At 37.9% G+C, this 57671-nt stretch carries 51 protein-coding genes, 1 tRNA gene and 1 other RNA gene (1 of these 53 running past the window's edge); 16 read left to right on the plus strand and 37 right to left on the minus strand.

Annotated elements, in window-relative coordinates:
• From L990_RS19360 to L990_RS13750, 8 genes are all read right to left on the minus strand, one after another.
• A partial coding sequence (locus L990_RS19360) for a glycosyltransferase family 10 domain-containing protein (RefSeq protein ID WP_052181024.1) occupies window positions 1-1027 on the minus strand: 1027 nt, incomplete at its 3' end.
• Window position 1028: 1 nt separating this feature from the next.
• A complete protein-coding gene (locus L990_RS13720; RefSeq protein ID WP_047450504.1) occupies window positions 1029-2078 on the minus strand; it encodes a CDP-glycerol glycerophosphotransferase family protein in 1050 nt (349 codons plus the stop codon).
• Between the two features lie 32 nt (window positions 2079-2110).
• The gene (locus tag L990_RS13725; RefSeq protein ID WP_047450505.1) at window positions 2111-2842 is read right to left on the minus strand and encodes a sugar phosphate nucleotidyltransferase; all 732 of its coding nucleotides are present in this window, start codon (window positions 2840-2842) and stop codon (window positions 2111-2113) included.
• Complete coding sequence (locus L990_RS13730) at window positions 2784-3893, minus strand: pyridoxal phosphate-dependent aminotransferase (RefSeq protein WP_081981716.1); 1110 nt, start codon at window positions 3891-3893, stop codon at window positions 2784-2786. The genes L990_RS13725 and L990_RS13730 overlap by 59 nt, the downstream gene beginning before the upstream one ends.
• Window positions 3894-4100: 207 nt before the next feature.
• Complete coding sequence (locus tag L990_RS13735; RefSeq protein WP_052181025.1) at window positions 4101-5999, minus strand: YgiQ family radical SAM protein; 1899 nt, start codon at window positions 5997-5999, stop codon at window positions 4101-4103.
• Between the two features lie 185 nt (window positions 6000-6184).
• Window positions 6185-6634 (minus strand): cold-shock protein, encoded by a 450-nt coding sequence (locus L990_RS13740; protein ID WP_047450507.1) that lies wholly within the window; start codon window positions 6632-6634, stop codon window positions 6185-6187.
• Between the two features lie 224 nt (window positions 6635-6858).
• On the minus strand, window positions 6859-8091 hold the full coding sequence (locus tag L990_RS13745; protein ID WP_047450510.1) for a peroxiredoxin family protein: 1233 nt from the start codon (window positions 8089-8091) through the stop codon (window positions 6859-6861).
• A 12-nt stretch (window positions 8092-8103) separates the two neighbouring features.
• On the minus strand, window positions 8104-9342 hold the full coding sequence (locus L990_RS13750) for an S-adenosylmethionine:tRNA ribosyltransferase-isomerase (protein ID WP_047450513.1): 1239 nt from the start codon (window positions 9340-9342) through the stop codon (window positions 8104-8106).
• Window positions 9343-9426: 84 nt separating this feature from the next.
• Here L990_RS13750 and L990_RS13755 point away from each other — a divergent pair, with 84 nt between their 5' ends.
• The 11 genes from L990_RS13755 to selD all read left to right on the plus strand — a co-directional run bounded on the left by L990_RS13755 (window position 9427) and on the right by selD (window position 20275).
• Window positions 9427-10509, plus strand: a complete 1083-nt coding sequence (locus L990_RS13755) for a DUF2027 domain-containing protein (RefSeq protein WP_047450516.1) — start codon at window positions 9427-9429, stop codon at window positions 10507-10509.
• A gap of 9 nt (window positions 10510-10518) precedes the next feature.
• Window positions 10519-10871, plus strand: an RNA gene (gene rnpB / locus L990_RS19380) — RNase P RNA component class A.
• A 669-nt stretch (window positions 10872-11540) separates the two neighbouring features.
• Window positions 11541-12023, plus strand: a complete 483-nt coding sequence (locus L990_RS19365) for a helix-turn-helix domain-containing protein (protein ID WP_052181026.1) — start codon at window positions 11541-11543, stop codon at window positions 12021-12023.
• 27 nt (window positions 12024-12050) lie between these two features.
• Entirely contained in the window at window positions 12051-13088 is a 1038-nt protein-coding gene (locus L990_RS13765; RefSeq protein ID WP_047450519.1) for a quinone-dependent dihydroorotate dehydrogenase, read from the plus strand.
• Window positions 13089-13201: 113 nt separating this feature from the next.
• A complete protein-coding gene (locus L990_RS13770; RefSeq protein ID WP_047450522.1) occupies window positions 13202-14782 on the plus strand; it encodes a peptide chain release factor 3 in 1581 nt (526 codons plus the stop codon).
• A gap of 129 nt (window positions 14783-14911) precedes the next feature.
• Window positions 14912-15946: a threonine aldolase family protein gene (locus tag L990_RS13775; RefSeq protein ID WP_047450525.1), complete on the plus strand. Its 1035-nt coding sequence runs from the start codon at window positions 14912-14914 to the stop codon at window positions 15944-15946.
• Between the two features lie 39 nt (window positions 15947-15985).
• The gene (locus L990_RS13780; RefSeq protein ID WP_081981717.1) at window positions 15986-17275 is read left to right on the plus strand and encodes a serine hydrolase domain-containing protein; all 1290 of its coding nucleotides are present in this window, start codon (window positions 15986-15988) and stop codon (window positions 17273-17275) included.
• Window positions 17212-17922, plus strand: coding sequence for a sulfurtransferase-like selenium metabolism protein YedF (yedF, locus tag L990_RS13785; protein ID WP_081981718.1), 711 nt, complete (start codon window positions 17212-17214; stop codon window positions 17920-17922). The genes L990_RS13780 and yedF overlap by 64 nt, the downstream gene beginning before the upstream one ends.
• Window positions 17922-19037 carry an aminotransferase class V-fold PLP-dependent enzyme gene (locus tag L990_RS13790; protein ID WP_047450530.1) on the plus strand — a complete coding sequence of 372 codons (1116 nt, stop codon included), beginning with the start codon at window positions 17922-17924 and terminating at the stop codon, window positions 19035-19037. Before yedF ends, L990_RS13790 begins: the two co-directional genes overlap by 1 nt.
• Window positions 19038-19247, plus strand: coding sequence for a DUF3343 domain-containing protein (locus L990_RS13795; RefSeq protein ID WP_047450533.1), 210 nt, complete (start codon window positions 19038-19040; stop codon window positions 19245-19247).
• Entirely contained in the window at window positions 19247-20275 is a 1029-nt protein-coding gene (gene selD, locus L990_RS13800) for a selenide, water dikinase SelD (protein WP_052181028.1), read from the plus strand. The genes L990_RS13795 and selD overlap by 1 nt, the downstream gene beginning before the upstream one ends.
• A 25-nt stretch (window positions 20276-20300) precedes the next feature.
• Here selD and L990_RS13805 read toward each other — a convergent pair whose 3' ends face one another.
• A complete protein-coding gene (locus tag L990_RS13805; protein ID WP_197057299.1) occupies window positions 20301-20588 on the minus strand; it encodes a hypothetical protein in 288 nt (95 codons plus the stop codon).
• A gap of 183 nt (window positions 20589-20771) precedes the next feature.
• On the opposite strand from L990_RS13805, the gene L990_RS13810 reads away from it, so the two are divergent.
• Window positions 20772-21263: a thioredoxin family protein gene (locus tag L990_RS13810; protein ID WP_047450539.1), complete on the plus strand. Its 492-nt coding sequence runs from the start codon at window positions 20772-20774 to the stop codon at window positions 21261-21263.
• Between the two features lie 78 nt (window positions 21264-21341).
• Here L990_RS13810 and L990_RS13815 read toward each other — a convergent pair whose 3' ends face one another.
• The 3 genes from L990_RS13815 to gyrA all read right to left on the minus strand — a co-directional run bounded on the left by L990_RS13815 (window position 21342) and on the right by gyrA (window position 26607).
• The gene (locus L990_RS13815) at window positions 21342-22646 is read right to left on the minus strand and encodes a tetratricopeptide repeat protein (protein WP_047450542.1); all 1305 of its coding nucleotides are present in this window, start codon (window positions 22644-22646) and stop codon (window positions 21342-21344) included.
• Between the two features lie 128 nt (window positions 22647-22774).
• Window positions 22775-24073 (minus strand): tetratricopeptide repeat protein, encoded by a 1299-nt coding sequence (locus L990_RS13820; RefSeq protein ID WP_047450545.1) that lies wholly within the window; start codon window positions 24071-24073, stop codon window positions 22775-22777.
• Window positions 24074-24099: 26 nt separating this feature from the next.
• Window positions 24100-26607 (minus strand): DNA gyrase subunit A, encoded by a 2508-nt coding sequence (gene gyrA / locus L990_RS13825; RefSeq protein WP_047450548.1) that lies wholly within the window; start codon window positions 26605-26607, stop codon window positions 24100-24102.
• Window positions 26608-26825: 218 nt separating this feature from the next.
• On the opposite strand from gyrA, the gene L990_RS13830 reads away from it, so the two are divergent.
• Both L990_RS13830 and tpx read left to right on the plus strand, forming a co-directional pair.
• Window positions 26826-29363, plus strand: coding sequence for an ATP-dependent Clp protease ATP-binding subunit (locus tag L990_RS13830; protein ID WP_047450550.1), 2538 nt, complete (start codon window positions 26826-26828; stop codon window positions 29361-29363).
• Between the two features lie 28 nt (window positions 29364-29391).
• Window positions 29392-29907 carry a thiol peroxidase gene (gene tpx / locus L990_RS13835; RefSeq protein ID WP_047450553.1) on the plus strand — a complete coding sequence of 172 codons (516 nt, stop codon included), beginning with the start codon at window positions 29392-29394 and terminating at the stop codon, window positions 29905-29907.
• A gap of 30 nt (window positions 29908-29937) precedes the next feature.
• Here tpx and rimO read toward each other — a convergent pair whose 3' ends face one another.
• From rimO to fabG, 9 genes are all read right to left on the minus strand, one after another.
• Complete coding sequence (rimO, locus tag L990_RS13840) at window positions 29938-31230, minus strand: 30S ribosomal protein S12 methylthiotransferase RimO (RefSeq protein WP_047450556.1); 1293 nt, start codon at window positions 31228-31230, stop codon at window positions 29938-29940.
• Between the two features lie 23 nt (window positions 31231-31253).
• Window positions 31254-32207, minus strand: coding sequence for a signal recognition particle-docking protein FtsY (ftsY, locus tag L990_RS13845; RefSeq protein ID WP_047450558.1), 954 nt, complete (start codon window positions 32205-32207; stop codon window positions 31254-31256).
• An 84-nt stretch (window positions 32208-32291) separates the two neighbouring features.
• Window positions 32292-32450, minus strand: coding sequence for a DUF4295 domain-containing protein (locus tag L990_RS19735; RefSeq protein ID WP_081981719.1), 159 nt, complete (start codon window positions 32448-32450; stop codon window positions 32292-32294).
• Window positions 32451-32460: 10 nt separating this feature from the next.
• Window positions 32461-32643, minus strand: coding sequence for a 50S ribosomal protein L33 (gene rpmG, locus L990_RS13850; protein ID WP_047450560.1), 183 nt, complete (start codon window positions 32641-32643; stop codon window positions 32461-32463).
• Window positions 32644-32658: 15 nt separating this feature from the next.
• Window positions 32659-32901 (minus strand): 50S ribosomal protein L28, encoded by a 243-nt coding sequence (gene rpmB, locus L990_RS13855; protein WP_047450563.1) that lies wholly within the window; start codon window positions 32899-32901, stop codon window positions 32659-32661.
• Window positions 32902-32996: 95 nt separating this feature from the next.
• Window positions 32997-34241 (minus strand): competence/damage-inducible protein A, encoded by a 1245-nt coding sequence (locus L990_RS13860; protein ID WP_047450566.1) that lies wholly within the window; start codon window positions 34239-34241, stop codon window positions 32997-32999.
• A gap of 133 nt (window positions 34242-34374) precedes the next feature.
• Window positions 34375-34446: transfer RNA gene (locus tag L990_RS13865), tRNA-Thr, on the minus strand.
• Between the two features lie 33 nt (window positions 34447-34479).
• On the minus strand, window positions 34480-35415 hold the full coding sequence (locus L990_RS13870) for a DUF6340 family protein (protein ID WP_047450568.1): 936 nt from the start codon (window positions 35413-35415) through the stop codon (window positions 34480-34482).
• Window positions 35416-35502: 87 nt separating this feature from the next.
• A complete protein-coding gene (fabG, locus tag L990_RS13875) occupies window positions 35503-36249 on the minus strand; it encodes a 3-oxoacyl-[acyl-carrier-protein] reductase (RefSeq protein ID WP_047450570.1) in 747 nt (248 codons plus the stop codon).
• Window positions 36250-36399: 150 nt separating this feature from the next.
• Here fabG and L990_RS19370 point away from each other — a divergent pair, with 150 nt between their 5' ends.
• A complete protein-coding gene (locus L990_RS19370; protein ID WP_052181029.1) occupies window positions 36400-38739 on the plus strand; it encodes a GAF domain-containing protein in 2340 nt (779 codons plus the stop codon).
• Window positions 38740-38830: 91 nt separating this feature from the next.
• Window positions 38831-39820, plus strand: a complete 990-nt coding sequence (locus tag L990_RS13885; protein WP_156121595.1) for a hypothetical protein — start codon at window positions 38831-38833, stop codon at window positions 39818-39820.
• A gap of 36 nt (window positions 39821-39856) precedes the next feature.
• On the opposite strand, the gene L990_RS13890 is transcribed toward L990_RS13885, so the two are convergent.
• From L990_RS13890 to L990_RS13965, 16 genes are all read right to left on the minus strand, one after another.
• A complete protein-coding gene (locus L990_RS13890) occupies window positions 39857-41059 on the minus strand; it encodes an aminopeptidase C (protein WP_047450576.1) in 1203 nt (400 codons plus the stop codon).
• 134 nt (window positions 41060-41193) lie between these two features.
• A complete protein-coding gene (locus L990_RS13895; protein WP_052181030.1) occupies window positions 41194-43101 on the minus strand; it encodes an OmpA family protein in 1908 nt (635 codons plus the stop codon).
• Between the two features lie 73 nt (window positions 43102-43174).
• Complete coding sequence (locus L990_RS13900) at window positions 43175-44974, minus strand: bifunctional metallophosphatase/5'-nucleotidase (RefSeq protein WP_156121597.1); 1800 nt, start codon at window positions 44972-44974, stop codon at window positions 43175-43177.
• 29 nt (window positions 44975-45003) lie between these two features.
• On the minus strand, window positions 45004-46212 hold the full coding sequence (locus L990_RS13905; RefSeq protein WP_047450712.1) for an ABC transporter permease: 1209 nt from the start codon (window positions 46210-46212) through the stop codon (window positions 45004-45006).
• A 25-nt stretch (window positions 46213-46237) separates the two neighbouring features.
• Window positions 46238-47431, minus strand: coding sequence for an ABC transporter permease (locus L990_RS13910; RefSeq protein WP_081981721.1), 1194 nt, complete (start codon window positions 47429-47431; stop codon window positions 46238-46240).
• A 17-nt stretch (window positions 47432-47448) separates the two neighbouring features.
• Window positions 47449-48441, minus strand: coding sequence for an HlyD family secretion protein (locus L990_RS13915; protein ID WP_047450583.1), 993 nt, complete (start codon window positions 48439-48441; stop codon window positions 47449-47451).
• A gap of 24 nt (window positions 48442-48465) precedes the next feature.
• Window positions 48466-49047: a TetR/AcrR family transcriptional regulator gene (locus L990_RS13920; RefSeq protein ID WP_047450586.1), complete on the minus strand. Its 582-nt coding sequence runs from the start codon at window positions 49045-49047 to the stop codon at window positions 48466-48468.
• A 179-nt stretch (window positions 49048-49226) separates the two neighbouring features.
• Entirely contained in the window at window positions 49227-49706 is a 480-nt protein-coding gene (locus L990_RS13925; protein ID WP_047450589.1) for a hypothetical protein, read from the minus strand.
• 30 nt (window positions 49707-49736) lie between these two features.
• Window positions 49737-51512, minus strand: coding sequence for a V-type ATP synthase subunit I (locus tag L990_RS13930; RefSeq protein ID WP_197057300.1), 1776 nt, complete (start codon window positions 51510-51512; stop codon window positions 49737-49739).
• An 8-nt stretch (window positions 51513-51520) separates the two neighbouring features.
• Complete coding sequence (locus L990_RS13935) at window positions 51521-52117, minus strand: V-type ATP synthase subunit D (RefSeq protein ID WP_047450594.1); 597 nt, start codon at window positions 52115-52117, stop codon at window positions 51521-51523.
• A gap of 11 nt (window positions 52118-52128) precedes the next feature.
• Window positions 52129-53451 (minus strand): V-type ATP synthase subunit B, encoded by a 1323-nt coding sequence (locus tag L990_RS13940; RefSeq protein ID WP_047450597.1) that lies wholly within the window; start codon window positions 53449-53451, stop codon window positions 52129-52131.
• Window positions 53451-55208, minus strand: coding sequence for a V-type ATP synthase subunit A (locus L990_RS13945; RefSeq protein WP_047450599.1), 1758 nt, complete (start codon window positions 55206-55208; stop codon window positions 53451-53453). Before L990_RS13945 ends, L990_RS13940 begins: the two co-directional genes overlap by 1 nt.
• A gap of 15 nt (window positions 55209-55223) precedes the next feature.
• Window positions 55224-56084: a DUF2764 family protein gene (locus L990_RS13950; RefSeq protein ID WP_047450601.1), complete on the minus strand. Its 861-nt coding sequence runs from the start codon at window positions 56082-56084 to the stop codon at window positions 55224-55226.
• Window positions 56085-56090: 6 nt separating this feature from the next.
• On the minus strand, window positions 56091-56708 hold the full coding sequence (locus tag L990_RS13955; RefSeq protein WP_047450603.1) for a hypothetical protein: 618 nt from the start codon (window positions 56706-56708) through the stop codon (window positions 56091-56093).
• Between the two features lie 250 nt (window positions 56709-56958).
• Window positions 56959-57540, minus strand: coding sequence for a DUF2179 domain-containing protein (locus L990_RS13960; protein ID WP_047450607.1), 582 nt, complete (start codon window positions 57538-57540; stop codon window positions 56959-56961).
• Window positions 57541-57646: 106 nt separating this feature from the next.
• Window positions 57647-57671, minus strand: partial view of a glutathione peroxidase gene (locus L990_RS13965; RefSeq protein WP_047450610.1) — the 3' end only. 515 nt of this gene lie beyond the right edge of the window; the window shows 25 of its 540 coding nt (coding positions 516-540); its start codon lies off the right edge, out of view; the stop codon is at window positions 57647-57649.

Genomic DNA, 57671 nt, shown 5'->3' on the forward strand with positions numbered 1-57671 from the left:
TTCCTCTAAAAAGCCCCTTTATTTTCTGCTTCCACTTAAAAAGCGAACGGTTGATGGTGTGGTTGTAGAGGTTGTGCCAGTCGTCGGCCGATCGGCACGGATTGATGGTTACCTCCTGCTTGGGTAGCGCTGGATTCATCGTGTCTAGCAGCGAGCCGATGTAGTCGAACATGTTGTACTGGTTAAGCACCATCTGCTTGCACTGGTGCAGCGCGTGGGCGCTTTGGGCGTAGGCATCCTCGGCCAGTAGCCGATCTATGGTGGCTACAGCCGCATCAAAATCGAGTATATCAATTGGCTGGAAGGCTTCCTTGGGGAAGTAGTCCGAAAGGTTGGTACAGCCGTAGTAGATGGGAAACGTCTCTGCCAGGAAGCAGTCCGAAATTTTTTCAGTCCAGTAGTAGGGCTGCGACGAGTTTTCGATGGATATATGGTACTTGTAGGGAGCAAGGACATCCCACTTGTCGTCAAAATCGCGAAATCCACGTCCAAATACATCTACCTGATCGCCGTAGCGGGCCTTGAGCTTCTCCACAAACTCAATTCGATCCAAATGCCCCTGTGTAAAGGCCTTGTTGCTGGTGATAACCGATATGAGCTTGGTCTTTTTGGGGGCTGGTGCCTCCGTCAGGTCGTCGTAGGTGAGGCTGTAGCTGCATTTATCGTTCTTATCCTCGGTAAAGCCAACAAACCAAGGGAGGATGGCCGGGCCAAACACCACGTCGCGATGCTTGGTTTGCTCCTGGCAGGTGCAAATTTTTCCAAACTGTTTGATGTAGCGCTTGGGGTAAACCAGCACCGACTTGGGCTCGGTGGTAAGCAGCAGCGTGTTTTCTGGTGCCACATGGCAGGTTTGGGTTTTTTTTACGCCCTTTCCCTGTATTACCCAAAAGTCGGGAGAGTCTACCTCTTCGTCAATAAAAAATTGGTATTTCCCGTTCGATGATACTCCTTTGCTACCCTTTGTTTGGCGAAACATTATTTCGCCTAGGTTTTTGCGGTACGGAACAAGCTTAACTTTGTACATGCTAGCGCCTTTTTACGTTTCCAAATGTCTTGATGCTGGTATACTTTCTCCAGATGTTGAGCTTGCGCGATTCGGGCACTCCATGGCGGCCTATGTAGTCCTGTGCGGCCTGTAGCATGCGTTCGCACACCTTTCCGTCGAGGTAGGGATCGTAGTTGTCTACCACCCATTGGCGCTTGGCGATGCTTTCCTTGTCGGTTAGCACCTTATCGTAGGCCTGGCACAGCTGGCTGGTTTCCTGTATATCTTCCCAGTAAAATTCCTTAGAGGCAGCTCTAAAGGTTATTACGGGGCGGTTAAGCAGCAAAAATTCGTATATGGTCGACGAGGTATCGCTAATCATCACATCCGACATTAGCATAAACTTGGTAACGTTGTTCTGGTCTATCCAGATGATGTCTTTTTCTTGGCGGGCCAGCTCCTTGTATTCGTCAATCCACTCTTGCTTTGTCAGCGGGTGAAACTTGAGCAGCAGCAGCACATCGCGCTGCTTGACAAAATCGGCCAGCGCCTCCTTTAGGTGGGGTAGCGATGTAAGCGAAGGGGAGAAGGTTGGGGCGTAGAGCACCATTGTTTTCTTACCATGCTTTTGCAGCAGCTCCTCCTTTTGGGAGTCAAAATCGTGGAAATGCTCTTTTATCCAGTCCTGCTTTGGCCAGCCGGTTTCTACCACCTCGAAATCGCGGTACTTTTTTGCCAGTTTCTCAAAGCCTTGGGTAAAGAATGGGCCTTGGGTAAAGTAGGTGTCAAAGTAGCGGCGTATTACCCAGTGATCTTTTTTCTCGGCTGCGTAGCCGTGAAAAATTTGAATTTTAACGCCCGAAAGGTAGTAGGGCACGATGTTTCCCGGACAAAAAACGGCTTCGGGAGCAAAATCGTAAGCCTCCTGTATGCTGTTCGTCCACTTTACGCTATCCTTTAGCGGAAAATTTTCTATACGCTTGCGGTGTACGTACCATAAAACGTGGTGATCTCCTTTTTCGGCTTCGCGCTGTAGGGGCGAGAGGATATCTATGGCGTATTTGTTTTCACAAAAAAGCAGTATTCTCATGCTATCTTGGTGGTGTAAATGGTGAAATGGATTTAGGCCAGCTCGCAGGGTATGGTATTAACCGCATTCTCAAAATCTTCAACGGTATCCAGCTCCATCGAAAATAGGTTGGTTACGTCAACAATGTTGAAGGTGTGCCCTTGGGCTATCAGCCTTTCGAAGGCTTTTTCGTAGAAAACGTTGTCAAGGCCTTCCTCTAAAATCATTTTATCGAGCTTTGCAAATAGCGCAGTCTGGTAGGCCACCGACATTTTTTCGATACCAATCGACTCTCCAATGGCACTTTTAGGATCGCAGGTTTTGTTGATTTCGATCATCTTTCCATCGGCATCAACCACAACCTTTATCTCCTCCTCGCCAAGAGGGTGGTCGTTTAACGCCAAAGCGTTAGGATACTTTGCGTCAATTAGGTGTGCTATAATCTTAGAGTCGAAAAGAATGTCGCTATCCAGCAGCAGCACATCCTGGTCCTGCACCGCCTTTTTGCACATCCAAAGCGAGTAGATGTTGTTGGTCGCAGCAAACTTTTCGTTGTGTATGTAGGTAAAGCGGCAGTCCTTGTAGGTGCTGCTTATAAAATCCTCAATTTGCTGGTGTAGGTAGCCAGTAACTACAACAAACTCCTTAATTCCATTCTTTAAAAGCGCATCAATCGTTCTTTGAAGCAGGTTTTTATCGCCAACTTTAAGAAGGCATTTAGGGGTGTTATTTGTTAATGGGCGTAGCCTCGACGCTGTCCCCGCAGCTAGTATTATGGCTTTCATTAGATTCTGAACGTTGATTTGCTACACGAATAATAATATCACGAATGTCCTGGTTGTGTTTAGGCATTCCTAACGTGATGCGCATGTGGGTATTGATATCCTCCTCATTCATAAACTTAACTATGTAGTCTTTCTCCAAAAACTCGTTGTTAAGCTTATTTTTTAGCTCGATAGGATATTTAACCAGTATAAAGTTTGCGTACGAATCGTACACCTTAAAGCCTTCAAGAGGCCTTATCTGGCTGTAGTACTTTTCCCTTTCTAGCTGCATTTCATTCGCAATACCTCTATAGTAATCGGTTGCTTTTAAAATGGCAATGCCTAGCTCTTCCGAGAGCCTGTTGTATCCAAGGTACTTGGTCGTAAATGGAAGGAATTTTTTGCAGATCATTTGTCCCGCAAATGCAAATCCAAGTCTTAAGCCAGGCGCTCCGTAGAACTTAGATAGGGTACGAACAATTAGTATGTTCGAATACTCGCTTATGAGGTCTTTGATGTAGCTATCATCTTCATTGGCAAAAGAGGAGTAGGCCTCATCAATAATGACAACGGTTTCCTTGTCGATTCTCTCGAGCAATCGCTTTAGATCGTTTACCGAAAGTGCGTTTCCTGTAGGATTGTTAGGAGATGCAATTAGTATAACCTTTGGCTGTTCTTTTTTTACGATCTTCTCAAACTCGTCGAAGTCATATTCAAAAGAGTTGCCTTTTTCGATAAGAGGATATTGAGCGCTAACTCCATCAACTTCTTTTGCAATTGACTTGTAGTACCACCACGAATATTTTGGTAGCAAGATCTTTTTGTTTGACGATTCTGTTAAGAAGTAGTGTATGGCATCTTTAAGAATACTTTCGCCTCCATAGCCTAAAATCACCTGCCTTTCGTCAACTTGATACTGCTTAGCGATAAAATCAGAGAAAACACTTTTTTTTCCTTCCTCGTGAATCCGGGTGTAAAAACAAAGTAGACTAGGATCAAACTCCTTTAACGTCTTTTCCAGAACTGCTGCAGCCCTGTAGTTGAATTCATTTCTATCTAAATAAGTAATCATGCCCCCATAATTTATTATTCCAAAAGCAAAAGTAGCTAAATGATGTCTCTGAGTTAACTATTTATACACATATCTTAAGTTAATTTGCTTTTATTAAGAGACTGTTTTGCTAAAATAGTGTTATTAGTAAAGTTAATAAAAGGGTGGGGTATATAAAATATCGTTCAACCTTTTGGGTTGAGCGATATTCTTGCTATGGGGTGTTTTTTATTTGCCGTGTTTTTTTTTGTAAACATCCTGTCCTTTGTAGCGGGTACTTTCATTTTTACTTCTAAACGCTTCTTTGCCTCCGAGTTTTTTTGATTTCGCAGTGTATGATGGACGGTTGCCCGTTGGCTTTCCTTCGTTTTTGTACCAAAAAAAGGCGTCGCGCTGCCGTAATTTTTCCTCGCGAGAAGTCGCAGTGTAAACTTTTTCCAACGTGTATGGGTCTATTCCTGTGTAGAATACGGTTGATGACAACGTCATTGGAGTTGGGGTGAAATCTTGAACCTGTTCCAGCTTGTAGTTGAGCTTTTTGGTAAGATCTACCAAGTTTTTCATATCCTTGTCTTCACAAGCAGGGTGGCTCGAAATAAAGTAGGGTATGAGCTGCTCCTTTAGGTTATGCTTCTGGTTGATGGTCTCGAAGTCGGCCTTTAGCTGCTCGAATAGCTTAAACGATGGCTTGCGCATCATTTTAAGCACCTCGTCAGAGGTGTGTTCGGGGGCAACTTTCAATCGTCCCGATACATGGTGGAGCATAATTTCTTCCAAGTAGCTGCGGTTTGCTTCTCCACTCTTATAAAGACCGTTCATAAACAGGTCGTAACGAATGCCGCTGCCTACAAATACCTTTTTTATGCCGTCTATTTTGCGAACTTTTTTGTAGAGTTCTAGTAGGCGGGCGTGGTTATTGTCGAGGTTCTGGCAAACGTTGGGGAATATGCATGAGGCCCTTTTGCACTTTTCACACATCTCTTTTACGCGGCCTTCCATTTTGTACATGTTGGCAGATGGTCCGCCTAAGTCTGTGAGGTAGCCTTTGAAATCGGGATGCTGGGTTAGGGCGCGTATTTCTTTCAGGATCGAGTCTTCGCTTCGGGAGGATATAAACTTTCCTTGATGAGCGGAAATGGTGCAGAAGGAGCACCCTCCAAAGCAGCCTCGGTGGGCATTTACCGAAAATTTTATCATGTCGTATGCCGGAATTTGCCCTTTACCGTTGTAACGAGGATGGGGCATTCGGGTGTACGGAAGGTCAAAACTGTGATCTATTTCCTCTTCGGTTAGGAAGGGATATGGAGGGTTCACCACCACCATCTTATCTCCATACGCTTCAGCCAGAAAGGCTGCATGGTATTTATTTGATTCTTCTTCTATATGCTTGAAGTTAAGCGCGAATTTTGTTTTGTTTTCAACGCATTCTTCAAATGAATTTAGGCGTATCAGTGGTGTTAAATGGCTTAGGTCGGTATCGTTTGGAAGTGTAAACACCGTTTGGCGGATGTCCGTAAGGCTCTCTATGGTGTATCCTTCATTTAATCTTCGGGCTATTTCTACAATGGTTTTTTCACCCATTCCGTACACCAAAAGATCGGCACCGCATTCCGCTAAAATGGAGGGCTTTACCTTGTCCTGCCAGTAGTCGTAGTGAGTCAGGCGTCTAAGTGACGCCTCTATACCTCCGATAATGAGCGGAATGTTAGGGTACAGCTGCTTGATGATACGGCTGTAAACGTACGTCGCGTAGTCAGGGCGCTGTCCTGCCTTTCCGCCTGCCGTATAGGCATCATCGCTACGTAGGCGGCGGTTGGCGGTGTAGTGGTTTACCATGCTATCCATGCTACCTCCGCTAACGGCAAAAAATAGGCGAGGAGTTCCAAATTTTTTGAAGTCACGCAGGTCGTCCTGCCAGTTTGGTTGTGGAACTATGGCAACCTTAAAGCCTTCGTATTCAAGAATTCTGCCAATAACAGCCGCTCCAAACGAGGGGTGGTCGATGTAGGCGTCTGCGGTGAAAAGCACCACATCCACTTCGTCCCATCCGCGTTTTTCCATTTCCTTTTTCGAGGTCGGAAGCCAGTCGGTAAGCTTTAATCCCGTGTTAACCCTAACGTGCGACATTTTAATTGAAATGATTCTAAGTAAGGTGCAAATATAGTGCCTTTTTATGGAAGTGAAGGGCAGAATATAAAAGTTAAGAAACTGCTGCAAAAAAGTTTGTCTTCGTTTTTTAGGGCTTATTGCGTAAAAACAAGGAGAGCCGAGGAAAAACAACCTCGGCTCTTTATTTTGCTATTCGGAAATTACTATCTATCAATTTTTACTTTTACGGCAACAGGACCTTTTGCCCCTTTTTGCACTTCAAAAACCACCTTATTGTTTTCTTTTATGGTGTCAATAAGGTCGTTCACATGCACAAATATGCTTTGTTCTGATTTCAGATCTCTAATAAAGCCGTAGCCCTTCGACTCGTTAAAGAAGGTAACAATACCTCTTCTGAGTAAATCTTCGGGTTCTAACTCGCTTGCCTTTGGAACTGATATAGCAATATCCTCCAATTCAATTTCAACTTTTTTAGTAGGATCGGGAGGCGTAGAGGTTATCATTCCATTCTCGTCTACGTAAGCAATCATATCGTCCAAAGAAGTTTTTCCACCTTCCTTGCGTTCTAGTTTTTTGTTTTCCTTATCCTTACGCTTTTTTTCTTTTTTGTTGCGTACCTCTTTCTTGTTCCACGACTCCTTGGATTTTGCCATTTTTGATGATTTAGTTGAATATTATACCCATGCTATCGAAATTAAGTCAATATTAAAACATAGATAGACTATTTACAAAGATGCCTAAATAAAATGGTATTTTCTCACTTTTCAGCTAATATTGTGCATATTTCAAGGATTTTACCGTTTAAGTAAGCCATTTTTGTGGTAAATATTACATTAAAGGGTATAAAAAAAGGAGGGATAACCTCCTTTTGATCTTTTTATTCGTTTAGTAGTTCTTCTATAATTTTGATTGTTTCTTTGACGAGCTCGTCGTAATGCTTTCCTGTTCCTGGTCCTGAAAAACCGGTGTGTACTGTCCGCATTTCTCCTTTCTTATCAATAAATACAGTTGTTGGGAATGCAACAACTCCCTCAAACGGATAGAGAACATCTTCCTTATTTTGTTTGCTTCGAGATCCTGCATAGAAAAAGCGGTATTTCGCCCCAGTTTGGTTAATAAACCGTTGCATGCGGTATGCTGAACTTTCTAAGTCTTTTTCCTCAAACATTAGGGATATCACTTCTAGGCCTTTGTTCCTGTATTTTTCGTAGAGGCTTTGGAAGAGGCGAGTTTCGTCCAAACAGTTTGGGCACCAAGAGCCAGATGCTTGTACTACGAGTACCTTTCCTTTTAAACTCGGGTCATCGGAAGTGAATGTTTTCCCAAACATATCTTTTACAGTAAACTTAAAGTTTTTCACTCCATCTTTGATTCGGATGATGTCTTTACTTGCTGCTATTTGGGCATTACGATCCTTTATGGCCATCCATGAGGGCTTGTTAGCAGGGCTTGTCATCATTTTCCCTTTTACAAGGTTTCCGTTGCCGTCTATCTCAGCTGTAAAGATGGAGGCTCTACCACCATCAAATCCTGACATGTAGAATTTATTGCCTGCTATTTTCCCTTCTAAAAAGCGCATATCTCCAGTTGGATCGAGGATTGCACCTGTAAATCTGGATCCTTGCTGCTTAAATTCTGCCACAAGGGTGTCCGATTTTGTTGTATTGGGGTTTAGGATATATTTCCAGCGCCCACTAATGTTGGATTTTGGAGCTTCCGTAAACCAAGGAAATCTATCCGTTTTACCTTTTAATGCATAAAATTTATAGGGTGCCCCTTTACCTTTTCCCTTTGGATAGTAAAGGCCTACAAGACTATCACCTTTTGCTTTAAAGGTAAACTCGCTTACAAATACAGGCATTTTAAATAGGATAGAATCACCCTCTTCAAATATTTCTGTAACTTTTATTTTATCATTAGCTGTTGAAATGGTTATTAGAGACGGACTACCTCCTTTTATCGTAAAATTAAAAGGCACGTCCATCCCTTTTTCTTTTTGATCGAGTATTATGGCTCCTAACCAACTTCCGTTAAGTGTTGGCTTTATTTGCGCTATACCAGCTTCCGATGCAATGCATAGAAATAGGCAGACGAGGTGTTTAAATTTCATTGTCAGGACTTGTTATTTGTTTTGTTTTCTCATTTTTGAAGGAAGTAGTAGTGAGCTATCTCCATAGCTCAAAAAGCGATATTGATTCTCCAATGCGTGCTTGTAGATGTTCTTCCATTCATCTCCAACCAAGGCAGAAACAAGTAGAAGCAGTGTGCTTTGAGGTTGGTGAAAGTTGGTTATTAGTCCTTTTATCATTTTAATGCTATACTCCCCAACAATTATTATTTGGGTAGATGCATGGAGTTCGCTCATTTCGTTTTTTTCTAAGTATGATATGAGCGCATTAAGAGCCTCCTTCGCACTGTAGTTTTCTTGATTTGAATACGGCTCCCACTGCTGTATTGGCTTTTCGAAGTCAGGTGTCTTATTCTTGATAATTCGTACACCATACCAGTATAAGCTTTCAAGGGTTCTTAAGCTTGTTGTGCCAACCGATATTATGTTACCTAAATGTGATTTAAGTTCATAAATAGCTTTTAGCGTTGCAGTAAAATGTTCTGTATGCATTTCGTGATTTGCAACATCATCAGTTTTGACAGGCTTGAAGGTGCCTGCACCAACATGAAGGGTTAGCTCTGTGCTGTCAATGCCTTTCTCCTTTAGCGTATTTATGATAGAGGGGGTGAAGTGCAGACCTGCAGTAGGAGCAGCAACTGAACCTTTATGTTTTGAATAAACCGTTTGATATCTATTTAAGTCAATTTCTTCCGTATCTCTATTTAAGTAAGGTGGAATTGGTATTTTTCCGCTTGCTTCAAGAATTTCGCTAAAGGTATAATCGCCGTCCCAGCTAAACATAATTACCAAGCTGTCAGCTAGCTGTTCAAGGCGGGCAGCCTTGAGGGTTACAGCTGTTCTGTTGATATCAAGCTTTTTCTCGAGTATTTCCTCTTTCCACTTTTTGAGATTACCAACAATACACTTCCATGCAATGCAACCTTTTGATTGAAAGATGGTTTCATAGTCGGAGTTGTTGGCTGGTTCTAAGCAAAATATTTCGATTTTTGCTCCTGTTGCTCGGGTAAAAATCATCCTTGCCTGTATAACCTTCGTATTATTAAACACGAGTAGATCTCCAGAATTTAGGAGAGAAGGCAAATCAGTAAAGTTTTTATTATCAATATTTTCTCCGTCGTAAAATAGGAGTTTAGACAAGTCTCGTTCGGCTAGCGGGTACTTGGCTATTTTTTCGTCTGGCAATTCAAAATTGTAACTGCTAATTGGGATATGCGGGTGCTTATTCGTCATTTTAAGCTTTTAATTTTACTATAAACCTCGCAAAATTAACTATTTTTGCTCTCCAATTAGGAATTACTCATTAAGTTTCTGGTAATGAATTGTAAAATAGGCGATAAAGTTCGATTCTTAAATTCTACAGGAGGCGGTATTGTTGTTCGTTTTTTGAATAAGAATATTGTTGCGGTGCAGGATGAAGATGGTTTTGACATTCCGGTGCCAATTAGCGAGGTAGTTGTTATAGACGAGAAAAAGGATAGCGCTTTTGCAAGCAGCAGTTACATTCAAAAACCGACTCCTTCTTCTACTGGGAAGCAAGATCTTGCAAGTGAGGATGATGAAGAGTTTGACGATTTTGTTATTCCTGAAAGAAAGGAGGTCGAGGCAATTGATCCTTCTACCAATAATTATAATGTGCTACTGGCATTTGTGCCATTTAACAAGCAAAACCCGGCCAATTCAGAGTTAGATTTGTATATTATTAATGATAGCGATTACAGAATTGCCTATTCTGTTGGTAAATGGACAGACAAAGAGTTGCTGCAGCCCATTGGATCTGGTATTATGGAATCAGATTACAAAGAACGAATTTGTACACTTACTCGGGATGATTTTTCAAAGTTGCAGGTTTTTAATGTTAGCATTATCTACTTTAAAAACAGAGATTTTTTACCGTTGCCTCCAGAACAGGTCAATCTAGAGTTGACTCCATTGAAGTTTGTAAAAGCAAATTCTTTTAAGGAGACAGAATATTTTGAAGAGCCAGCGGTTATATTTACCGTTGCAACAAGCAGTAAGCCAAATACGCCTGTTTCAAGCATTACTAAAAAGGAGCTAGAACAATCTCTCAAAGAGAAAAAAGATATACGGCCTAAATTAAATCTCAAATCGACAACAGAGCAAGAAGAGATAGATTTGCATATCGATGAGCTTGTCGATAATTCGGAAGGAATGTCTAATGGAGAGATTCTCGAAATTCAAATGGCTCGATTTACGACAACCTTAGAGGGGGCAATACGTGCAAAAACTAAGCGTATTGTTTTTATTCATGGAGTTGGGAATGGAAAGTTAAAGAATGAGGTGCGTAAAACACTTGAACGAAGTTATCCAAAGCTCAAATTTCAGGATGCCTCATTTAAAGAGTATGGCTATGGAGCTACTCTTGTTATTTTAAAATGAAATATTAATAAGGTTTAACATTCCGTCGCTAGCAGTACAACTGCTAGAGGAAAGTCTGGGCAGCGTAGAGCATCACGCTTCTTAACGGGAAGATACTCGTAAGGGTATAGTTTAACGTAACAGAAAATAACCGCCTTGTTTACAAGGTAAGGGTGAAAAGGTAGGGTAAGAGCCTACCGGTAATCATGGCAACATGGTTAGCCGTACGACTGGTGAGCTGCAAGACCATGTATACCGGCGCTTGAGGGCTGCTCGTTCGAGCCGGAGGGTAGGTCGCTAGAGCTAATAGGTGACTATTAGTCGAGATAAATGGCGGAAACTCGAGAGAGTAACAGGACCCGGCTTATTGTCAAACCTTTTAATATATTGAAGCGAGTGCTTAACGATTATGTTAAGCACTCGCTTTTGTTTTAATATGCTTATCTCTTATAGAATTTACATCGTAAAATACAATTAAGGTCACTCTTGTTACATATGTAAACAAGAAAGGAGTACTATGTTTAATACATATGTAAATCAATCCAAGGTGATTTGGTAAGAGTTGAGATTGTTTATTAGCATTGTTAATGCAGAGGGTGTTACAAATGTATCCCGCCTAAGTTTTTGTGTTTTAATATCTGATAATGAGCGCTTTAAATTGTTTTATATGCTTTTGTAGTTTAATTATATTGGTCTTGTTTTTATAAACTAACACTAATAACCTGTTATGCGTAGTTTATAATCATAATAACCAGTATTTTAGGCTTATTTATTTAAACTTTTATTTTATTTGTTTTTAAGGGACTATAACGTCCCCCGTTTTACTCTAAAAGTAGGCTCTAATATTGCAGATTGGTGCTACTCTCGTGTAGTATTAAGTGGGAATAAAGCCATAATTGATCTACAACATGTCCTGTATCTACCATACTACCATATTTACCGCCATATCGGATAATTACAAATGTAATTAAATATAAATTACAGATGTAATTAAAAGGAATGGGTTGTTTTCGCTTTTATTTGTTACATTTGTAAATATTAAAGTTTCATCCATGAATGATCGTTTGGACAAACTTCTACTAGCAGAACAGCTAACTCCTGCTAAGTTTGCAGACTTAATTGGTGTGCAGCGCTCTAGTATATCTCATATAATATCGGGCCGCAATAAGCCTAGTTTCGATTTTATAGCGAAGGTTCTTTCAAAGTTTCCGCGTGTTAACTCTGAATGGCTCATTCTCGGTAAAGGTGAGATGTATAAGCAAATGGTTCAAGCATCTTTGTTCGACAGTCCTGTCCTAAATCCGACTCCTTTAGGCGAAAATGCATCAAACGACGAGATTAAGCGACAAGAAGAGGTTTCTATTTCTGAAAATAGAAAGCCTAACAGCTTTTTATCTAATAACCATCCGGGAGATGAATCGGTCATGTCTAGCAATGATCAACGAATTGAGTCGTTATTTGGAAAAGATGTTGAAAGAATTGTTGTATTTTATAATGATAGAACTTTCAGAAGTTACACGCCATCAGAAGACTAATTACTATCTTTGCATAAAACTAATTTCATGTATCGACTATTAGTACGTCCCTTTTTATTTCTTTTCTCTCCAGAGACTGCACACCATATTACCTTTAGTATCTTAAACATATGGCGTAAAGTACCTGGTATGATGCATCTTGTAGGAAAATTGTACAAAGTACGCAACGAAAAGTTGGAGCGCACTGTGTGGGGAATTAAATTTCCATCTCCAGTAGGATTAGCTGCTGGTTTAGATAAAAATGCAACTGGCTATGATGTTTTTGATGCAATAGGATTTGGTTTTGTAGAAGTTGGAACTGCGACGCCTAAGGCTCAAAAAGGCAATCCTAAACCACGCTTATTTAGGTTGATAAAAGATAATGCGATTATTAATCGTATGGGATTTAATAATATTGGTGTAGAGGAAATTGCAAATAATTTGAGCAAATCGTATCGAGAGGGCTTGATTATTGGAGGTAATATTGGAAAGAATACGCTAACTCCAAATGAAAATGCAGCGGATGACTACGAAAAATGTTTTATGGCTCTATACGACAAGGTGGACTATTTTGTAGTAAATGTCAGCTGTCCCAATATTGCGAACTTATCAAAACTTCAAAACACAGATTCTCTCGGAGAGATTGTAGAAAAGTTAGTTCGCTTTCGAAAAACAAAGTCTGCTTACAAACCAATCTTACTAAAGATATCTCCCGATCTGAGCTTCGAACAAATAGATGATTCGCTTAACATAATCAATCAGTTTTCTTTGGATGGAATTGTTGCTGTTAATACGACGACTAAAAGAACGGGGTTGTCGCTAAGACAGGATAAGCTGGATCAAATTGGGAATGGCGGTTTGAGTGGTAAACCTTTATCAAGCAGGTCTATAGAGGTTGTTCGTTATATTAGTATGAAAACCAATGGGCAAATGCCTATTATTGGAGTTGGCGGAATCATGAGCGTTGACGATGCGTTGAACATGCTAAGGGCCGGCGCTTACTTGATTCAGGTTTACACTGGCTTTATTTATCATGGTCCCGATCTTATAAAGGACATTCATAGAGCAATTATTAAAGAATTTTAAAATAATAGAATCATAATAAAAAGGTCGGTTTTGTGCCGACCTTTTTAATTCAAGAGGTGGTAATATCCACGAAGACTGCTAATTTTGCAAACTTGAAAATTCAAAAGTAAGAAATGAGCCTAGAGCAAGAAATTAAACGTCGTAGAACGTTTGCTATCATAAGTCACCCTGATGCTGGTAAAACTACACTAACAGAAAAGTTACTTCTATTTGGAGGTGCTATTCATGTCGCAGGTGCCGTTAAGTCTAACAAAATAAAGAAAGGGGCAACATCAGATTTCATGGAAATTGAGCGTCAGCGCGGTATTTCTGTGGCAACATCAGTGATGGGCTTTGAATATAACGACATTAAGGTGAATATTTTGGATACTCCAGGTCACCAAGATTTTCAGGAAGATACATTTAGAACCTTAACTGCTGTTGATAGCGTTATTATTGTGGTAGATTGTGCAAAAGGGGTCGAAACGCAGACTCGAAAGCTTATGGAGGTTTGCAGAATGCGTAAAACGCCTGTCATTGTATTCATCAATAAGCTTGACCGTATAGGAAAGGATCCCTTTGAACTTCTAGATGAGGTAGAGGCTGAGTTGAAGATTAAAACCCGTCCGTTAAGTTGGCCAATAAGCATGGGGCCTACTTTTAAAGGCGTTTATAATATGTACGAGCGCAATCTAAACCTCTTTTTCTCCGAAGATAAAACAGTATTGGCCGATGAGGTCATAAATATTGAGGATATTAATTCTCCTGTTTTGGATGAGTATGTAGGCGAGTTCGCTGATAAGCTTAGGGAGGATGTCGAACTTGTGGAAGGTATTTATCCTGAATTTGTTATCGAAGAGTATCTAAAAGGTGATTTGGCTCCTGTGTTTTTTGGTTCAGCCCTTAATAACTTTGGTGTAAAGGAGTTGCTTAATTGTTTCTGTGATATTGCTCCATTTCCAAAGCCTACCTTTACTGACGAGAGAGAAATTGATCCATTTGAGAATAAACTCTCTGGCTTTATCTTTAAAATACATGCCAATATCGATCCGAATCACCGGAATAGAATTGCATTCTTAAAAATTTGTTCTGGCGTATTTGAACGAAATAAGCCCTATTTTCATGTGGCCAGTGGTAAGTCCATGCGCTTTTCTAGCCCAAACTCATTTATGGCTTCAAAAAAGGAAATCGTTGATTTTGCTTATCCTGGCGATATCGTTGGTCTGCACGATTCAGGAAACTTTAAAATTGGGGACACTTTTTCAGAAGGCGAAAAGATAAACTTTAAGGGGATTCCTAGCTTTTCTCCCGAGTTATTTCAGTACATTGAAAATGCGGATCCATTAAAGTTTAAGCAGCTGGCAAAAGGTGTTGATCAGCTAATGGATGAAGGTGTGGCGCAGCTATTCACTCTAAAAATGAATGGACGTAAGATTATTGGTTGCGTTGGGGCTCTTCAGTTTGATGTGATTCAGTACCGATTGGAGCATGAGTATGGTGCAAAGTGCCGCTACGAACCTATTTCTTTATATAAGGCCTGTTGGATTGAAAGTGACAATGCCGATGAACTTGAAGATTTTATGCGTCGTAAGTATACCCACGTGGCGTTAGATAAGCATGGGAGAAATGTATTTTTAGCAGATTCTCCCTACTCATTACAAATGGCACAAGATAAGTTTAAGAATATAAAATTCCACTTTACTTCGGAATTTTAGCAGTTTTCAGACTTTATTTACTAGGATAGAAAAAGGGATGGTTATATTTATACATCCCTTTTTTATTTTCGGCTGCAAATGCAAATGATTAGTAATGTTGCATTTGCAGTTTGATAAAAATATTTACTTATGAAATCATTTGCAAGTGATAACTACTCAGGCATTCATCCTACGATAATGAATGCGATTATAGAGGCTAACCAAGGACATGTCTCTTCCTATGGATATGATGAGTATACTCGTAAAGCAGAGCTTCTATTTAAGCAGCATTTTGGGGAGCAAGCTGAAGCATTTTTTGTGTTTTTAGGTACAGCAGCCAATGTTTTGAGCCTTTCTTCAATTACAAAATCTTACGAAGCGGTGATTTGTACAGATTTGGCTCACATTAATGTGGACGAATGTGGAGCTCCCGAAAAACATGGTGGTTTCAAACTGCTTACGGTTCCGACCTGCAATGGAAAATTGGACCTAACGTTGGTGAAAAAACATTTAGAAAATGTTGGATTTGAGCACCATGTTCAACCTAGAGCTATTAGTATCTCTCAAACTACCGAGTTAGGGACGATATATACAACTGACGAAATTAAGGAAATAGCCGATTTTGCGCATGCTAATGGAATGTTTTTGCATATGGATGGAGCGAGGCTATCAAATGCCGCTGCCACTTTGAGACTTCCCTTTAGGTCCTTTACAACAGATCTTGGAGTTGATGTTGTTTCATTTGGAGGAACAAAAAATGGGATGATGCTGGGAGAGGCTACCATATTCTTAAATCCTAATCTTGTAAGTGGATTTAAATACATGCGAAAGCAAGCGATGCAACTTGCTTCTAAAATGCGTTTTATAAGTGCACAATTTATTGCTTACTTAACAGATAATCATTGTATAAAAACAGCGATGCATGCCAACCTAATGGCTAGTTACCTTGCTGACAGCGTAAAAAATATACCAAGTATATCAATAACCCAGTCCGTTGATGCAAATGCAGTATTTGTAACTTTTCCGAAAGAGTTAACACCCATTTTGCAGGAGACATCTTTCTTTTATTTGTGGAATGAAGAATTGAATGAAGCAAGGTGGATGACATCTTGGGATACGGAACCTCATGATATCGACCAGTTTGTTAAAAAAATAGTTTTAGCTTTAAACGAAATTAAGTTATAAAATACTTTCCTATTTTGCGACGACTTTAAATGAGGAGAGATGATGAGGGGGAAGATAGCTACAGCTTATATTGTTAGCATACTAGGCTTTTTTAATACAACTGATTTATTTGCAAAAGGATATACGGATGTACCAGTACCAGCTATTGCAGTACCAGGCAATCCTCCACAAGTTCCGTATGAAATTGCAATGATTGATCAAAGCATTCAAAGTTTTATAAGTAGGGCAAAAATAAAGGGGGCTTCCTTAGCCGTAGTAAAAGATGGATCTATAGTTTATGCTAAAGGGTATGGATATGTCAATGCGCAAGATAAAACACCTGTAGAACCATACCATCTATTCAGAATTGCTTCTGTATCTAAATTGATAACTGCGACTGGTGTTATGCAGCTAATTCAAAGTGGTCAACTTTCATTAGATCAGAAGGTTTTTGGTCCTGAAGGAATTCTTAATGATCCAGCATATTCGGGTTATAAGGATCCTCGATATGAAAAAATAACGGTAAAAATGTTGCTTAATCATAGCGCAGGATGGAGTGGACGAAGAGCAGATCCGATGTTTAGCAAGGAGTTGATTGCAAAAACACTAAAAAAAACATTACCTCTTGCACTGCAAGATATTGTACAGTTTGTTTTTCGAAATAACTTAGACTTTGAACCAGGACAAAGAAGTTCTTACTCAAATTTTGGTTATGTTCTATTAGGTCAGATAATTAGTAAAGTTTCTAAAACTGACTATGAACGATATATTCGCTTAAATGTATTGGCTCCACTTGGTATTAAAACTGCCTATATAGCGAATAACTATCCCGAAGAAAAATACCCGAATGAAGTATCCTACTATGATCTTCGTGGTAATGGCGTGGTTTCAGCTTGGGATGGATCAGGAAGGTTGGTACCTCGTAATGCAGGAGGTAATGACTTAAAAATGTTAGGTCCTGCAGGGGGATGGGTAGCGTCTTCTGTTGATATCGCAAAACTGCTTATTGGCGTTGCTGGATACGAAAATCACAACATTCTTTCAAGGGAAATTATTAACGAAATGACCACCCGAGAGGCCTACATCCAACCATTAGGATGGATTGGTTCTGATAATAATGGACGATACTGGAGAAGTGGTTCTTTATCAGGTACTTCTGCAATGGTTGTTAAAGAAAAGAATGGACTCTCATGGGTTTTTTTAAGTAATACAAGTACGCGTTCGGGAAATAAATTGCCCCGTATGATTGATACTGTTGTGCATAGATCTCTAAATAATGTGCAAGAATGGCCTACAGCAGGCAACTTGTGGTCGTTTACAAATCAGTTAGATTCGCTGAAGAACCTTTAGTTTTAAAAGAAATTGTTCTATTTCTGCTATCTTTATCATCAAAAATGGTTGAAGTAAACTGTATCGGACAAAAGTGTCCAATGCCGCTAATTACTACGAAAAAGGCGTTAATTGGCAATCCAAATGATACTCTTTGTATACTATTAGATAATGAAACCTCTTGCTCTAATCTTAAAACTTACTTAACTGACAATGGGTTAGAATTCTCAGTTGAAAAAGTTAATGGAGTTTTTCGAATAGTAACAGGTAATTCTATAGTGCAGATCGAATCTTTAGGGAATGAAGAAAATTACTGTAACTCAAACCTTGAACGAAGTTATATAGTTGTTTTGGACTCTAACGAAATGGGGCAGGGGAGCATGGAGTTAGGTACAATTCTTTTGAAAGGATTTCTTTCGGCACTTTCGGAGAGCGATTTTTTACCTGCAGAAGTAATATGCTATAATAAAGGAGTTCTTCTCGCATCCTCGAATACCCCTTTTGCTGGTTACCTAAAAGTTTTAGAGGATAAAAATGTAAAAATCACACTTTGTGGTACTTGTGTTGACTACTTTGGTATAAAAGATGAGTTGCAGGTCGGGAAAATTTCTAATATGATGTACATTTTAGAGCGTTTAAGTTCCTCTTTCAAAATAGTAAAGCCATAATGAACGGCTATTTTGACAATGCCTCCACTAGTTTTCCCAAACCTGAAGATGTTGGCCGCTCAATTCTTAGCTACCTCTCGCTAGGAGGAACTTATGGGAGATCTAGCCATCAGAAAACTTTTTATGTGTCGAAGGTTGTAGAGGATACGCGTTCATTGCTAGCAAAACAGCTGGGCATAGCTAATTCTGAAAATCTTATATTTTGTAGTTCTGCTACCGAAGCTGCAAACACAATAATTCAAGGATTTCCTTTTTCATCTAACGGAAAAATATTGCTTGACTCGATGAGTCATAATGCAATTGCTCGTCCTATATTTCGTAAATATCAGCAACAAGGTGTTTTGATGCAGGAAATACCACATTTATCAGATGGTCTTATTGATATTGAGTCGCTTGGTCGTGTTGATACGAAAAATGTAGAGCTTATTGTTGTTAATCATGTAAGCAATGTAAATGGCGTTAAGCAAAATGTTCAAGCTATAAAGGAGTATTTTGGAAATATTCCTTTACTTGTTGATGTATCTCAATCTGTCGGGAAAGAAAGTATTAACGCAAGTTTATGGAATGCTGATTATCTTATTTTTACAGGCCATAAAGGTCTATTAGGTCCAACAGGAGTTGGTGGTTTTTATGCAAAAAATACGGCATCAATTGATCCATTTAAATATGGAGGAACGGGAAGTTTTTCTGAATCATTAGAGATGCCAAATTTTTCGCCTGATAAATTTGAAGCAGGTACACCTAATGTTTTGGGTATTTTTGGTTTGAATGGTGCTTTAAATTCAAAATTAGAGCCATTTCATAGTAGATCTGACTTTGAGGATTTTCTAAGTGAAATAAAAAAACTGAAATTCTACAATTTTTTTGGAGCGATTGACTTTGCCAATCAGTCGGAGCTTTTTTCGTTGTGCCACCAAAATATTAGTAATGATGATTTTGCATTTCGATTAGATCGTGAATTTAACGTGCAAGTCAGAACAGGACTGCATTGTTCGCCGATGGCTCACAAGGCTATTGGTACTTATCCGCACGGAACTGTTCGTTTTGCTCCTTCTATATACCATTGGCCGGAAGATCTAGATAGGCTTCTTGCTATTTTGTTTAGTATTAAATAGATGAATATTATTGTTTTTCAAAATATTAGATTTGTTATTCTTGGAGAAGAAGTGCTGGTTAAGAATGGAATCTCTGTGACTATTCGCCCAGTACCGAATCAAATTTCTAGTGAGTGTGGAATGTGCATAGAAGTAGGTAGTGATGATTTAGATGCTGTAAAAAAACTACTAGACGATTGTGCTATAACTTTTCAATTGGTAAAAATATAATGATTGATTTGCTAAATACTGTAGAAAACGGAGGTTGTTCGGCAAAACTATCTGCTAAAGAGCTAGATAAGTTATTGCTAAACTTTCCTGTATTTCATTCAGATAATATATTGGTCGACAATAGCTTGCATGATGATGCTGGCGTGTACAAAATATCTGATGATACTGCTTTAATTTTTACAGCCGATTTTTTTCCTCCAGTATGCTCTGATCCCTATACATTTGGAAGAATAGCTGCCGCTAATTCATTGAGTGATATTTATGCTATGGGGGGAATTCCTTTAATGGCATTGAATATTAACATGTATCCAGCAAATCTTCCTGTCGAAGGCTTATCTGAAATTCTAAGAGGTGGTAATGACATGGCTCGGCAAGCAGGTGTTGCCATTATGGGCGGCCATACGATTGAGGATGCTACGCCTAAATATGGAATGGCAGTTATTGGAACAGTCCATCCTGATAGAATTATTAAAAATTCGGGATTAAAAATTGGGCAAAGGCTTATATTAACAAAGCCTATTGGAACCTCATCTGTTTTGTCTGCCCAAAAGGTTGGTTTGGCATCGGAATTTCATGTTGGGGCGGTTCTAGATTCAATGGCTAGGTTGAATGATGTTGCATTGAGTACAATGCTACCTTTTAATCCAACAGGAGGAACTGATGTAACAGGATTCGGGCTCGCTGGTCATTCTCATAGGCTCGCTTTAGCAAGTAATGTGAGCATCGAATTTGAGTTTCAAAAAATACCGTTGTTTGAAGGGGTAATGGAGTTCTATGAGCAGGGATGTATTCCTGGATCAACCTTTAGAAATAGAGAGTTCGTAGGCGATGAAATTCATTTTTCAGAGTACTTGAAATATGAAGAAAGAATGCTTCTTTTTGATGCACAAACTTCCGGCGGATTACTATTCGGAATTGATCAAGATCTGGCTAATATGGCTGTCAAAAATCTAAGAAATGCAGGGATAGAAGCATGTGATATAGGACGAGTTATAAGTCGTGATGCGAGTACTGTTTATGTTAAATAAAAAAAAGAGCGATTTCGCTCTTTTTTTAATCATCATTATCGTCATATGAATCGTCAGCTGAATCTGGAAAATCGTCGCCTCCCGAATCATTGTCGTCATCAAAAATATCTTTGTCTTCCTCTTCCTTATTGCGATTGTCAATTTTGACATCTACCTTAATCAGGTAGCTTACGTCTACTAAATCTAGCGTAATCGCATAAAAGAAGTCTCCTGGAGCCTTTTCAACCTTAATTACATAATCATTCCAGCCATTGGGATATTTCTTTTTTACTTCCTCAAGAATTTCAGGTGCTAGATTTTTATAACTAGTCACCACTCGTTTCTTAATAGCAGGTTTCTTTTCCATACACAGTGATCAATTGTCCAAATTATTACCACAATTATAAGACAAAAAATATTATCGTATCAAGCCTATGCTAATTTTTTTTTGTCCTTTTTTTAATAGAAATTGCTATATGAAGTATCATCTTTGTGTGCAACCATTTAATCATTAATTATGAAAAAGGTAATTGTTTTGATTTTCATGTTTTTAGGGGCACTTGTGGCAAATGCTCAAATTGAGGTGCCGGCGGCTAAAATTTACAATCCGGAGGCGGATGCTAAGGCTGATCTTGATAAGGCCGTTGGTCAGGCTCTAAAAGAAAGCAAAAATGTATTAATTCAAGTTGGAGGGAACTGGTGTCCATGGTGTCTTCGGTTACATAAGTTTATCGATGCTGATGCAGATATAAAAAAAGTAATTCAGGATAACTACGTTTTTTTACTTGTAAACTACAGTAAGGAGAACAAGAATGAAGCTGTTCTAGAATCTTTAGGCTTTCCTCAAAGGTTTGGATTTCCTGTTTTTGTAGTGCTAAATTCGGCTAGAAAAGTTATACATATTCAAGATTCAGGCTACTTGGAATCCGAGAAAACGTACAGCAAGGAGAAGCTAATTCGATTTTTCAAACTATGGACTCCAGCGGCTTGTTCTGGAATCAAGGAATAATCAAATGTCTCATAATGCATATTATGATAAATAAAAGAAAGGATAAATAGGGCTGCTATTTTTAGGCAGCCCTACTTATTACATGCTTTGAAATATCGCATTAAATTCTTCGTACTTCTTTTTCATGTCTTCACTTTCATTTCGGAAGCGGAAATAAATATTTTTGATATTTTCCACAAGATTTTTATCCTTTGGATTAATGTTGTATGCAACTAAAAATTGCTCTAGCGACATTTTTAACTTTGCATCGGCATCTTTCAGAAGCTTTTCATACTCTTGCTTATTATTGACATCGACGCTGTTAGATTTATTAACGAGTTCAAGAGCTTGGTTGTAGTATGTTACTCCAACGTTATTCCATCCCTCAAAATATTTGCTATTTATGGCTACTGACTTTTTGTACCAAATCAATGCTTGCTCGTAATCTTTAAATTTTTCATAAAAAGAACCTTTTATCAAGTAAAGTGATGGATTTTGTGGATCAAGCAGAATTGCCTTGTCTAAATAAGGGATAACATTCTTTGGATCTTCGTTTTGTGATAAGTATAAGTTTATGATTCCAAATATATTGGCTGTATTTGCTGGGAACATCTCAAGCCCTTTTAAGTAGCATTCTTTTGATTTTTCAACCTCTTTAATAGCGCTATAGGCTTCTCCTAATAGTTTGTATGTATCTCCATTTTGATAGCATCTATTACTAATTGCTATTTGTCCATATTTAGCTGCTTCTGAATAATTTGAGGCTTCAAGCGATGCAAATGCAGCAAAGTAGGCAATTAAAGTATCTGGAGTGTTTACAGCAGCATGCGCAGAAGACTGAAAGCCAAGGGCGAAGTATTTTGCTGCTTCTGCTTTGTTCCCTGCTCCGTAAGCATTATTTGCTGTTTTTATAAAATAGTTTTTGTATGTTACTAAGGCTTCTTTTACCTTTTTCGTAGATTTGCTTGGATCAATCGAATATGCTTTTTCGATTGCCAGATAGCCTGTTTCTAACGGATTTTCAACCCCACTATCTTTTATTGTCCAATATAGCAGCTTCCCATTTTCAAAAAATAGATCAATGTAGGGATATTCAAACTTAGTTAAAGGCTTTCCTCCTACTTGAATTTCTGAATTTGTGTTTGCTTTTCCTAGAAGAAGTTCTGCTTCTGCTTGTCCCATGTTTAGGTATGCGCCAGCAAGCGGACTTTCTGCTATCTCTCCAAAAATATCAGCTCTTTTGAGCCATATTTTATAGTTAGAGCTCGCTTTTGCATCCGTAACTTCATTGTTACTTTTTTCTGCTTTTGCTTTAACATCTGCAGGGTCGTAGCCTTTTTGGGCAAATATAATGTTGGACGTAAGAAGCAACATTAATGCTGAGAATAGAATTTTTCGTGTCATTTATGTTAGGTTTTACAGTAATGTAGAAGATTGGAGGTCGGTTGACTTGTTTAATTTTGTAGGATTGTCATAATAAGGTTACCAATATTAAGTAATAGTATAAAAAAAAGGGGCTTAAGCCCCCTTTTTTACATACCTTGAAGTATTTGATTAAATTCTTCGTATTTCTTTTTCATATCCTCACTTTCGTTGCGGAAGCGGAAGTAGATATTCTTGATGTTTTCAACAACAAATTTGTCTTTAGAATTAATGCCGTAAGCAACTAAGAATTTCTCTAACGATTTTTTGAATTGAACGTCGGCCTCTTTTAGGAGCCTATCGTATTCTTTTTGGTTGTTTACATCAATTGTTTGAGATTTAGTGATAAACTCAACACCCATATTGTAATAAACAACACCTTGATTCACCCAACCTTCAAAATACTTAGGGCTGATTTCTGTTGATTTAACATAAGCCGCTAAAGCGTTGTCTAACTCCTTGAATTTTTCATAGAAGGTTCCTTTTACAAAATATAGAGAAGGATTTTTGGGATCTAGTTCGATTGCCTTATCTAAATAAGGAAGAACATTTTTAGGATCTTCGTTTTGGCTTAGGTAAAAGTTAATGATGCCAAAAATAATAGATGTATTTGTTGGATATTTCTCCAAACCTGTTAGGAAGGCTTCTTTTGCTTTGGTTGAGTTTTTCAATCCGCTATAGGCCTCTCCCATTATTTTGTATACATCGCCATTTTGGAAGCATTTGTTATCAATGGCAAATTGGCCATATTTTACAGCGTCATTAAAGTTAGAAGCTTCTAATGCGGCATAGGCTGCATAGTAGGCTACTAAAGTATCAGGATTATTTACAGTTTGATGGGCTGATGCCTGAAAACCTAGCGCAAAGTATTTTGCTGCTTCTGCCTTATTTGCAGCGCTATAAGCGTTATTAGCAGCCTTTACAAAATAGTTTTTGTAGGTTACTAGCGCTTCCTTTACCTTTTTTGCTGATTTGTTCTGATCGATTGAGTAGGCTTTTTCAATAGCTTCGTAACCGGTTACTAGCGGATTCTCAACTCCAGCATCTTTAATTGTCCAGTAAAGAAGTTTTCCTCCTTCAAAGAAAAGATCGACGTAGTTGTATTCTAACTTCGTTAGCGCTTTTCCGTTAACTTGAACTTCTGATGTTGTATTCGCTTTTCCTACAAGTAGTTCTGCTTCTGCTTGTCCCATTCCTGGATATGCGCCAGCAAGAGGAGCCTCTGCTATTTCTGCAAAGTTGTCTGCTCTCTTTAACCATGTTTTATAGTTTGCTCCAGCTTTTGCATCTGCAATTTCTGCATTGCTTTTCTCTGCTTTTGCCTTAACATCTGCAGGGTTATATCCCTTTTGTGCAAAGCCCAAATTAAGTGCAAATGCTAATGCGATTGCAAGTGTGAACTTTTTCATAAAAATATGCGTATTTAAGTGTGTTACTATTCTTGAACGTCAGTGATAATCTCAATGTTGCTAGCCGATTCTTCAATTTCATCGTCTTTGTCATCAGACTTAGGAACACTTGCGACAGATGCGATTGAGTCGTTATTTCTTAAATTTATCAACTTCACACCTTGAGTTGCTCTACCTGTTACGCGAATGTCACAAATTGCTAATCGAATTGTCAGACCCGATTTATTGATAATCATTAAATCATTCTGATCAGTAACCGATTTAATAGCAATAAGTTCTCCTGTTTTGTCTGTTATATTCATGGTACGAACACCTTTACCTCCACGATTGGTGATACGATATTCGTCTAGAAGCGATTTTTTTCCGTAACCATGTTCAGAAACTACTAGTACATTTTCAAGTTCTTGGTTTTCAACGCAAATCATACCAACAACTTCGTCGGTATCAGACATTGCGATTGCTTTTACACCCGCTCCTGTACGTCCTATTGCACGTATTTTCTGTTCATTAAATCTGATGGCTTTTCCTTCTCTAGAAGCTATCAATATTTCGTTTGATCCGTTGGTTAGGCATGCCTCTAATAGCTGATCACCATCTTTAATTGTAATGGCGTTGACCCCATTTGCCCTTGGACGCGAATATGCTTCTAGCTGAGTTTTTTTGATTATACCTTTTTTGGTACAAAGTACAATAAAGTTATTTTCAATATACTCCTTATCGGTGAGTCGCTTAACATTCATGTAAGCCTTAACTTTATCGTCAGGCTCGATGTTTAAAACATTTTGAATGGCTCTACCTTTTGAGGCTTTTGTTCCTTCTGGAATATCATAAACTTTTAACCAGTAGCATCTTCCCTTTTCTGTAAAGAAAAGCATCATGTTATGCATACTAGTTACATATATATGCTCAATAAAGTCGGCATCGCGGGTTGTGCTACCTTTTGAGCCAACTCCTCCCCTTGATTGAGTTCTATATTCTGTTAAAGGAGTTCTTTTTACATAGCCTAAATGAGAAATTGTAATTACAACATCTTCATCTGCATAAAAATCTTCAGGATTGAATTCTTCTGCATTAAGAACTATTTCTGTTTTACGAGCGTCTCCGTACTTATCTTTTACTTCTGCAAGCTCATCTTTAATTACTTGCATTTGCAAAATTGGATCTGCTAGAATAGCACGAAGTCTAGCGATAAGTTCCATAAGCTCATTGTACTCGTTTTGAAGTTTTTCACGTTCTAAGCCGGTAAGACTTCTCAAACGCATATCAATGATTGCTCTAGCTTGAATTTCCGAGAATTGCAGTTTATCGACTAACGTGTTTAATGCTTCGTCTGGAGTTTTTGAACCACGTATTATAGAGATTACTTCATCTAGATGGTCTAATGCTTTAAGTAAACCTTCTAAAATATGTGCTCGCTTTTCTGCTTGATCCAACTCAAATTGGGTGCGACGTAAAATAACTTCGTGCCTATGGCGAACAAAGTATTTTATGAGCTGCTTTAGGTTTAGTAGACGAGGACGACCATCTACGAGTGCAATGTTGTTTATTGGAAAAGACGACTGCAGCTGGGTATGCTTATACAGGTTATTTAAAACGACATTTGCAACGGCATCCTTTTTAAGGATAATAACGATGCGCATTCCAGTTCTATCTGACTCGTCATTTATGTATGAAATTCCCTCTATTTTCTTTTCATTAATAAGGTCTGCGATCTTTTTGATCATTTCAGCCTTATTTACCATGTAAGGAATTTCGGTTATGATGATTTTGTCTCGTCCTGAGTCTGTAACCTCAATTTCTGTTTTAGAACGAAGGATTACCTTACCTCTACCCTTTTCAAAAGCATCTCTAACACCTTGATAACCATAAATAATTCCTCCTGTTGGAAAATCTGGCGCCTTAACAAAGGCCATCAATTCTTCAACAGTAATTTCATTGTTATCGATATACGCAATTGTTGCATCAACAATCTCAGAAAGATTGTGAGGGGCCATGTTTGTAGCCATCCCAACCGCGATTCCTGATGCTCCATTAACTAATAGCATTGGAATCTTGGCTGGCAATACGGTTGGTTCCTCAAGCGTATCGTCAAAGTTTGGTTTGAAGGAAACGGTATTCTTTTCTAGATCGGCTAACGCCTCTTCTGCAATTTTCTTTAACCGAGCTTCGGTATAACGCATTGCAGCAGGGCTATCTCCATCTATCGAACCAAAGTTTCCCTGCCCTTCTACTAGAGGATAACGCATTGCCCAATCCTGAGCCATGCGAACCATTGCCTCATATACAGATGAGTCTCCATGTGGGTGGTATTTACCAAGAACTTCCCCGACAATTCTCGCAGACTTTTTATATGCGCGATTGGAGAAAACCCCCAACTCGTTCATTCCGTAAAGAACCCTTCTGTGTACAGGCTTTAATCCATCTCGAACATCTGGGAGTGCACGAGCAACAATAACCGACATTGAATAGTCGATGTATGCTGTTTTCATCTCCTCTTCAATGTTGATTTTAATGATCTTTTCTCCTTGAGTCATATTATGTTATCTCTCAAATATTGACAAATTCAGTTTGCTAAGTTACTTAATTAAGCTTTAAAATCATTGCTTTAATCAATGTATTTTCAACAATTGCTTATTTTGTTCGTTATATGATAAAGATACAGGAAAACTTCGTATCTTACAAATATGATTATCGTTAAATGACTTGTATTATAAGCATTTGATAGATAATTTAGTACCCAAATTTTACATTTATGGATTCAAAATTCAGCGATAAGATTAAAAACGTCATTACTTACAGTAAAGAGGAGGCTGCCCGCTTGGGCAACCAATCTGTTGGTGCAGAGCACTTACTGCTAGGAATTATAAGAGAGGGGACGGGAGTTGCTATCGAAGTTTTGAACGCATTAGACGTAGACATTGATACGCTTAAACGATCGATAGAGGATAAAATCCGAACCGATTTTGTGATACCTATAAATGAACTTGAGAGTATTAATCTTCTCAAGTCTGCCGAAAGAGTTTTAAAACTTGTTCATTTGGAGGCTAAAGCATTGAAAAATGATGTAATCGGAACAGGACACCTGCTCCTTGCGCTTATGCGCGACGGCTCTAATTTAGGAAGTATTTCTTTGAGCGAGCAAAGCATTGATTATGTTAAGGTAAAGCAGCAGCTCGAGTCGAAGACCATTAAAGCTCAAAGCGACTTTAATGATGATGATGAGGATAAAGATATTTTCTCTTCAAAATCCTCTCAAAACTCAAAATCGAACTCCAATACACCTGTTTTGGACAATTTTGGGATTGACCTCACAAAGGCGGCGGAAGAAAATAAGTTGGACCCCATTGTAGGAAGAGAAAAGGAAATTGAGCGAATAGCTCAAATACTGAGTAGAAGAAAAAAGAACAACCCCATTCTTATTGGGGAGCCTGGAGTTGGAAAATCAGCAATTGCAGAAGGACTAGCCTTGCGGATTATTAAACGCCAAGTTTCGAGAGTCTTATTTGGAAAGCGTGTTGTTACACTCGATTTAGCTTCAATTGTTGCTGGAACAAAGTATAGAGGGCAATTTGAAGAGAGAATGAAAGCAATCCTAAATGAGCTTTCGCAGGTTAATAACATAATTCTTTTTATTGACGAAATTCATACAATTGTTGGCGCAGGAGGTGCTACAGGTTCGTTAGATGCGGCGAATATGCTTAAACCCGCATTGGCACGTGGTGAAATACAATGTATTGGCGCGACAACACTTGATGAATACCGAGAGTATATAGAAAAGGATGGTGCATTAGAGCGTCGCTTTCAGAAGGTGATGGTTGATCCTACATCTCCCGATGAAACGGTTGAAATTCTAAATAAGATAAAAGCAAAATATGAAGAGTACCATAACGTTATTTATACACCAGAGGCTATTGAAGCGTGTGTAAAATTAACTATGCGTTATGTTACGGACAGATGCTTGCCTGATAAGGCCATTGATGCGCTAGATGAGGCTGGGTCGAGAGTTCATATCTCGAATATTAAAGTCCCAGAACGTATTTCTCTTGTAGAAATGCAAATTGAAGATGCTCGCTCTGAAAAACTTGCTGCGGTCAAGAATCTTCAGTTTGAAATTGCAGCAAACTTTAGAGATAAGGAAAAGAAGCTAATGGAAGCATTAGAATCTGAGCAGCAGCAATGGGAACGGGATTTATCTAAAAACAAGCAAATTGTTGATGAAGAAAAAGTAGCAGAGGTTGTTGCTTTAATGACAGGTGTTCCAGTGCAGCGCATTGCTCAAGGAGAAGGAACAAGGCTCCTTAAAATGGCAGATGAACTCAAAGGTAGTGTTATTGGGCAAGATGAGGCGATACAAAAAATAGTTAGGGCAATTCAGCGTAATCGTGCTGGACTAAAGGATCCTAATAAACCGATTGGAACATTTGTTTTTCTAGGTCCAACGGGAGTTGGTAAAACACAGCTCGCAAAGGTTCTCGCAAAATACTTATTCGATTCTACTGATAATTTAATTCGAGTAGATATGAGCGAGTATATGGAAAAATTTTCTGTAAGTAGATTGGTCGGTGCACCTCCTGGATACGTTGGATACGAGGAAGGTGGCCAGCTAACAGAGAAGGTGCGTCGTAAACCATACTCTGTTGTTCTTCTCGACGAAATAGAAAAAGCTCATCCTGATGTATTTCATTTATTACTTCAAGTTCTTGATGAAGGCTTACTTACCGATTCTTTAGGTCGTAAAATAGACTTTAAGAATACGATAATCATAATGACGTCGAATATTGGAACTCGCGAGCTAAAAGAATACGGACAGGGTGTCGGCTTTACCACTACATCTAAAGAAGAACAATTTAATGAAACTTCTAAAGGTGTTATTCAGAAGGCTCTTAGGAAAGCATTTGCACCTGAATTCTTAAATAGAATTGACGATATTATCTTATTTAATGCTCTTTCTAAGAAAGATATATTTAAGATTATCGATATAGAACTTAAGGGGCTATACTCTCGTGTTCTTCAGTTAGGCTTTAATATCCATCTAACTCCTGCAGCAAAAGATTTTATTGCAGAAAAAGGGTTCGATATTCAGTTTGGGGCTCGCCCGTTAAAAAGAGCAATTCAAAAATATTTGGAAGATCCTATGGCTGAGGTTATTATTAAATCAGGAGCAAAAACTGGAGATACTTTATCTGTCGCATTGAACAAGGACAAGACAGATGTTGTAATAAAAAAAGTTACATCAAAAGAAGGTAAATCTGTAAAAGCAATTGAACAAAAGCAAGACGTACAGGTTTAACGCATAACTTTACATTAAACAAAAAGCAATGAATAAAAACGCATCAAAAGTAAAATTTGCAGGAGGCCCTGTAACATTAGTTGGAACAGAAGTTATATTAGGACAAGTTGCGCCAAACTTTACGGCAGTTGGGGCTGATTTAAAGCCTGTGAGCCTTAACGATTTTGAAGGTAAAGTGAAGGTCATTTCTGCATTTCCTTCTGTTGACACGGGGGTTTGCGCGACTCAAACTAGAACTTTTAATAAGGCTGCCGCCGATTTGAGCAATGACATTGTGATAATTAATATTTCTGTAGATTTACCATTTGCCCAAAAACGCTTTTGTGGGGCAGAAGGTATTGACAAGGCTATTACTATTTCCGACCACAAAGCGGTTGACTTTGGGTTGAACTATGGATTCTTGATAGACGAACTTCGTTTGCTAGCAAGAGGAGTTGTTGTTATTGATAAAAATAATGTAATTAAGTATGTTGAATATGTTCCAGAAGTTACAACAGAACCTAATTACGAGGCAGCTTTAGAAATAGCAAAGACCTTGGTTTAAAAAACGAAGAGCGGCTAAAAGCCGCTCTTTTTATATGAATTTAGCAAAAAGATCAAACTCTTCTGCATCTATAATTTCTACGTCATAAAAATGACCGATTTTTGCATTCCCATTAACTTCAATAAGAACCTCTTGATCTACCTCTGGAGAATCGTATTCAGAACGTGCGATATAGTAATCTCCTTCAATGCGATCAATTAGAATGCGCATTGTTTTTCCAACTCGTTCCTTGTTTTTTTGTAGTGCTATTTCGGACTGAATTTGCATAATCTCCTCTACCCTATTCTGCTTAACTTCTTCTGATATTGAATCTTCAAAATTTATTGCAGAAAAAGTATTTTCTTCTTCAGAATAGGGAAATACTCCAAGCCTATCAAATTTAACTGTACGTACAAATTCTTTTAATTCCTCAAAATCAGCGCTAGATTCTCCCGGATGTCCTACTAAAAGCGTTGTTCTAATCGCAATGTCAGGGACTTCTTGCTTTAATTTATTGATTAGCGCGTATGTTTCTTCTTTGTTAATACCCCTTCTCATCTTTTTTAGGACTCTATCGCTAATATGTTGGAATGGGATGTCTAAGTAGCTACATACCTTTGGGTTGTTACGAAGAACTGCGATTACATCATCAGGAAAAAATGTAGGATAAGCATAATGAAGTCTTATCCATTCAATACCATTAACTTCCGAAAGTCTATTTAGTAATTCTCCTAGTTTTCTTTTACCGTAAATGTCTAGACCATAATACGTTGAATCTTGAGCAATAACAAGCAATTCTTTAACTCCTTTGTTGGCAAGAGTGGTGGCCTCTGCAACCAAATCTTCCATTGGAACTGAAATGTGCTTTCCTCTAATTAGGGGAATTGCACAGTATGAGCATCCCCAGTTGCAACCTTCTGAGATTTTTAAATAAGCGTAATGGTTGGGCGTTGTAATGCTCCTTTCTCCAAGCAAATCCGATTTGAGATCTCCTCCAATTGCTTTTACAATATCTTCTAAATTGTTTACGCCAAAGAAATCGTCTACCTCTGGTATTTCTGCCTGCAAATTTTTTTTATAACGTTCTGCAAGACATCCCATAACAAAAAGATGACGAATCTTTCCGCTAACTTTTGCGTGGGCAAATGATAATATGGTATCTATTGATTCCTCTTTTGCATCACCAATAAAGCCACAGGTGTTAATAACGACGACTTTAGCACTCGTGTCGTTAGAGTCATGTACAACGCTAAAGCCATTGACTTCTAATTGCTTAATTAAACGCTCAGAATCAACAAGATTTTTAGAGCAGCCTAATGTTACTATGTTTATTTTCTTCTTCATTTAATTAATTTCATCCTTTTTTGCTAACTGTTGAAAAGCGAGTTTACAAATGATTTTCTGTCAAATAGTTGCAAGTCTTCAACGCCTTCTCCAACACCTATGAATTTTACAGGAATTTTAAATTGGTCTGAAATTCCTAAAACAACGCCACCTTTAGCCGTTCCATCAAGTTTTGTAAGTGCTAGTGCTGTAACTTCTGTAGCAATGGTAAACTGCTTGGCTTGTTCAAAAGCATTTTGTCCAGTGGAGCCGTCAAGAACCAATAAAACCTCATGAGGAGCATCTGGTATAACTTTTTGCATAACATTTCTGATTTTTGAAAGCTCGTTCATAAGATTTATCTTGTTATGCAAACGTCCCGCCGTATCTATAATTACGACATCTGCATTATTCTTTTTGGCTGACGATAAAGTGTCAAAAGCTACAGATGCAGGGTCTGATCCCATTTGCTGCTTTATTATGGTTGCATTAGATCGTTCTGCCCAAACGCTAAGCTGTTCAATAGCGGCAGCCCTAAAGGTATCAGCAGCACCAAGAAAAACTTTTTTCCCATTCTTTGTTAGCTGTGCTGCAAGTTTTCCGATGGTTGTGGTTTTACCTACACCATTTACACCGACAACCATTACAACGTAGGGCTTTTTATTGTCTCCATAGGTTACCTTATCCTCGTATACCGAATTGTTTTCTTCGAGGAGGTTGGCAATTTCCTCCTTTAAAATGAGATTAAGTTCGTCGGTTCCCATGTACTTATCTCTGGCAACACGATCTTGAATGCGCTCAATTATCTTTACCGTAGTTTCAACCCCGACGTCGGATGTGATTAATGCTTCCTCGAGGTTGTCTAGGACATCATCGTCTACTCGTGATTTACCTGCAATAGCGCGTGATATCTTTGATAGAACGCTCTCTTTGGTTTTCTCTAACCCTTTGTCAAGCTGCTCTTTTTTCCCTTTCGAGAAGAAGTCGAATAATCCCATTGCTTTAAATTTTAATCGAGTGTAAATATAAAAAAAGCTTCTTTATTCAAGAAGCTTTTCTTTTACAATGAAATATGGTCGAGATTACTTTTTCGAGAAAAATTCCTTAACGTCTCCGGTTGGAACCATTTCTTCTTTAAAAGTGTAAGCTCCTGTCTTTTCAGACTTTACCATTTTGATACACTTCGTAAGGGCTTTTCCGCCTCCCTCTTTTTTAAGAGTTGCAACTACTTTTTTTGCCATGGTTCAATAACTATTTAATTTCTCTGTGGAGAGTTACTCTTTTCAGAATTGGGTTATACTTTCTTCTTTCGATACGTGCTGGAGTGTTTTTCTTGTTCTTTGTAGTCACGTAACGAGAAGTTCCTGGCATTCCGCTTTCTTTATGCTCGGTACACTCAAGAATTACTTGTACTCTATTACCTTTTTTTGCCATTTCTTGAATCTCCTATTAGTAAATGCCGATTAAACCTAGTTCTTGAGCCTTTGCTAGTGCATTCTTAAGCCCAATCTTGTTAATTGTACGGATGCCCTGAGTTGAAACTTTAAGGGTAATCCATCTGCTTTCTTCAACTAGGAAGAATTTTTTTACTTTCAAATTTGGCTCAAACGTTCTCTTAGTTCTTCTCTTAGAGTGAGATACGTTGTTTCCAACTTGAACTTTTCTTCCGGTGATTTGACAAACTTTTGACATTGCTATACCGTTTTTCTTTTCTTTCTCTTCAAACAGGGTGCAAATTACGTGATTTTATTTCAAAAATACAAAGGATCAGCTACTTTTTTTCGAATTTACCGCTTTTTTAAAATTTCAATCCTAAGCATGTTTAAAGCTGCTGCAGTTGCTCTTACCATTGTTCGCTCTCGATTGTCTCCGAAATTGAAAACTTTAGAGAAAGTTCCATGTTCGGATGCGACTGCTATCCAGGTTGTTCCAACTGGTTTTGAATCTGTGCCTCCATCAGGACCTGCTATTCCTGATGTTGAAATAGCAAAGTCTGTTTTAAGTAATTTTCTGACCCCTTCGGCCATCTGTTCAACAACGCTTTTGCTGACAGCTCCATCTGTAAAAAGTATACATGGGTTTACGTTTAACAAATCTGTTTTAACGTTATCATCGTAAGCTATAATGCCTCCTTTAAAATAGCGAGATGCTCCTGATACCGAAACAATGGTACTAGCCACAGTGCCTCCTGTGCAAGATTCTGCTGTTGAAACCGTAAAATTTTCTGTTTTCAGTATACGTCCAACGACAACTTCCAACTTTTCATCTTCAAAACTGAAGATATTGTCATTCAAAATATTAGTGATTTCTGCGATTTTCGAATTTGTTTCGTTATTCAGACTATTTTTATCGGATCCTATTGCGGTTATTCTAAGTCTAACACCTTGCAAACTTGGGAGGTATGCCAACTTCATATTTGAAGGTAAATTATCTTCCCAGCTTTCTATTTTCTTTGCTAAAACAGACTCCGGAATTCCTGTAGTCATAATTGTTCTATGCAAAATAGCATTGTTGCCAGCTTCCTTTTCAAGTATTTTTATAATTTGTTGCTCCATTAGCAATTTCATCTCAAATGGAACTCCTGGCATTGAAAAAAGGAACTTTCCTTCTTTTTTAAATAGCATGCAGGGGGCTGTTCCGTTAAAATTTTGAATAACTTCGCAAATATCAGGAACTTCTGCTTGCATTCTATTTATATCAGAAAGGGCTATACCTCTTTTGCTGAGAATTGAAACGACTCGATCAAGAGTGGGAGTATCTGTTTTAAAACCGCACTCAAAATATTCTGCTAATGCTTTTTTTGTAATATCATCTTTGGTTGGTCCCAATCCACCTGTCATAAGAATGGCATCTGCATTTGCAAAAGCGTCGTTTAGGGCTTTAAATATTTGATTTTTATTATCTCCGATTGATGTAATCTTAGATATTTCGATTCCTACCTCATTGAGCTTTTTTCCTATCCAAGCGGAATTTGTATCAACAACCTGACCTATTAGCAGCTCGTCTCCTATCGTGATTATTTCTACCTTCATACTGTTGTGTTTTAACTTATTTCCCAACTAAATGTTTGAGGTAAATGTAGGGAAAGGATGTTGGTGTTAATTGATTTTTATAAAAATTAAACAATAAATCCTCAAAAAGAAGATCTTTTTGAGGATTTATATGAGCCTCTCATGGGATTTGAACCCACGACCTGCTCATTACGAGTGAGCTGCTCTACCGCTGAGCTAAAGAGGCGTTTTGGCAAATTTAGTATTTTTTGTAAAAAAACTACTCCAAAATTTGGCCTGTTTCACTTTGTCTGCTTAAAAGAATTGCCTCATATAAGTTTGTTGTGTAGTCAGATTTAATTTTCTTACACTTTTCTATCCATTTTAGAGCTAAATCAAAATTCCCCATCATTTCGCATGCTAAAGCAATGTTAAAAGAAGCCGCATAGGCATCATTTTTATCTCCTGTTTCTAAGTACAATTTCATTAAGCCGATAACTTCTTTCCATCGAAATTCTTGAATAAATGTTCTTACTTTTAAGAAGGAAGGATCTTGGATTAACATATAAAAACGGGCTTGTTCTTCCCAATATGGGAAAAACTCCTTTCCCATTCTATCTGCAATTTTGAAAGATATATCAGAAGCAATGGTGGAATCTAGCTCATCTCTACGAACTTTTTCGTACTGATCATAGTATAAAGAGTCTTTAAAAACCATTTCTCTGATCATACTGCCGTTTGTTGCGTCATAGGCTCTCCACAAAGACGCAAATGTGGCTTTATAGGTTAGCCCATCTACTTTTTCAATTAATGTTCGTAATAAGGAAATGTCGATGAGATATCTTGATTTATCCAGAATGGTATAATTGAATATTTCCTTTTTTGTCAAATCTACGGGCTCATTAGAGTCTGTTTTAGTGCGTAATTTGTACTTAATCGGGATATATGAGGTCGTAAAAGTGCCTAGCGATCTGTAGTAATCGGAAAATAAGTTTGCGGTAGATGCAACCTGGAGGGAGTCATCTACAAATGCGGTTACCTTTTTTCGAAAGTACCTTGCATTGGGATTATAGTTAGCAACAACCATTACCCTATCGTTGGGGGATAATTTCAAACTGTGTGTGCCAGCCTTTAATATTTCTACATTTACCGTATGTGTGGTAACAGCACAAGATGAAACGCTTGCGATAAAAAATAAATATAGAATTTTTCGCATATCAACTTTTGTTAAAGTACTACCAATATAAGCAAAAAAAATGCCAACCTTTATTAAGATTGGCAATATATTTTAGGTGAACTTTGATTAAATGTTCATTCCGCCGCAAACGGTTAGAACTTGACCTGTTACATAAGCAGAAAGATCTGAAGCAAAAAATACGCAGGCGTTTGCAACATCTTCAGGTGTTCCTCCTCGTTGTAAAGGTATTTTTGCAGCCCACTCTTTTTTCACTTCTTCAGGAAGTTGACCTGTCATTTCAGTAATTATAAAACCTGGGGCAATCGCGTTGTGGCGAATATTACGAGTTCCCATTTCTTTCGCTGCAGATTGGGTGAAACCAATAATTCCTGCTTTAGATGCAGCATAGTTGCATTGGTTTGCATTTCCAGATACACCGACAACTGAACTCATGTTGATTACGCTTCCTCCGGCTTGCTTCCACATGATTGGTTGCACTGCTTTGGTAAAGTTAAATACAGATTTTAAATTTACAGCAATAACCGCATCCCATTGGGCTTCTGTCATACGCTTGAGGGCACCATCTTTGGTTATACCTGCGTTATTAACTAAAATGTCTATACGTCCAAAATTAGCTACAATTTCATTTACAACTCGTTGAGTGTCTTCGTAGTTGGCTGCATTTGATGCATATCCTTTTACTTTAACGCCCAATGCTGCGATCTCGATTTCAGTAGCCTTTGCCGCTTCGTTATACTCTAGGTCGGTAAATGCAACGCTACAACCTTCTGCCGCAAAGCGCAGGGCGATAGCCTTACCAATACCACGTGCTGCTCCCGTTACAAGGGCTACCTTTCCTTCTAATAATTTCATAATTTGAAATGAATTAGGTTTATGATTGGCTCAAAGGTATGAAAAAAATATCTCTAAGATAAAAAGTGTGTGTGTTGTAAGAATAATTAAAGAATGTTGATATTTTTGTTTGCAAAGTTTGGCTGTATTTTAAAGTAATTCAATTAATCAATGAAGTTGAAACTCAAACTCCGCTCAAAACTTATTTTAGGCGTACTTGCTGTTGTGTTTGTTGCCTATGCTTTAAGTGTTTATGAGGAAATTCGCGGGTTAAAGGAAGTGTATGGGAAGTATGCGGATGAAATAGCTCTCCGCGTGGGGAAGGAAAACACTACAAAGGTACAGAGAGAGATTGATTCTTTATTCTCTTATTCCTCTCAAATGGCTAATAGTGTACTTAATTGCTTGAATTCTCCTGTTAATGAGAGATTGGAAAGGGTTAAGCAAGAGGTATATCGTGCTGCTGTTGCTCATCCAGAATGGGTGTCTGTTTGGGCTAGTGTTGAACTTAAAAATCTTGATCCTCTTTTTGATAAGGAGACAGGAAGAATTAGCATTACTTATTTTAGAAATAAGGGGAAGCTAGAGTATATACAGGATACTCTTGATTTGGTAAAAAACAAGCGTGCAGAACTTTATGCTGGATTTAAGGCTTCTAAAAAGAATATACTTATGGATCCTTACTGGTATAGCTATAACAAGAAGGATAGCATTTTCGAGACAAGTATTGGATCTCCAGTCTTAATAGATAACAAATTTCAAGCATTGGTAGGTTATGATGTAGAATTAGAGTCAATGCAAGGTATTGTTGCAAAGATAAAAACGCTCAATAAAGCCAAATCTTTTATTTTGTCAGGAAATGGTTCTGTTGTGGCCGCAACCGAAAATGCATTGCGCGGTAAGAATCTGAAAGAGTTTCTAAATATTTCAGAGGACAATGATATTGCAAAGCAAATTTCAAAAGGTATTCCATTTAGTTTTAATGTTGATAATAGTATTACAAGCGAGGAGTATCGATATGTTATTGTGCCAATGGTTAATAAATCTGCAAATGTTAACTGGGCGTTTGGATTTGCAGTGCCTACCAGTGAAATGTTGGGAATGGCTTCAGATACCCTTAATAGGCTTTGGATTGTAGCAGCAATATCTCTTTTGCTTGTTATTCTTGTTATTGGTCTTCTATCGCATCAAATTACTCGTCCTTTGGTGAAGGTAAATGTTGCTTTAAAAAATTTGGCATCGGGTAAGGTTGATGTTTCTAATAAGGTTACGGTTACTACCAATGATGAACTTAGCGATATTTCTCAATCAACAAATACTCTAATAGACAGCTTATTAAGCACTGTTGATTTTGCAAGAGAAGTAGGAAAAGGAAACCTGTCAGTCAAATTCGAACCACAGAGTAATGACGATGTTCTCGGGATTGCGCTGTTGGATATGAAAAAAAATCTAGAGGAAGCTAAAAGGCTTGAAGAGTTACGAAAAATAGAAGACGAGAAAGTAAACTGGGCAACTAAAGGTGTTGCGCTATTTGGAGAGCTTTTACGCCATAATGAAACAAATCTAGAGGAGTTTTCATATCATATTTTAAGTAATCTAATCGACTACATACGAGCTGATGTTGGAGGCCTTTTCCTTATATCGGAGAAAGAAGATGGCTCTAAATCTATCGATTTGATGGCTTGCTATGCATACGATAGAAGAAAATATGAGGAAAGAAGCTTATCTGTTGGCGAAGGCTTAGTTGGAAGGTGTGTCCAAGAAAGTGAAACAATTTTCTTGTCTGAAATTCCAGAAGGATATATTTCAATAGGTTCTGGGTTAGGTAAAGATAATCCTAGATGTATACTTATAGTTCCATTGAAGCTTAATGATGAGGTGTATGGGGTAATTGAACTTGCTGCATTTGATGTATTTGAAAGACATGTTATTGATTTTGTCGAAAAAATAGGAATTACGATAGCTTCTACCATATCTACAGCAAAAGTAAATATCAAAACGAAGCAGCTTTTAGAAGCGTCTAAATTCCAAGCTGATGAGCTGTCGGCACAGGAAGAGGAAATGCGACAAAATATGGAAGAGTTAATTGCAACCCAAGAAGAGTCTGCTAGAAAATCTAAGGAAATAGAAAACTTGTTAACCTCTTTAAGCGCTGCAAGCTATATTTTTGAATATGATATTGAAGGATTCGTAGTTACGGCAAATGATTCTGTTCTTTCTCTTCTAGGTATGAGACGAGAAAACTTAATAGGTCTTAGTGTTAGGGATGTAGATACTTATGTATCTGCAAACTTTGGCGAATTTTGGAATAACCTAAAGAGGGGAATCCCATCAAAGGTAAAGTCGACAATAAAGGGAATTGGGGCAAAAGTTGTTTTATACGAAACTTTCATACCAATTGCTGATGAGGATGGAAAAGTGTACAAAATTATGGTTATTGCCTATAGCATTGACGATTTTGACAAGTTAAAAGAGCAGCAATCCCCGCAGGTTGCTAATTACAAAGCATAAAAAGCAAAGCCTAATGTATTTTCATTAGGCTTTTGTTTTTTAGTAATGTTTATTTAAATTGTCCGCTCATGTGATTCAAAATCTAACTATTGTGAAGATTATTCTTATTTCGTTTTTATCGTTATCAGTGATGCTGCATGGGTGCAAGAACGAGCCTATTCCTGCTCTTCATACGACAATTGAAAATGGCATTGTAGAGGGTTTTGTTTATACGAATAGTGGATATTTTCTGATTTATAATAATAATGATAAAGATGCCAATCATTTTAAGCTATCTATTAAGGCCGACAAATCGTCATCTCCAGCTCAAGTAATTTTTCCTTTATCATTAAGAGACACTTTATTTGCATCAAATCTTATCTATTCATGTGTTGGGAAAGAAGGCGTCTCGTGGCTACTTTTCGATAAAACAGAGGGGAAAAAAAATAGCCCCAAGCGTTATAAACTGATTAAATATGATTTTTTGCGACGAGTTACCGAGAAAACATACTTCATACTTCCGATTGCTGGTCGAGATTTTTCGTCCATTTCTGACCTTCAGGTCGATGAAAAACAAGAGGTTGTCATCTACATAGACAATGCAAAAAAGGATATTGTATCATTAAATGTTAAAGACGGAACTTTTAAGTCTTTTTCACCTCCTATTCGGCAAAAAAGCAGTATTGTATTTCAGCTTATTGGAGATTCTTTGAGAGGTACGTCAGAGGATTTTAAATATAAAATTGCTCTAAATTTAAATAATTCAACACTTTATATTATTAATAAAAAAATCGGTATGCTATATTCTGTACCGGAAAGTTATGTAATTCAAAAACAATTTTACAACAAAGATATTCAATCGCAAGTTATTGAAGAAGAAGGTGATCTTGAAGATGTAGTCGATATCGATTTTGACTATAAGTCGAGGCCAATTGTGGCTACTAAAAGATCAATCTACATCGTTAGGAATAGAGATAAAACAGTTCTGGTTAAAAACTTTAGGTATGGAGATATTATTGCAATTTCTTATGCCTGCAATAGAGTTTACTTTTGTGCTAAATCTGCAAAAGCTACAATTTATAGTATCGCTTTGACGAAATAAAAAAGGCTCTTTACTAAGAGCCTTTTTTATTTCATGTTACTTTATTCCAAGTTTCTTTTGAATTTCCTTTGGAATGGCATTTTTATGAACCATAATGTTCATCGTTTTGTACTGAACAAAGGGACGAGAAGCGTAAAAATATCCTTTATATATGCCATCAGCACTCCAAGAATTTTTTACGATATAAAAAGTATCACCCTTTTGATCTTTAGCGATACCTTCGAGTACCATTCCATGGTCATCGGTTGTTTGATAGTTGTCAAATGCATCTTGACGCATTTGTTGGGTTATAGTCATTTCTGAAACAGGCTCTTCTAGCTTGTAAATCATAGATTCACGCTCTTTTGCTGTTAGCTCAGACCATTTCGATTTTTCAGAGTTTGAAAGGTTTGCCACATTGGTTTGAGGAATTACAGCTACACCTTTATTGTATTGAAACCCTTTTTCGCTAACATCTGCTCCCCATGCTATTGAGTATCCATTGTTTAAAGAGTTATCAACTACCTGCATTAGCTCATCTAATGGTAGGTTGTAAGATTCTTCCCATAGCCAGTTATCTGGAATTTCAAGAATCATTTTTTTATAAAATGGATGATGGGTATAGGATGTTAACGATACGTAATCGTCTGCATTGATGTTCAATTCTTTTGCAAATGATTGTGGGGTATACTCTTTCCCTTTGTAGGAGAATTTTTCAGGTGTTGTCCCAAGATAAGCATCTAGTATTCCGCTAAATCCATTTTTCCATGCAGTGCTTAATTTTTTGTTGGGATTTTTCACAATTACGTCCACATATGCTTTTGTTAACGCATCAAGTTCTCCATGCACATGCTTTTCTTCTCCGTACTTTAGTCCAGGATAAGCTTCTTCTGGAACTAAACCAAAATTATTCATAACCCAGAATAGATCGAAGAATCCGCCACCACCGGCAAAGTTGAAGTTGCCCTGTAGGCGCACATATTTTTCTGCTTTAGCAGCGTAACAGTTGCGAACTAACCACATTTCAGATAGGTCAAATTCTCCTTTTCCTGTTCGGATTAACTCATTTTCCAAAAAGCCAATTCCCGAAAAACTCCAGCAAGTTCCAGATCGAAATTGGTCTTTTACAGGGGTTCCTTGCACCTGCTTAACAACTGTGAATTTGTAACCCTCAGGTTTGGTGGCTTCCTTTTTAGCTTCTTGAGCCATTGCTCCTGCATATAGAAGCGTCGCTAAGGCAAAAATAGTGAACTTTTTCATTTAACTTTTTTTTGTCGCTTATCAGTCTGTTTAAATAGTTGTTATAAAAGAAGATAGGCGATGTGGTTTTTTATTTGGTATTGCGACAAATTTATAAAAAATGTCTACAATCTAACCTTTTTTTGCATTAAAGATCATTTGTACAAAACTCTCATTTCAGTTCTGCGATTTTTCTTTCTAGTGTTTTCGCTAATGTTATCTGCTACAGGTTTTTCTGACCCATAACCGACAGGCTTTATTCTGTTGCTGTCTATTCCGTTGTCTACTAGATATTTTTTTACGGCAAGAGCTCGATATTCGCTCAGTTTTTTGTTGTAATCTTTCTTCCCAATATTGTCGGTATGTCCTGATATTTCAATCCACATAGTTGGATTTTCTTGCATCAGGATTACAAGCCGATGTAACTCGACGAATGATTCTGGAAGAAGCTTATATTCATTAAAATTGAAGTAGACATTTTGCAGAATAGAGGATGCTCCAATTGCAATAGGAGTTAACTCTGCTGTAATTACATACGGATTTTGTATTGTTCGTATGGAATCTAACTTAAAACTTTCAGAATAAAAAAGATACCCTGCTTTTACAATTTGCATTGCATAGCTTGAAAATGCAGGCAGAGAAGTAAAAAAAGTTCCATCTTCCTTCTTTGATAAGGTAATAAAATCATCGTTTCCAGTTGAAAGATTGCCTAAAATTATTTTTGCATCGAGGGGCTTTTTTGTTTTAGAATCCAGAACAACTCCTTTTATATATGAGGTTCTCATTGGTTTATGTTGTTCTGGCATTTCAAAAGTATAAATATCTAACCCATTATTATCGCTGCGGTTTGTTGCAAAGTAGGTGTTTTTGGTATCGGGTGATATGACAATTCCTTGCTCCTCCCCTTTTGTATTGATTGGAAAACCTATATTTTCAGGTTTACTCCACTCGTTTTCTTTAAGTTTTCTGCTAACGAAAATGTCTAATCCTCCCATTCCCCAGTGACCATCAGAAGAGAAATAAAGGCTTGAGCCATCAAAATGAATAAATGGCGCGACATCGTTTTTGGGCGTATTAATTGTGCTTCCTAAGTTTTTTACGCTACTCCATTCTCCTGTCTCATCATCTCTAATGGCCATATATAAATCATAACCACCATACCCTCCTGCTCTATTACTGGTAAAGTAGAGATATTTGCCATCTGGACTTATCGATGGTTGCTTATCTGAAGCATTTGTGTTTACCGGTGCTGGTAGTTTTTCAGGTTTACTCCATCCATTATTGGTGTTTTTTGAATAAAAAAGATGGCATGTTGTTGTACAGATGGTAAAATACATTCCTTTTCCATCAGCAGTTAGCGACAGGGCACCTTCGTTTGCTGCTGTATTTATATTTCCTGGCATTTTGATTGCTGAACTCCATCCCTTATCTTCAAGTTGGTATGATACGTAAAAGTCTTCTTGGTAGCCTGTTAGGTTATTTTTAATGGGAGTATTACTCGTTTTGACGAATGTCTTTCCATCTCCAGTTACGCTAGGCCAGTAATCATCGTACTGAGTGTTAATTGAATCTCCGAGATTTATGGGATTAAAAGTAACAGGATGCTCTTGTAAATTTACAGCAAACTTAGCTCTTTCAATTAGGTCAGATACTTTTGATTGTTGGCTGGGATTTTTTTCTACAAAAAATTGGAAATATTTAATAGCATCAGCGTATTCCCCTTTTTTTAACTTAATTTCTCCTAATTTTGCGCTTAAGAAAGGGTAAAATAGAGGGTTGATCTTATAGGCCTTTTCCCCAAATTTAAGAGCATTATCGGCGTCTCCCTTTTCCATACATGCTTGCATTGCCAAAAGATATGGCTCAATAAATTGATTATCTGCGGTTAAAACTTCATCAATGGTATTAAAAAAGTCGATGTAATTGTGATGTTCAAAAAAAGTTAAGGCTGTTTCGTACAATTTGATAGCCTTCTTATTTTTAGAAGTATACGTCTGTGCATCCAGTTGATTTGCAATAAGAAACATGCATCCGAATAAAAAAACTTTCTTTAGGTAACTCATGGTAAAAGATTAAAAAAGACCTATCTCAGAAGGGATAGGTCTAAGTTATAGAAAACGTGGTTTTCTACAAAGTCTATTTATTGAAAATTATCTTTCGATCTACTGATTCTGCTTTTTGGCGCATATCTTCAGGTATAAACTTCCAGGAATTTAAAGGAGTGTGGTTTAGTTTTCCTGTTCTAATAATTTCATTCATTATAAGATAGCGCAGGTCAAATTTGCTAACATAAACAATCCTTTTCGATATTTCCTCTTGTGGAATCTTGGCTCCAAAGGTCAAATGTCCTCCACCTCCGTTGCCTCTATAGCTGCTCATGGCAACAGTATAAGTGTTAGTTAACTCAAACGGCTGTCCGTTTGCTAAAGAAATGATGTTGATTCTACTTCCTGCATCCTTGGTTATATCTACCGTGTAAATTAAGCCTGCACCAGAGTCAAAATTGTAATATGGATTCTTAAAGTGCGTACTAGAGTTTAATAGAAGCATTCCATTGTTAGGGTCGTCCACTTTTTTAATCCACAGATTATAAGAGTATTCTAAAAAATCTTTAATTTCCTGCCCACTCATTTTGAGTCCATATAAAAGATTTTCGTATTTATAAAGACGAAACATATCTCCAACGGTAATTGTACCTGCAGGGATTAATGCGTTGAACATAAGAGGGGAAGCCATGCTTATATCTGCCTTAGATTCTTTAAGGGCAGCTCTGTGAACAAGATCAACAAAGGACGAGCTCCCAAAATAGGCATCTTCAGCATTTATTGTTTCATCTAAAACACCAATTTCTTTAGAAGAATAGTCTTTGATTTTATTAAAATCAGAATTAAAAGCCGCCATAAAATCGGGATCAGGCTTAACGCTTTTGACATCAACAATCTCTCCTGAAAGTATTTTTTTACTACCAGAGAAGTTGATGCTTAAAACGCCAACAGTTCGTGCAAATGCAGCAGGATTAAGCATCTGCACCGTATCTCCATAGCTATTTACTATTTTGCTATTGTAAACTTCATGATCATGACCAAATAGAATAGCGTCGAATCCTTTTACCCGCTTTGCGACAATTGCAGCAGCATTTTCGTTTTTGTAAGTTTCTTCGTTCTGGTTGTTATAATTGAAATTTATGCCAGTATGGAATAAACCAATAATAGCATCGGGCTTCTCTTTTGTTTGGATGATGTTAATCCATTTTTTTGCGCTTTCTACCATATCTTCAAAAGTCATTCCGCTCCAGATATTTTCGGGGAGCCACGAAGGGATTGCTGGTGTAATTAAGCCTAAGACGGCAATTTTTTTCCCAGCAACTTTGAATACTTTATATGGCTCGAAATAAGGTTTTCCTGATGGCTTAACAGCATTGGCTGCTAACCAAGGAAAGTTGGATTCTGCTCTTACACGATCGTAAACGGGATGTCCTGGTTCTAAATCGTGATTTCCAACTGTTAATGCGCTATATCCCATATAGTTCATTACTCTAGACTGTAGATGCCTACTTAAGGTATCTACAAAGTTGTAATAGTAAACAGTTGGCTGGCCTTGAAGCATGTCTCCATTGTCCAGAAGCAAATAGTTTTCCTTAGCGGCCTTTAAACTTTTTATATAGGCATAAACTTGTGATAAGCTGCCTTCTTTGGGCTTTTGCTCAATGAAGTCATACGCAAATATTGCTCCATGAACATCAGTTGTAAAAACTACTCTTACTTTGTTGATTTTGCTATTGGCAAATCCAGTTAAAGACAAGAGTAGTACAGTTGCTATTGACAATAGCTTTAATTGAAATGTTCTATTCATAAAATGATTTTTTGTACGACAGCATTGAGTTTCAACTTTATGTTCGTATAGGCAAATATAACATAAGGATTGTATTAAAAACAAAGGCTCTCAATTTCGAGAGCCTTTGTTTCTTAGTTTGAATCTTTCGACTCATTATCAATTTCTTGTAATTCTAACTCTTTGTTGTTTTGTTTAATACGGTATCTTAGAATTAAATAAGCTACGGTAAAATAAAATACCATTAGTGATAAAAGCATAACGAATTCATGCGATACTTGTTTTAAACTAGCACCCATTGTATTGAGCCTCAAAAAGCCTTGAATGGCAGCTGTACTTGGAATTATTTTTGTAAAATATTGAAGTACAGTTGGCATTTCATTTATCGGCCATGACATGCCACTTAAAAATACGAACGGAATAGAAGTGAAAAACATGAAGACCAATGAGTGTTCTCTTTTCTTAATCATCGATGCGATGGCTACTCCTAAAAATCCAACTGACAATAAGTAGGGGATTATTAAAATAATGATATCTATTGGATTTCCTTTTTGAGGGAATCCAAAAATCTTATATATAATAACAAGAGCAAAGAATACATTGAGAATGTGTAACAAGAAAAAAGCAGATACCTTTCCTAGTAAAATGGGAATAGCACTTCTCGGATTTAGTGTGTTTTCTAGAAAATAATACTTCCTATTACGTTCTCTGTTGGTTCCTCCTAACATTCCGATACTTAATAGTAAAGTTTGTTGAAGTATTAGTATTAGAAGTCCTGGCATGGCATATGATGCATATCCTGCAGATGGATTAAAAAGGTAGTTTGTTTCAACAGATAGCGGTTGACTTTGCGCTAATGCTTTATTCATATCCATTCCTTTCTGCATTAAGCGAGCAACTTCTATTTTAACTCCCATCGTAGTCCCAGCAGAAACTGCAGCAGATAGTACTTGTTTGTATATCATAAAGTACGTGGCATCTGCATATGCTTTTATGGATGTCTGTTCTCCTCGAAAAATTTTTCTTTCAAAATCTTTGGGTATGATAATTATTCCATGTACGATGTCGTCATAAAATAAATTTTGCGCCTCTTTGAAATTGTAAATATGATAATCTACCTTAATTTGAGAGCTGGCATCAAGCATTTGAGTTAAAGTGCGGCTGCTTTTTGTTTCGCTCAAATCTACGACAGCAACAGGTATTTCTCTTACCACTTCCTTTGAATAGGCAACAGAGTATATTACCGGATACATAATTGTTGCCCCAAAAAGAATTATCAAAACACCAGGATCTTTAACTATGTGCTTAAAATCAGTATAAAATGTATGAATAAATACATCCAAGGATCTTTTAATAGATTTCAACATGCTATATTCCTCCCCAATATTTTTGATACATCATAAACTTTTTCAGTCTGGGTAAAAAAGTAAGAGGTACAAGGATAAAGAAACCCATCATTCCAAGAGGAAAAAGTGCGGTATAAAGTGGTGCACCACGTAATCCTTGACTGATATAAATATCTAAATAGTGAGTAAATGGGAAAAATTGTCCGGCTACAACAAGTGCATGAGGCATTCCTACAAAAGGAAACGTTAATCCTGAGAATGTAAATGCGCATACCGCATATGCGCTTGAAATTGATAGCGCCATTCGAAGATTACTTGTCATATTTGCAATTAAGACGCCAATACCTTGATAGGAAAGAACAAAAAAGAGGTTTGAAAGCATAAGAACAATTCTACTTCCTCTTAGTGGTACCCCTATAAATCGGTAGAGCAAGGTGCTCATGAAAAGGCTTACAATGAAGAAGACTATCGAATAAGGTATAACTTTTCCTGTTATTGCACTGATAACATTAAAGCCAGAAGCCTTTAGCCATTCGCGGGCTGTTCCTTCCTTCATCTCTACATTTATAGCATAAACCGTAGCTGTTAAAATAAACATCTGCAGCATGATAGGAAGTAGTGCTGTAAGCAAATAGTAGGCGTAACTTCCAAAAGGATTATAAAGCATTCTCTTTTCGACCACTATTGGCATAATCTGTTGAGCAGCAACATTTAAATCTTCTCCCTTTTTTGCCCTTGATTGCAGATCAACACCTGCATTTAAGGTTAGCAAAGCTGTTCTAATATCTCGATCTAAAAGGCCTCCTTTTAAAATGTTAACATTACTAACAGATACGTATACTTTACTAGGGATACCTCGATAAAGATTATGTTCAAAATCTTTGGGTATAACTACTAGGGCATTACTTTTCCCTTCTAGAATAAGATTTTTTCCTTCTTCATAGCTTGTAACTCGATAGGCGACATCAACGGATTGGGTTGCTCCAATCATTCGTATTGCCTTACGAGACATGGATGTTCCATCCTGATCGTGAACAGCAATAGGTATTTTGTGGGGAACTCCCTTGTCGAATATTTCTGTAAAAAGGAAAAACGATGCTAGCGGAAATATTAGTAAAACAAATAGATATAGCGAGCTGCTAGATATTCGTTTTAATTCCCTACTTAGCACACACAAAATTCCTTCTCGCATCGAATGTTTAATTCTTTTGCGCATCAAAATAGTTTAAGGTGTTAGTCCTCTATTTTATTCCAATCAACGAGAACGCTCATTCCTGGACGTAATCCTAAGTTTTGTTGTACTGGTTTTGCCTTAACCTCAAATGTTTTGCGGTCAAAATCACCAGATGTTTTAGTTGCAGTCCATGTGGCATAGGCTCCCAAAACAGCAATGTGACTAATTTTAAACTCAATTTCTTTATCGCCTAGGGCAGGAACTTTGCCTTTAAAAGATTTGCCCATTTTTATTTTAGAAAGAAAATCTTCGCGCAGGTTAAATGAAACCCATACATCTTTTAAATCTACAAGCGTAATAACGGGATAGCCAGTTCCAATAAGTTCTCCCTTCTCGGCAATAATAGATGAAATTTCGCCATTGATTGGTGACATGAGATGGGTTTCGCTTAAGTAAGATGAAACTTCACTAACAGCACCAGTTGCTTGGTTTACTAGCGCTCCTGCTGCGGCTTTATCCTCATTTCTAGCTCCTTTTTTGGCCATATCATATACTGCTTTGGCCGCTTCTGCCGTATACTTTGCTGCTTTATATTGCGTTTCTACTTCATCGCGTTTTTGAGCAGCAACTACTCCTTTATTGAATAAATTTTGAATTCGTTTAAAACTTTTTTCTGCAAAATCAGCAGCCGCTTCTGCTTTTTGCCAAGTTGTATATGCTGCTTGTATCTCTTCGATTCTTGCTCCGTTATTAGCTTTCAGACGTTGAGCTTCTGCCGCTGCTTTAACAGCGTTTACTTGCGCAAATTTGGCTGTAACTTCTGGGCTACTTAAAGTATACAATAGCTGACCGACAGCTACTGCATCACCTTCTTTCACATAAAGGCTGTCGATGCGTCCTGGTAGTTTTGAAGCCACCTTAACCTGTGTCGCTTCTATTTCGCCTTGAATGATATATGGTTGCGGTTTTAGAATGTACCATCCAACCAATATTATAAGTGTAAGCAATCCAATAGTGCCTACAGCAAGCATAAAAAACCTATTGTTTTTCATTTTTCGTTTACCCTTATTTTGTTTTTAATTAATTGCTTTAAAACACAAGTTGGCAACTCTACTAACAATGGCATCGTCAAATTCTCGATGTCCGAAATGATTTCTATATCGAGAATCAATGTATAGTAGTGATTGTCCTATGATTAAAACATACAAATCTTCCGATGTTATATGTTCGTTAATTTCGTTATTTTTTTTCCCTTTATCAAGTAATTTTTCAAAGGTTGTCTTTAGACGATTGGCAACTTCAATGTTTATCTCAAAGTTATAATCGTGAATAAGCATAAAAAGGAACTTGATTTGAACAGGAAATTCTTTGGCACGGTTCATTATGTACGCAACAAATTCATGTACGATCTCTTTTATGCTACTTTTAGTCTCGTACAGATAGTCAAAATAGTCGACAAGCGTTTCGACCTTATCTTTAAAAATGTCAGAAACAAGATCGTACTTGCTATTGTAGAAACGGTATAAGTAGCCATCTGCTACACCTGCCCTTTTGGCTATGAGTGATACGGATGCTGCGTTATAGCCGTGGCTTACTACCAGTTCGACGGTAGATTCTTTAATTCGTTCAAGCTTACTTGCATCAATGCTCTTTGCCATCTTTATATGACTGAGTATTCATTCATTTAACATGCAAATATAACCTGTTGCTAATACAAGTATTTCTCATTAACTAAATTTAAACGGCCATTTGAGCATTATTGGTACACAGACTTTCTCAAATGGGCAAAAAAAGAGGCTACACTTCTAGTGTGTAGCCTCTTTTTGTTGCTTTTTTATTATAAACCTAGGCTAGCACTTACGCTTATTTGAATAAGTACTGCAGCAATAAGGGCAATAATCGCATAAAGTTCTGGATATACAGCAAGAATCATTGTTTTACCAAAAACATCATTGCCATTTGCCATTTCATTGATTCCATTTGCAATAACTCCTGCTTGTTTTACCGAAGAGAAGTATCCTACTAGGCCCATTGCTAAGCCTGCAGCCAATATTGCAAATGCAATTTCAATTGGAGCACCTTTAGCAATAAAGGCTGGCATAATGCTATTGAAAAGGAAGAAAGCGGCAAAGCCATATAGTCCTTGAGTAGATGGAAGAGCCGTTAAAAGCATACTCTTACCAAAGATATCAGGATTCTTTTTTAACCCTCCAATTGTAGCATTTCCTGAAATCGAAACGCCAATTGTGCTACCAATACATGCTACACCAACCATAATGGCTAATCCTACATATGCAAGCATTACAGATACAAACATGTTATTATCCTCCAAAATTTTACTTTGTTATTAATCTTTTTGTTGTGTTACTTTTTTTGCAAAAGGTCTATAGTAGCGTCCACTACCCTCAAATCCGGAGTTTTTATAAAACTCCACGAAGCTTAAACGAAGTGGGTGTACAAAAGCACCTAATGACGATAGAGCAAGATTTGCTCCATGACCAAATACCAAAACGATCCCAAATAGCAAATAATCGAGTCCGAAAGGCAATGATCCTAATGCCAGTGCCGCAATCTGATTTACCACAAGTCCTAAAATAGAACCCGCTAAACCTAGGGCAAATAGACGGATATATGACAGTAAATCTCCAAAGAATCCGGTTACTTCATATAGCTCTACGAGCCCCATTCCAATGCGTCCAAATATACCTTTATCTGGGTCGCTAAAAAGCAAAAGCAAACCGACACCAGAATAAACAAGATAGGTAAAATACGGCTTTAAAGGTTCTACAAAATACATTGCCGCGCCTATCAAGATTATCATCCAAGCAATTGGGCCAATTGCAAATTGCCAGTTGGAATGCTTTCTTGCCCTATTGTAAGCCTTTATTGATAATCCAAATAGAATTTGGACAAATCCGATTCCGACAGCGAACAGCATCATTTGATTTCTGTCAAGGAATAGCTTCTGAATATTGTGAGGAAGGAAGGGCCAGCTAGCCATTTCTTCGCCAAATATTCCACCAGAGAGCAATCCCATTACAACAGTCCCCAAGCCTAACCATTGCATAAGAATCAGAAACGGTCTGAAGTTTGCTAATGCTGGTTTATTTCTTAAAATAAATCCGGCAATGATGAAAACAACTCCATAGCCAATATCTCCCATGCACAATCCAAAGAACATTACAAAGAATGGTGCAAAGAAAGGCGTCAAATCCAGCTCATTATATGATGGTGGTACGTATAACTCCCCAATCCATTCAAAAAGCGATGCAAATTTGCCATTTTTGAGTTTTATCGGGGGATTATCCTTTACGGTAGCCTCCTCTGTCAAATAGACTATTGATTTTGACTCCAGATATTGATTTAATTCATCAACTGAAGTTACAGGCGCAAATCCAGAAACAACCGCTACGCTACCTCCAACCTCTCGCTTTACTCCATAGTAAATCGATTTAACATCAATCTTTTCAAGTAAAGACGATCGGGTGTTGACAAGCATCTCGACATACTGCGATAGACTTAATAGCTCTTTTTTTAGCGATTCTTGTTCGCTTTCAACTTTGTCTATGCTGTCTTTTAATTTTGACGCAGATTGCTGTGGTGCCTTTACCTCTGTTGCTGGAACAGAAAAATTTTCGGCATCAGGTTGAACGCAAGCAAAGTAGGTAATTCCGTTTAATTCATTAATTACTTGGATGGGGTATAATAGCTCCCATTCAGGGTTAAAACGCTTTGATGGTATCGTAAAATACCTAATTTTAAGCTCTTTCGATTCTAGATCTTGAATTGCGTTAGAATCAAAATCCCCCCAAGGTGAATGTTCTGAATACTCCTTTTTCAGCTTCTTCAGATCAGCCTCGAGAATCTCACGCTCTTTGAGAATTGCTTCAAAGCGCTCAAGAACATCTTGAGAATCTCTATCAAAAAGTTGATCCTGATTCTCCTGATTTCTTTGTAGCACTTTGATCGCCGCATTGTACCTTCCTGACAACTCAAGCAGCGCTTTTTCTTCTTCGTTCAGATTTCTCTTTTCTTTGGTAACATCCAGCACTCCAATGCGCTGAACATCCTCCAAAAATGAAGCGAAATCTTCATGATGAACAAGGAAAGCATACTTAATCATTTTTATAATCATGATGCAACCTCCTCGTATCGTTTTTTTACAATCTTTTGCGCTGATTTAGAAAGGTTTTCCTCATCCTCTAAGAATCGTTTGATCTTTCGTATAGCATTTTCGTAATCAGGAATTTGAACTTTCTCGTAAAGATTCACTTTTTGGGTAGTTTTCTTTCGAGCTCTATCTAAAAGTCTCATCTTTTGCAGGTAAAACTCTCTTTCAATTCCTAATGTTGAAAGTTCCTTTAATATTTGAATGCCATCGGCATACCAAAAGGGGCTACTAAAAAGATCGAAGTCTTGAACCTCAAAGATAACCTCCTTCAAAACGGGTATTTTAACACCTGCAATTTTGCTAAGGGTTACTTTCACATCGGTTACAGCAACGAGGCCTGGTTCAAATTCAGCCCACAGGCCATGCATGTACTGCATACGATGCATCAGTTCTTTTTGTCGCTCTTCAACCTCATCGGCCATTGTTTTGGCCTTTTTTACTTCGAGACGTAGAGCTGACTCCTTATTCTTAATGGTTGGGAGCGCACGCATTCTAACTCGGAGCTGTTTGTTTAGCTCGTTTAGCGCTGTTTTGTTTATTTGATACTTAACTCCCATGTTCTTATTTTTTAGTTCTTAGGCCAGTATTTTTCTACAAACTCTTGCTTTATAGCAACTTCTGTTTGGTTGAAATACTTAGCTAGCAAGTCCCATGCTGTATCAAGCATTTTGGTTGTGTCAATATTTACGTCGATAGCAAGCAAGAACTTGGAGTAGTCGTAGGCAAACTTAAGAGCCCGTTCATCGTAATCGGTTAGATCGAAACCATTCTCCAGCTTAGTTTTTGCATTTGCAGCATCAGCATAAAGGCGAACTGCAGCATTCATAACTTGAGGATGATCTTCTCTGGTCTTCTTTCCAATTACCAGCTGTTTTAAGCGTGATAGGCTTCGGAATGGATCGATAATCACCTTTCCTGTATCCGAATCGGCACGTAAAAACAGCTGTCCTTCTGTGATATATCCTGTGTTATCAGGAATTGCGTGAGTAATATCTCCTCCGGATAGCGTTGTTACGGCAATAATAGTGATAGATCCTCCATTCGGAAGTTGTACTGCTTTTTCATAGATCTTGGCAAGATCGGAGTACAACGAGCCTGGCATTGAGTCTTTAGATGGAATTTGATCCATACGGTTAGATACAATTGCTAGAGCATCCGCATAAAGAGTCATATCCGTTAATAAAACCAGAACTTTTTGCCCTTTATCAACTGCAAAATATTCAGCGGCTGTAAGCGCCATATCTGGAATGAGAAGACGCTCTACAGGAGGTTGTTCTGTCGTATTTACAAATGATATAATACGATCTAATGCGCCAGCATTGTCGAATACATTTTTAAAGAAAAGGAAATCGTCATTAGACAGCCCCATCCCTCCAAGAATGATCTTATCTGCTTTTGCACGTAGCGCTACCATTGCCATTACTTGGTTGAATGGTTGGTCTGGATCTGCAAAAAATGGGATTTTTTGGCCAGAAACCAGCGTATTATTCAAGTCGATACCTGCAATGCCAGTTGCAATTAACTCTGAAGGTTGCTGACGTCTAAACGGGTTAACAGAAGGTCCTCCAATTTCACGTTCTTCTCCTTGAAGTTCTGGTCCACCATAAATAGGTTTTCCGTAAGCATTAAAGAAGCGGCCAGCCAAATCGTCTCCAACTGTTAATTTTGGAGCATGACCGTAAAATACCACTTCTGTATTAGTTGCAATCCCTTCAGTTCCTGAAAAAACTTGAAGAGTTACAAGGTTCCCGCTAATCTTAACTACCTGAGCAAGCTTATCTCCTACTTGAGCAAGTTCTTCATTCATAACACCTTCTGCACGAAGCGTTACGGTAGCCTTGGTGATATTTTCAATTTTTGTATAAATTCGTTGAAAAGCAGTCGTTTCCATTAAGCAACCCTCCTTTCTTCAAGTATTGCGTTTAGTTCGCTTTCATAGCCATTGAACTTATCACTCTCAAATTCAGAGTAATTCATTTGCTTTAGAACGTTGATTATGCGCTTGTAGTAGTTGCCTACAACATCAAAAGATTCGAAGTTATACTTGGAATTGATGATGTGAGAAACTAAGTTAAGCATGTAGTGTTGTCGATTCAATGGTGTAGAGGAGTCGATCTTATCGAAAGCGTCTTGTTGTAATATAACAAAGTCAACAAGCTCTGACTTCCAGAACCTATCATGGTATTCAACAGGAACACCGTCATCTCCAAGAATATTGATTTGCTCGTAAGCCTCACGGCCTCTAAGTACAATATTTTTTACATCAAGTACCTTATCAACCCACTCTTCGGAAATCTTTTTCTTCAGATATTCTACAATTTCAGGATACTCTAAGTATTTAGAGTATGATTCAATTGGATCTACTGCTGGATATCGCTTAGAATCAGCTCTTTGTTGCGAAAGAGCATAAAAGCATCTTGCAGCCTTTTTGGTTGATTCTGTTACTGGTTCTTTCAGGTTACCTCCAGCAGGAGATACTGTTCCTATAAAAGTTACAGAACCTGATTTTCCGTTGTTTAGATATACGAAACCAGCACGCGAGTAGAAATTTGAAATAATAGCGGGAAGGTCCATTGGGAATGCATCAGCACCTGGAAGCTCTTCCAAACGATTTGACATTTCACGAAGTGCTTGTGCCCAGCGAGATGTTGAATCGGCAAGAAGAAGCACTTTGTAGCCCATTGCTCTATAGTACTCTCCTATTGTCATTGCTATATATACAGATGCTTCACGGGCGGCAACTGGCATGTTAGAGGTATTACAGATAATTGTAGTACGCTCAATCAGCTTACGTCCAGTTCTTGGGTCTTCTAGGTGAGGAAACTCAACAAACATCTCAACAACCTCATTCGCACGTTCCCCGCAGGCTGCAAATATGATGATGTCAGCTTCGGCATGTTGTGATAGCGCATGTTGTAGAACTGTTTTTCCTGCACCAAAAGGGCCAGGAATAAAGCCAGTTCCTCCTTCAGCCATTGGATTTAGCGTATCAATACATCTAACGCCAGTTTCCATTACCTTGAAGGGACGAGGCTTTTCTTTGTAGGCTTTAATAGCCAACTTAACAGGCCATTTCTGAACCATTGTGATACTGCATTCTTCCCCATTTTCATCGGTAAGAGTTGCAATGGTTTCAGTTATTTTATAGTTGCCTGCAGGTGCCAACGATTTTATGGTGTATTTTCCTTCAAACTTGAAAGGAACCATAATCTTGTGGTTCACCCAGTTTTCTTTTACTTCACCTAACCAATCCCCTGCTTCGACCTCATCTCCAACATTGGCAATGGGGTTATACTCCCAAAGCTTGTCTTCATTAAGAGGTTTGGTGTAAATTCCTCGTTTCAAAAATACACCGTCAAGTTCTTCAAGGTCATTCTGCAAGCCATCGTAATTACGTTGCAGTAGCCCTGGTCCTAGAGTCGCTTCGAGCATATGCCCCATGAACTCCACTTCATTACCCACCTTAAGACCACGGGTTGATTCAAAAACTTGAACGAAAGCCTTATCGCCATTGATCTTAATGACCTCGGCCATAAGTGTTACATCTCCAAGCTTAATATACCCGATCTCATTTTGGGCAACAGGACCATCAACTTGAACAATTACAAGGTTTGAAATAATTCCTGTAACTCTTCCTTTTGTTCTCATATTTGGTTCTTTATCCTATTTCTCATTTTCAATATCGAAGGCCGCATTTAGATCAAATTCTCCTTTTAATTCTGTAAAATACCTTTTAAGAAGTTCTTCTCCTGTTGCGGGATCTAGCTTAATCCAACGAGCAACTATTTCGGTTTTAATCCAGAAACCAAGAATTTTATCTATATTAAAATAGTTAAAAGTGTTGATTTCTTCAATTAGGTTCCATCTTAGCTGGTCGATGCGCCTTTCTCTTTCTAAAAAATTACTGGTATCCAAGGCATGTATAACCTTGTCCATTAGTGCAACCTCTCCCCTTAGTCCAAAGTCGGCCGATAAGTTTTTAGACAGATGTTCCGTTATAGGGTCGTTACCAACTAAAAACTGAGAGACATCTTTATCTAACTTCCGAGCGCTAAAGGCTGCCAAAATATTTCTTAGCTGCCTGTCAAACATAAACCAAACTTTTAAAAACTTATTATCATATTGTTCAACAAAATGATAGTAGCGAGTTGTGAGGTCTACTTCGGGTGAAATTTCTCTTTTTTCTTCCTCCTCTATCTTTGTTTCTTCAGATTTTTCTTTTGCTCTATCTGCAAAAAAATCCTGAATATACAGAGGGAAAAGCGACTTGTTTTCTGAAAATTCTTCGTATGCAGCAACAGGAACTGTACCTAAATCATTAGTAACAGGCTTATTTCTGAGGTATGCGAATACGTTTTCATTGTCATAATGGAGAAAAAGAGCATCTAGGAACTTTTGATGTTCCTCTGCAACGTTCACCTTTAGTTCCTTTTTAATGCCTTGCAAATCAACTTTCCGATTTTCAGCATCAAAAACGAGCTCTGGCAATCCAGTAACCAAATAGTAATATTGGTTTGGAATCATATTCAATTATTTTCCTCCAAAGAGTAGTTCTACAAGACGAGGACGCAAGAAGGATTTGAATAAATTTTCAAAATCTTGCTCTGTAAAGCTAACCTGATATCCACCATCTTTGGGGGCTATCTTAAATCCGGATTTTACTCCTTTGCTAAACTGAACATCTAAGTATACGCTTAGTGCTTCTCCCGCCTTACTAAAAAAGTATTGCTGAAGCTGTTCCTTCTTGTCTTTAGGAAGGAGGACTGCAAGTGAGTTATCCGCATCATTATTAGGATTAAATTTGGAAATTGCCTCCTTTACAATGGATTGAATAAATTCAGGACTTGCAAATGCAGCATCAAGTGAGGGCGTTATTGCTTTTGTTGCAATAATTTCTTCAACTTCCTGCTTAACTGAGTTAATCACTTGCCGTGCAGCCATTTTAAACTCAGAATCGGAGTTTTTGGCCAATTCAGCAGCATTATGCTTTGCATCGGCAAGAATTTTTTCTGCATCCTTTTTTGCTTGCTCAATGATTTGCTGGGCGTCAGCTTTAGCTTTTGCTAGAACTTGCTCAGCTTCTGCAGCTCCTTTGCTTAAGCCTTCTTTATAGAGCTTTTCGGTGAGCTCCTGAAGCTTATTTTGCATATTAAACCTCCTTTTCTTCCCGAGGGAAATTTTATTTTGTTAGACTTCTTATCTGCTCGTACTAAAGGTGAATAAATGCCTATTGCACATTATAACCTTGATTATCTTATATAAATACTATTGACTAAGATAGATATTTAGTCAATAAGCTATTCTAACAAGAGGTTAAAAAATTTCAATAGATCAATTTATTGCCATAAAATCCTTCACTTTACGCTGAAATGGTAAATTATTACACCTTTGCGGATATTTACCGTCCCAATCTCCATCTGTCAAGGAGCTGTCCTGTTCCTTCTTTTTTTGGGAAAATGCCTTTATTTACTTTTTTCACTTCTTCTATAGTATAAAAGGCATTTGGGTTATATCCTTTTATTATCGCCTCGACTTTTGCCAAATCTTTTCGATTGACAATTGTATAAACTAGATCAACGCGGCCCAAAGAACCGTCTGCATGAACATTTGTTGTCCCAAAGCTATTATTATTTAGATCTTTAACAAGTTCTTCTGCCGAGTTCGGGATCATTATTCGAAGAATAAGTGTTCCCATTGCCAACTTTTCTTCAAGAATCATTCCCACATAATTTCCTGTTGCAAAACCAGATGCATATGCAATATAGCAAATCCAATTATTCAAATTTGCCATTATTTGGCTTATTGCGAGAATCCAAATAAAAACTTCGGCAAAACCCAAGAATGGTGCAATACTTTTAACTCCTTTCGAAACAAGGATTATTCGAATAGTCCCGAATGTTACATCACATATTCTAGCAATGAAGATCAATAGCGGCAGAAGCAGGTATGTATATAAGGGATCATTGGTTAAAACGTCCATTCTAAATAAATTTGACTATTTTCGAATATAGGTGCTTTTTTTCTTAAACCAATGGATTTTGCCCTATAAATGCTGCTTTTTTATCACAATTTGCTTTCCATTCACCTTATTTTTCTTCAATCCAATTTGTG

This window comes from Alistipes sp. ZOR0009, assembly GCF_000798815.1.
GTDB lineage: Bacteria > Bacteroidota > Bacteroidia > Bacteroidales > ZOR0009 > Acetobacteroides.

Coding starts and splice junctions, on each gene's coding strand:
- L990_RS13770 (WP_047450522.1), top strand. CDS start 13,202: ATGAGCCTAGAGCAAGAAATTAAACGTCGTAGAACGTTTGCTATCATA.
- L990_RS13755 (WP_047450516.1), top strand. CDS start 9,427: ATGAATTGTAAAATAGGCGATAAAGTTCGATTCTTAAATTCTACAGGA.
- L990_RS13765 (WP_047450519.1), top strand. CDS start 12,051: ATGTATCGACTATTAGTACGTCCCTTTTTATTTCTTTTCTCTCCAGAG.
- yedF (WP_081981718.1), top strand. CDS start 17,212: ATGGCCTACAGCAGGCAACTTGTGGTCGTTTACAAATCAGTTAGATTC.
- L990_RS13955 (WP_047450603.1), bottom strand. CDS start 56,708: ATGCAAAATAAGCTTCAGGAGCTCACCGAAAAGCTCTATAAAGAAGGC.
- L990_RS13870 (WP_047450568.1), bottom strand. CDS start 35,415: ATGCGAAAAATTCTATATTTATTTTTTATCGCAAGCGTTTCATCTTGT.
- L990_RS13790 (WP_047450530.1), top strand. CDS start 17,922: ATGAACGGCTATTTTGACAATGCCTCCACTAGTTTTCCCAAACCTGAA.
- rimO (WP_047450556.1), bottom strand. CDS start 31,230: ATGAAGAAGAAAATAAACATAGTAACATTAGGCTGCTCTAAAAATCTT.
- L990_RS13795 (WP_047450533.1), top strand. CDS start 19,038: ATGAATATTATTGTTTTTCAAAATATTAGATTTGTTATTCTTGGAGAA.
- L990_RS13775 (WP_047450525.1), top strand. CDS start 14,912: ATGAAATCATTTGCAAGTGATAACTACTCAGGCATTCATCCTACGATA.
- L990_RS13915 (WP_047450583.1), bottom strand. CDS start 48,441: ATGAAAAACAATAGGTTTTTTATGCTTGCTGTAGGCACTATTGGATTG.
- L990_RS13815 (WP_047450542.1), bottom strand. CDS start 22,646: ATGACACGAAAAATTCTATTCTCAGCATTAATGTTGCTTCTTACGTCC.
- L990_RS13820 (WP_047450545.1), bottom strand. CDS start 24,073: ATGAAAAAGTTCACACTTGCAATCGCATTAGCATTTGCACTTAATTTG.
- L990_RS13735 (WP_052181025.1), bottom strand. CDS start 5,999: ATGTCGCACGTTAGGGTTAACACGGGATTAAAGCTTACCGACTGGCTT.
- L990_RS13920 (WP_047450586.1), bottom strand. CDS start 49,047: ATGGCAAAGAGCATTGATGCAAGTAAGCTTGAACGAATTAAAGAATCT.
- L990_RS19735 (WP_081981719.1), bottom strand. CDS start 32,450: ATGGCAAAAAAAGTAGTTGCAACTCTTAAAAAAGAGGGAGGCGGAAAA.
- rpmG (WP_047450560.1), bottom strand. CDS start 32,643: ATGGCAAAAAAAGGTAATAGAGTACAAGTAATTCTTGAGTGTACCGAG.
- L990_RS13940 (WP_047450597.1), bottom strand. CDS start 53,451: ATGGAAACGACTGCTTTTCAACGAATTTATACAAAAATTGAAAATATC.
- L990_RS13830 (WP_047450550.1), top strand. CDS start 26,826: ATGGATTCAAAATTCAGCGATAAGATTAAAAACGTCATTACTTACAGT.
- L990_RS19365 (WP_052181026.1), top strand. CDS start 11,541: ATGAATGATCGTTTGGACAAACTTCTACTAGCAGAACAGCTAACTCCT.
- L990_RS13745 (WP_047450510.1), bottom strand. CDS start 8,091: ATGAAATTTAAACACCTCGTCTGCCTATTTCTATGCATTGCATCGGAA.
- L990_RS13960 (WP_047450607.1), bottom strand. CDS start 57,540: ATGGACGTTTTAACCAATGATCCCTTATATACATACCTGCTTCTGCCG.
- L990_RS13935 (WP_047450594.1), bottom strand. CDS start 52,117: ATGGGAGTTAAGTATCAAATAAACAAAACAGCGCTAAACGAGCTAAAC.
- rpmB (WP_047450563.1), bottom strand. CDS start 32,901: ATGTCAAAAGTTTGTCAAATCACCGGAAGAAAAGTTCAAGTTGGAAAC.
- L990_RS13950 (WP_047450601.1), bottom strand. CDS start 56,084: ATGATTCCAAACCAATATTACTATTTGGTTACTGGATTGCCAGAGCTC.
- L990_RS13930 (WP_197057300.1), bottom strand. CDS start 51,512: ATGATTAAGTATGCTTTCCTTGTTCATCATGAAGATTTCGCTTCATTT.
- L990_RS13720 (WP_047450504.1), bottom strand. CDS start 2,078: ATGAGAATACTGCTTTTTTGTGAAAACAAATACGCCATAGATATCCTC.
- L990_RS13895 (WP_052181030.1), bottom strand. CDS start 43,101: ATGAGTTACCTAAAGAAAGTTTTTTTATTCGGATGCATGTTTCTTATT.
- L990_RS13810 (WP_047450539.1), top strand. CDS start 20,772: ATGAAAAAGGTAATTGTTTTGATTTTCATGTTTTTAGGGGCACTTGTG.
- fabG (WP_047450570.1), bottom strand. CDS start 36,249: ATGAAATTATTAGAAGGAAAGGTAGCCCTTGTAACGGGAGCAGCACGT.
- L990_RS13890 (WP_047450576.1), bottom strand. CDS start 41,059: ATGAAAAAGTTCACTATTTTTGCCTTAGCGACGCTTCTATATGCAGGA.
- gyrA (WP_047450548.1), bottom strand. CDS start 26,607: ATGACTCAAGGAGAAAAGATCATTAAAATCAACATTGAAGAGGAGATG.
- ftsY (WP_047450558.1), bottom strand. CDS start 32,207: ATGGGATTATTCGACTTCTTCTCGAAAGGGAAAAAAGAGCAGCTTGAC.
- L990_RS19370 (WP_052181029.1), top strand. CDS start 36,400: ATGAAGTTGAAACTCAAACTCCGCTCAAAACTTATTTTAGGCGTACTT.
- L990_RS13740 (WP_047450507.1), bottom strand. CDS start 6,634: ATGGCAAAATCCAAGGAGTCGTGGAACAAGAAAGAGGTACGCAACAAA.
- selD (WP_052181028.1), top strand. CDS start 19,247: ATGATTGATTTGCTAAATACTGTAGAAAACGGAGGTTGTTCGGCAAAA.
- L990_RS13860 (WP_047450566.1), bottom strand. CDS start 34,241: ATGAAGGTAGAAATAATCACGATAGGAGACGAGCTGCTAATAGGTCAG.
- L990_RS13780 (WP_081981717.1), top strand. CDS start 15,986: ATGATGAGGGGGAAGATAGCTACAGCTTATATTGTTAGCATACTAGGC.
- L990_RS13725 (WP_047450505.1), bottom strand. CDS start 2,842: ATGAAAGCCATAATACTAGCTGCGGGGACAGCGTCGAGGCTACGCCCA.
- tpx (WP_047450553.1), top strand. CDS start 29,392: ATGAATAAAAACGCATCAAAAGTAAAATTTGCAGGAGGCCCTGTAACA.
- L990_RS13750 (WP_047450513.1), bottom strand. CDS start 9,342: ATGACGAATAAGCACCCGCATATCCCAATTAGCAGTTACAATTTTGAA.
- L990_RS13925 (WP_047450589.1), bottom strand. CDS start 49,706: ATGTTTGTATCTGTAATGCTTGCATATGTAGGATTAGCCATTATGGTT.
- L990_RS13945 (WP_047450599.1), bottom strand. CDS start 55,208: ATGAGAACAAAAGGAAGAGTTACAGGAATTATTTCAAACCTTGTAATT.
- L990_RS13730 (WP_081981716.1), bottom strand. CDS start 3,893: ATGATTACTTATTTAGATAGAAATGAATTCAACTACAGGGCTGCAGCA.
- L990_RS13910 (WP_081981721.1), bottom strand. CDS start 47,431: ATGCGCAAAAGAATTAAACATTCGATGCGAGAAGGAATTTTGTGTGTG.